The organism is Ornithinibacillus liuyingii, from assembly GCF_055550225.1.
The window spans coordinates 345,329-402,999 of the sequence record NZ_JBPWOS010000001.1 but is presented as its reverse complement, the minus strand read 5'-3'; the positions used below and the strand labels follow the sequence as shown (position 1 = coordinate 402,999).

Here is a 57,671-nt window from a genome sequence, read left to right as displayed (position 1 = left end):
CATACGACGCATCGATATCTGTCTTTGTTTTTCTTTTATCTTAGATTTTATCAAAGGGTCCCCTTCGATATTTTTATATTCATCCTTAATGTCTTGTTTCGACATTCGGATGTTCTTCTCAAAGTCATATTTTTGATAAGTATAATCAAATACCGCTAAGAACAGTAGAGCTATCGTTGCTGCAATTCCCATGATTAAGGTTGTTCTTGCAAAAAAGGCAAGTGCATTCTCTGCGTTCTTAAACGCAATCATGAGCATGTCGTCCTTAAATAGCCAAATAACAAAGAATGTGATAGAGCCTATAACAACTATTTTTAAAAATGATTTCAATAATTCCACAAGTGCACGTAATGAAAAAATACGTTTTGCACCTTGAATAGGATCAATTTTCTTTAAATCAAATTTCAATGGCTCTGTTGTAAATAAAAACCCAATTTGCATTAGATTAGACCCAACACCAGCTACCACTGCTATAATCATTACTGGTCCCACTATTTTAGCGAATTCCAACATAATTTCTTTAAACAGCTGAAAGACGTTTTTTTCGGTAAGGTCCCAATGAATAAACTCGGTAAATGTGTGTTGGAAGAGGGCAAGCATATTATCCTTCATAAAACTTCCAAATACCGCCATCATGATTAAAACAAATAGTAGTAAAAAGGCTGTATTTACATCTTGACTTTTTGCTACTCTCCCTTTCTTTCTCTCATCGTTTCGTTTTTTTGGAGTTGCTTTTTCTGTTTTTTCTCCAGCAAAAAATTGGAGATCCAATCGTAATTGCATATTAAGCACCTCCAAATAACATCATTAACCCTTGAATTACTTCAAACATATAACGAAATAGATTTTTTACTAAAACGATATAGAGACTTAAGAAAACTAGGATCGCAACAAAACTTACTAATATTTTTAAAGGTAGCCCCACTACAAATACATTCAGTTGGGGTACCGTTCTAGAAATAATTCCTAAGGCAACATCTACTAAGAATAGACAGCCAACAATAGGAACCGCTATTTGGAAAGCTATAAGAAACATACTATTAAATGCCCTTATGACAAACTCTGCAATACTCCCGTTTTCAAACGGAATAAATGCATCTATTGGGATAAACGAATAGCTATTGACAATCCCATCTATTAAAATATGGTGACCATCAACCGATAATAAGAATAATAATGCGATAATATAGAAATATTGTCCTGTTATCGGGCTTTGTGCACCTGTTTGTGGATCCATAACATTTGCAATAGCAAACCCCATTTGAAAATCTATCAATCCACCTGCAACTTGAACAGCTGAAATGATAATATAGCCAATTAGTCCTATTAGAACCCCAACAAGTGCCTCTTTTATAATCAAAAATAAATATAATTCATCGAATATAATTCCAGATGGATCAACCGTATAAAAAATGATAAATGCTAAAAATACACTAATACCAATTCTAAATTGTACTGGAATGGTTCGATAAGAAAATAAAGGCATTGTAACAAAGAACCCTAATACTCGGACTAATATAAGTAAAAAGACTGGAAAACTATTTATATTAATTAGCTCTAACATTATTTACCCTACAAACCGATTTAAATTTTGAAATAAATCTGCTGTGAATTCTACCAAGGTGGACAGCATCCAAGGACCGAAAAATAACAATCCAACTAAAACAGCTACAATTTTAGGAATAAAAGCAAGGGTCTGTTCCTGAATTTGTGTAGTTGCTTGGAATATACTAACTAGTAAACCAACAGCAAGTGCTAATATTAATAATGGACCTGTTATGAGAAGTACCGTATAAATGCCTTTTTCTGCCAGAGATAATACAAATTCACTACTCAAATCCATAACCCCTCCTTTCCCCTATTTTAAAGACGTCAGAACCCTGACAATAAAGAGTGTGTAATTAAATACCAACCATCAACCATTACGAATAAAAGTATTTTAAATGGCAATGAAATCATCACAGGTGGTAGCATCATCATCCCCATTGACATAAGAATACTGGCAACCGCCATATCAATGATAAGAAATGGGATAAAAATCATAAAGCCCATTTGAAATGCTGTTTTCAATTCACTAATCGCAAAAGCTGGTACTAATGCGGTAAGCGGAATATCTTGAATGGTTTCCGGCGCTTCAATTTCGGCATAACTCAAAAAGAGTGCCAAATCTTTCTGTCTTGTATGTTTAGCCATAAAGTTCTTAATGGGCTCACTAGCCCGGTCATATGCTTCATCCAGTGTAATTTCTTCATTAAATAATGGTTGTAACCCTTGTTGATAAACCTCGCTAAAAGTAGGTGCCATAATAAAAAATGTTAAAAATAATGCTAATCCAATTAACACTTGGTTCGGTGGCATTTGCTGTGTAGCCAGTGATGTTCTAACAAATGATAGAACAATAACAATTCTAGTAAAGCTAGTCATTAAGATTAAAATCCCCGGCGCTAAGGAAAATACCGTTAGCAGTAGGATTAACCGTATCGATGTCGAAACATTTGTAGGGTCGGAACCAGAAAACATATCGATAAATTCATTCATGGATATCTTCCTTCTCGGTATGCTTATTCACTAATTTTTTTCTATTTTCCTTCAGTTTCTCTAGCTCATTAGAGAATAGATTTTTAAAATTTGCGTTGGTATCATTCGAATTCTCATTTGTTTGCTTGTCTTTTCGTTGAAGAAGTGATAGCAAGTTTTCTGGTTTGAAATCAGACTGCTGGTTATAGCTACTTAGAATTTCTTCTTTCATCCCCTCATCTTCTATCTCTTCTAGAAGTTGAACATTCTCCCCTACACCTACAAGGTATACCTTACTTCCAACACGGATAATTTGGATTGATTTGCTAGGACCAACTGCTATTCCACCAAGATTTTCTAAAACCTTCACTTGATTGAAAAGCTTATTACGTCTATTTAAGAACTTTAAAACGAAATATATTAATGCAAGAATGAGAAACAAAGCAAAAACCAATTTAACTAAATCAAAAACTAATGAACCATTATCAGAACTAATACTTTGGTTAGGACTTAAGTTAACGGGGGATTCTTCTTCTGATTCTTGTTTATTCTGATCCTGATTTTCATCATATTGATCAATAACCATATCACCATCAGCAAAAACAGTTAAAGGGGATACTATTAGGAATAGTAATAAACCAAGCAGAATCCCCGCACCACTTTTTATACCCAATTTCCTCACCGTTTCTTAATCCAATGCTTTCTGGATTGCTTCAATTACTCGATCAGCCTGGAATGGTTTTACAATAAAATCCTTTGCTCCAGCTTGGATTGCATCAATAACCATCGCTTGTTGTCCCATAGCAGAGCACATAATAATTTTGGCAGCTGGACTTTGTTCTTTAATTTTTTTCAAAGCCGTAATACCATCCATTTCTGGCATCGTAATATCCATCGTTACTAAATCTGGATTCAGTTCGTTAAAAAGCTCAATTGCTTGAAGACCATCTTGCGCTTCCCCAACTACTTCGAAACCGTTCTTTAATAAAATATCCTTGATCATCATTCGCATAAAAGCTGCATCATCTACAATTAGAATGCGTTTACTCATGTCAAATTCCTCCTAGTATGATTATTTCAGCTTCATAAGTCGATCAGATTGACTTATGATATCCGTCACTCGAACACCAAAGTTCTCATCAATGACTACTACTTCCCCTTGAGCTATTAATTTTTCATTTACTAAAATATCTACTGGTTCCCCAGCTAATTTGTCTAGTTCAATAATAGAACCAGAGGTTAAATCTAGTATATCCTTTACAGTACGCCTAGTTCTTCCTAGCTCTACTGTTACTTTTAAAGGGATATCAAGTAACATATCTAAGTTCCTTGGCTGACTTACCATTTGGCTTTGCTGTTCAAAAGTTGAGAATTCAGCTTGTTGTATATTCGCCTGGTTTTGATTCATTGAATTACCGATTAATTGTGGCTCCGGTGTCGCTTCTCTAGTTAAAGTCGCATTGTTAGCTTGAACTGGTGTTGTTTCTTGATAATTTACTGACTCCTCTATTGCCACAGCTGATTCCGAATGGCTTTCCTGACTATTATTCAATAATTCATCAACTAATTGTTTCGCAAAAGGAACTGGCATAAGCTGCATAATGTTAGAATCTATTAAGCTACCAACTTGAAGTTGGAAAGAAACTTTTACATACACAACTGCTGTACTGTCATCTGCTGCATCTTGTAATTTTTCTTGCGATATGGACGGTGGTGAAATATCAACACGTTTAGCGAAAACAGTGGACATACTTGTTGCTGCTGCCCCCATCATTTGATTCATCGCTTCTTGTACTGCGCTTAAATGAATCTCATTTAACTCTCCAAATGGGCCTAAACCATTTCCGCCAAGCATAATATCAGATATTATGGCAGCATCTTCTTTTTTAATAATTAGTACGTTCTTTCCAGTAAAACCTTCTACATAATTTACTTGAACACTTACATGTTCAAATTGAAATGCCTCTTCTACTTGTGATTTAGGAATTATCGATACTTTTGGTGTCGTAATTTCTACCTTTTGATTTAATAGGGTTGAAAGCGTAGTAGCAGAGCTTCCAAATGAAATGTTTCCAATTTCACCCAGCGTATCAATTTCTATAGATGAGAGATAATCACTCATATCAATCGAGCTTTCAGATGCATCATTTGTTTTCTCTTCGGAGTCATCATCCGCACCAACATTTAATAGAGCATCAATTTCATCCTGGGAAAGCATTCCATCATTCATTTCCTTCAACTCCTTCCTTTATTTCTTCCAACACCTGAACAGATAATTTGTTTTTGTATTTACCAGGCTGTACGTGGAATTTAGGTTCATCATTTATTTTTAAAATTAATGGTTGATCTATTGGATGATTTAGCGCAATCACATCTTGTGAAGCTAAATCTAAAAATTGCTGAATACTCATAGTTGTTTCACCAAGAATTGCTTTCGCATCAACTGGAACCTTCTCAATATTCTTCGCCAGTTTGTCACTAGCCTCTGGATCACGTTTTTTAGTGGAGGTTTGCATCCAATATTGAACAGATAGCCTTGAAATAATAGGCTCTAAAACAATATGCGGGATACATATATTAATCATTCCACTTACTTCTCCAATAGCCGTATTTAAAGAAACAACGACTACTGTTTCATTGGGTGATACTAGCTGTAAAAACTGAGGATTAATCTCCATATCTTCTAGTTCTGGCTCTATATCAATTAAGGATGCCCATGCTTCCTTTAAACTAACTGTGGCCTTCTCAAATAACTGAGAGATTAATATCGTTTCTATTTCGGTTAGATTATCAATTTTATTGATTGAATCTCCTCTACCGCCTAGTAATCTATCTAACATCCCGTAAGCAATGTTCGGATTTACCTCCATAATAATACGTCCATCCAATGGCGATACATTATAAAGATTTAATACCGTGACTTTGGGAATTGATCGGATAAATTCCTCATATGGAATTTGGTCAACTGATGCAACGGTAATATTCACGTAGCTCCTCAGTTGTGATGAAAATAAAGTCGTTAATAACCTTGCGTAATTTTCATGAATTCTTCCGATACTACGAATTTGGTCTTTTGAAAATCGTAGCGCTCGCTTGAAATCATAGACACGAACCTTTTTTTCACTTTCTTCTTTTTTTAGTTCTTCTGCATCCATATCACCTGTTGTTAAAGCTGATAATAGTGCGTCGATTTCATTTTGCGAAAGAACTTCATCTGCCAAAGATACTCACCTCCATATAGGAGTATTTAGTCTACTGTAATATTTTATTGATTGTATAAACATCTTGTATGGTGCCTTCCGTCATGAGTTCATTTAGCTCCAGTTTAAGCGTATCCTCAACCTCGGAAAGGCCAGTTTTAAATTCTTGCTCATCCATTTTCGCTAATTCCTTAATCAGTATGTTTCTTACTTGGAATTCACGTTTGGAGAGTTCTTCTCTTGCATGCTTACCATCTGTTATGATTTGAAATTGTATACGAACAAAGCTACCATCACTAAGGTCAGTTGTAATTTCAGGTGTTTGATAAGAATATTCGACAATCTCATCGATACTTTGTTCTCCATCTTTATCTTTCTTTTCTAGTACATTGAGGACAATTACTGCTCCAACAACACCTACTAAAATAATAATAACTAATGAAATTAGCATCGTTTTAACAAGTTTACTCAATTGAATTTTTCACCTCACTTAGTGAATGTATAATACCAATCCGCTTATAGTAAGCTGTTATACGTTCTGTTACATCTTCTTCTGTCTCTTTTACGACTACTTTTTTACCATTGATTAACGTAATCGTTGTATCTGGGTAGGATTGAATTTGTTCAATCATAAAAGCATTAACTGTAAAAGATTCACCATTTAGTCGTTTCAGTTTTATCATAAATTGGAAGAAGATGTCTGTAGAGGGGATTTCCCCCCTAAGACATCATCCTACCTCCCTATTATCGTTTTAAATTAACGAGCTCTTGTAGGATTTCATCCGATGTTGTAATAATTCTAGTATTTGCTTGGAATCCACGCTGAGCTGTAATCATTTCCGTGAACTCTTCAGAAAGATCAACGTTAGACATTTCTAAAGCACCACTTACAATAGATGCACCGTCTGTTTCGGGGCTAACTAGACCAGTATATCCAGCGTTTGTGCTATTTAAAAAGAGATTGCTTCCTGCTTTTTCCAGCCCTGCCGGATTAGAGAAATTAGCAAGTACAATCTGACCTGCAACTTGAGGAATTCCCTCTTCATCAACGTAATTAATCGTTCCATCTTTTTGCACACTAAAACTTTGTGCATTTTCAGGAATCTGAATTTGACTCGTTTCCCCCTCTTCTCCAAATCCCATAAGATAATAACCTTGTGGATTAACAATATAACCATCTTGATCAAGATAGAAATTACCCGCTCTCGTGTAATAGGTTGTATCTCCATCTTGTAAAACAAACATCCCATCTCCCTCTAAAGCAAAATCTAGTGGCCTATTTGTTGTTTGACGGAAACCTTGGGTATGAATATTATCGATAGAACCTAATTGCGCCCCCAAACCAACTTGTGCTGGGTTAATCCCACCTCGAGTAGCAGTTGGACCTTGTGCACCAGATGTCATCTGACTCATCATATCCTGAAAGGTAACACGACCTTTCTTAAAGCCTGATGTGTTAACATTGGCAATGTTATTCCCAATAACATCTAATTTTGTTTGAAAATTTTTCATTCCAGAAATACCAGCATACATTGAACGTAGCATTTTCATACTCCCCTTTTTCGGTTAAATTTAAGCTGTATCAATCAGTCAACAGCTTTTGGCTTCCCATAAGGGTCCAGCCTAGTCATTTATAAGAATGGTTCCATTAATATTAGTAAATATTCGATTAGAAGCTTCATCCAAACTCATTGCTGTCACTACTGTGTTGTTTTTCGCACTAACTAATAGGGCAGTATTATTCATCACAACGAGTGAATCTGTAACACCCTTTGCCCTTGCTTCGGTAACTTTTTCATTAATGATCTTCCATTGTGTATCATTTAAATGAATATTTCTTTCTTGCAATCTATCACTAGCATGCTTGCTGACTTTTAGCTCTTGTTGTTCTTTAAGAATCGACTTGAAAGATAGCCCTTGATCACTCGTTTTACTCTTAGCTGTTATCGGAAATTGTAACGCCTGTTGACTAGGAATTTGATGAATTCGGTGATCCATAATCTTCACTTCCTTTATTCAGACCCGACCTTATCCTTTTCATTATCTACTTGCTCATTAGTTGAGTCTTCATCGGTGTTCTGTTCGGTTTCTTTTATTCCTAAAATAAAATCTGCAAACACCTTGTCCCCGTTAGCTAATTGAAGAACTGCATAACCTTCTTCTAAACCGACTGCAACAACTTCACTAGATTGAAGTGGTAGCCATTTGTCTGCCTCTTGGTCATAATTCCGGTAAGAGACTGTTTTCCCGATTAAATGACTATGCTGAACAATAGGGTTAAATTGTTGACTCTGAACTAATTGATTAATAGCAGTTGCCATATTCATTGTTTGTTCTAAAGCTGAAAATTGAGCAAGTTGTGTAATAAACTCCCGGTCATCCATTGGATTTGTTGGGTCTTGATTTTGTAATTGTGCCATTAGTATTTTTAAAAAATCATCTTTTCCAAGATTATTATCAGGAGCCTCTCTTGTCGTCGTTTGATTTTTTAAATATAGAGAAGGATCTATTGTTGGCATGCTATTCACCTACACTTCCATATTTCGAATCAATTCATCTAACCTTGCTTCAAAGTCATCTCCACTATGATTACTTTCTTGTTGGTGATCCATATCATCTGATTGGTCTTGATTTTGACCTTGCAAGGATTGTTCATCCCCCTGCTTTGTTTGTGCCTGTCCTTGACCAGCACCTACATCCTGTCGTTCAATCACGACTTGTTGAGGGGAAAACATATGCTTCAACTGACTAATGTTGGACTCCAGCATATCTTTAGCAGCTTGAGTACTTACTACAATCTTAACTGTCATTTCACCATTAATTTCAGTTAAACGAACCATCATTTCTCCAAGATTTTCAGGTCTTAGGGAAATGGAAAGCTGATTCATTCCATTTGGCATGGATAAGAATTTACTTGTTTTTAAAACCTGATGGAATTGCTCCATTAATTGTTGTTCTACTACTTGTCCACTCATGTTTTGATTAACGAAAATGACATATTGTTCTAGCTTAGGTACATACGTATGACTCGAGAAGCTAGTGTTCTGACTTGGCATCACGTTTTCTGTTCCCTGTTGATTATGTAGTGCATTTTCTAGCCATCTTACAACATCTTTTGTCGTGACTTGTGCATCGTTTTGATATTGGAGTTTATTGGAAAGCGTAGCTCGGTTTTGATATGCCACAACTAGTTCTTTCCATAATTGGTTTTCTTTTGTGCCAGTCAATTCTAACGATTTCGCTTGTTTTTCATGATTGCTTAAGTCTTTTTCTAGTGAAGTCCATTGCTTTAGCAAATCTAATAATTTTGGAGCTATCCTTTTAAACTCCTCCTCAGTAGAAACATCTGAAACTAAGCTTTCAAATTTAGTAAATACTTCGACTAACTTTTGTTGTACGACAGCAAGCACTCTCTCATCCAATCGCGCTATCTCATCGCTTACTTGTTGATCCCTATTAACTGATTCCACTTCCATTGGAATTAGAATATTAGGATGATGACCAATAAGTCGAAGACGTAGCTGTTCCAAATCAAGTGGTTCCATCACAGTCCCCGTTGATATAGTAAGATCTTGAGTTGTTGTTATTTCACTTAACTCATTATCTTCTATATTCATTTGTTCTAGTAATGCTTCTAACGTTATTATTTCTTTACCGGAAGATTTTGTCTCTAGAGATGAACCATTCTTCATCATATTTCCTTGTTGCAATAACTTAGCAAACAGTGAAGAGGTATTCGCCTGTTTGTCATTAGGAGTTGAGGTCTCCAATACATTACGTAGTGTCTGTGATACCATGTTAATCGCATTCACTTCTTTCACCTCCTTTCAAAAAAAGTGCGCTTATTGATTAATAAAAAGTTTCGTAATAGCTGCTGCTGACTCTGGCGTCATATTTCCCAAAATAGCTCCACGATCTTTATTAGACATCTCACTTAATATGGTAAAAGCCGATTCCTGATCCAGTTGTTCTAGTATGATTGCCGCTTGTTCACTACTCATTTCTTTGAAAGAGCTCGACATTTGCTTAATAGATTTACTAGAATCCTCTTCTGTTGTCTGTTTAGCAGCTTCCAAATCCCTCTGCAATTTAGTAATGGTAAGCTCTAATTGCTCTATTGAGCTTTCTAAAGCTGTTTTTTCCTGGTTCAATTGCTCAATTTTTTCATCTTTAGCAGCAATCGTTGCCTGATAGTTTTCTTCTTCCTTCTTCTCTGCAGCTTCATCATCTGTTGGAATCAAGGACGATACTACAGGGATATTACTACCTGTATTTTTCGCCCAGTCTATTACATTTACCCCAACTAGCGATAATACAATTGCTGTTAGCGTAATAGCGATAATAACAGGTATAACGATGGCAAATAAGAACCATAAGATAGGATTCATTTTTTCTTTTTCTTTAACTACTTTTTGCTCTGCCATTTCTATCACCTATTTTTGTGACTAAGATATTGTTGAATAGATATTTCATTCATAAACGATTCTTCCGCTTGTTTTAATTGTGTTAATGATTCGTTATTACGAAATTCAATAATCTTTTCAAATTTTTTCGTTTCTATATGTGCCTCAGATAGAAGCGCCTGCTTAGACTCCATGTTATGCCTTGCTCGTTGTAATTGAACTTGTAATGCTTGAATATTTTTTTCTAATCTAGTAATGTAAGCCAATTGATCCTGAATGAAATCAATATGCATATTAGAGCTTAATGATTCTTCATAAACCGCTTCAGCTGCCTCTTTTTTTTGTAGTAGCTTTAATAGTTTCGTTCCTATCTCTTCGAAAGCATCAACAGACTTATGATAAGCAAGCTGGGCATCTTTCTTTTCCTTTTCTCGTATATCCAATATTTTGGATAAGACTTGGGTCCCTGCCATGATCAATTACCTCCATTAAGCACCATTCTCAAGTTTTCAATTGTTTCTTCTAACGACAATTTTTCATACACACCTTGTTTTAAGAATGTCATGATCTTTGGATAATATAGAATAGCTTGATCGATTTCATGATCCGTACCACGTTTATAGGCACCAATCTGAATCAAATCTCTATTGTCTTCATACTTAGCAACTAGCGCCCGCGCCCTTTGTGCTAATTCTTGATGTTCAGAGGAAACAATTTGATTCATAACCCTACTAATGGATTTTAATATGTTAATCGCGGGATACTGCCCTTGTTCTGCTAGCTTACGATCCATTACAAAGTGTCCATCTAAGATACCACGAACTGTATCAGCAATTGGTTCATTCATATCATCACCATCTACTAGCACGGTATAAAAAGCAGTTATTGCTCCATTTTTGTCGGTACCAGCTCGTTCTAATAGCTTTGGTAAAATAGAGAAAACCGATGGCGTATACCCTTTGGTTGTTGGCGGTTCTCCTGTTGCCAATCCAACCTCTCTTTGAGCCATTGCTACACGGGTTACAGAGTCCATCATGAGGTTTACGTTATAACCTAATTCGCGGAAATACTCTGCTATCGCCGTTGCAGTATATGCTCCTTTAATACGCATTAAAGCTGGCTGATCGGATGTCGCAACAACTACAATCGATTTATGTAACCCTTCTTGACCAAGGTCTTTTTCAATAAATTCTCTTACCTCTCGCCCACGTTCCCCAATAAGTGCAATTACATTTATATCTGCTTTACTATTTCTAGCAATCATACCGAGTAGTGTACTTTTCCCAACACCACTACCAGCAAATAATCCTATTCGCTGACCTCTACCAACAGTTAGCATAGAATCAATGGCCTTTACACCAACTTGAATTGGTTCATTAATTGTTGGTCGAGACATTGGGTTTGGTGGTGCCTGTTCCGTTAAATAATTGGATAAACCATTTGGCAGCTCTGAACCATCTAAAGGTTTCCCTAATGAATCAATGACATTCCCTATTAAACTTCTGCCTATTTTTACAGTAAGCGGTTTTCCTGTAGACTCTACTAAACACCCTGGTCCAATCTCTGAAACTTCGTTGTAAGGCATAAGTATAATATTCTCATTATTAAATCCCACAACCTCTGCAAGTACTGGCTTTTTACCTTTGTTTAAACCCGGATGAATATAACATACTTCTCCTATATTCGCTGCAGGTCCCACAGATTCTATCATAATTCCTACTACTCGGTGAATCTTCCCGAAACGCTTATATACATCAGCTTCTTCAATCCTATTAAGGTAATTTTCTATATTCATGCTTTTTGCTCCAATAGTACTTCGTGTAAAACTTCGTAAATTTTACTTAATTGCGTATGAATACTTGCATCAATTTTCCCAAATGGATGTTCTATCACACAGCTCCCAACTTCTAATGCTTCGTTTATGTAAATAGAAAGGGTCGCTTTTGACTCTAATATTTTCTCCAACTCATTTTTTTGAGATAGGATATACTCATAATTCTCCGGATGTAAATAGATGGTTACTTCACGCTGATCTTTGATCGTGGAAATAGCATCCTTTACAATCGGTAAAAACAAATCCGGTTCCTTGTCTATTTCTTGCTTGATTATCTTTTTGGCGACATGTACGGCAAGTGTTAGAATCGTTTCTTCACTTTTTTCAACGGTTGACTGATAATCCAGTTTGGAAGCTTCGATAATGCCATTGGCTTGTTCAATAAGGTGGTGATATTGCTCAAGGCTCTCCACCTTACCTTGTTCAAAGCCAGCCTGAAATCCTTCTTGTCTTGCTTGCTCTATTAATTCCAGTTTTTCCTGTTGCCAAGCTTCTTTTGCCGACTGAATTTCTTGCTCTGTATTTGCAATTAAATCTTCTTGTTGTATTTTTATTAATTCTAATCGGTCTTGGGCCGCTTTTAACTGATCTAATTCGGATTGCAATTGTTCTTCAGAACTGATTACTATTTGTTCTGATACCTTATTTTGAATTGGAATAATTTGAATCGTTTTTTTGGAACTTGGTTGAGTATTAGACAATGATATCGTCTCCTCCACCACGGGCTATAACAATCTCACCGATATCCTCTAGCCTTCTAATAATGGCTACTATGCGTGTTTGTGCCTCTTCTACATCACGTAATCGAACAGGACCCATAAATTCCATTTCTTCTTTAAATGTCTCTGCCATACGTTGTGACATATTTTTAAAGACAATATCTTTTACTTCATCACTAGAAACCTTCAGTGCAAGGCGTAAATCTTCGTTTTCCACTTCTCTGATAACTCGCTGAATTGCACGATTATCAAGGATAACAATATCTTCGAATACAAACATACGCTTCTTAATCTCATCAGCAAGTTCAGGGTCTTGAATTTCTAACGCATCCAAAATGGTTCTTTCTGTGCTTCTATCTACTCCATTTAATACTTCCACCACAGACTGGATACCACCAGTTTGTGTATAATCCTCTGTAAAAGAAGAAGAAATATTTCGTTCTAACACTTCTTCGACTTGACTGATAATATCTGGAGAAGTAGAATCCATTGTCGCTATACGTCTTGCAATATCTGCTTGCATTTCCTGTGGCAATGCAGATAGTATTTGTCCTGCTTGCTCCGGATCTAAATAAGATAACACTAATGCAATTGTTTGTGGATGTTCATTTTGAATAAAATTTAATACCTGTTGTGGATCCGCTTTTCTTGCAAAATCAAATGGCCTCACTTGTAATGAAGAGGTTAATCGGTTGATTATATTGCTCGCCTCTTGCTCACCAAAGGCTTTTTCTAACACTGTTTTGGCATATCCGATACCGCCTTGCGAGATATAATCCTGTGCCAGTACTATTTGGTGAAATTGTTCTATTACTTCCTCTTTCATGTTCGTATCAACTTTTTTCACAGATGATATTTCAAGACTTAGTCTCTCAATCTCTTCCTCTGTTAAATATTTATACACTTGAGCGGATACATCTGGTCCGAGAGAGATTAAGAGAATTGCTGCTTTTTGTTTTCCAGTTAGTGGCGATTGTTGTCTAGCCATCTTTCATACCTCCTAATCTTCTCCTATCCATCCACGTAATAGCTTCGCAAACTCTTCTGGTTTGTCTTTGGCCATTTTTTCTAATTGTTTTCTACGTTGAATTGTTTCTGTTGCTTCTTCCACTTCAATATCTGGAACAGTATCAACAGTCTCCACCGCAATTGCTGCCTCACGATTCTCCTCGGCTATTGCGTTAGACTTTCGCTTAAATAATAGAATTATTAAGATTATAATAATTAAAAGTAATACTCCACCTACTACATACATCCAGACTGGAATCTTAAATCCAGGATCAGTTGTTGGAGTAGTCATACCACTAAATTCTTGAAACACGATTGACGTTCTAGGGTCATTCGGATTATCAGCTAGATCCTCCGTTTGAAATCCTGGATCAATCGATGTTGCGATAATCGAATTTAAAATATCATTGATACTATTTCTAACTTCGTCTTCTTGTGCTGCGTTTAATCTATTTCCTTCATAATCTAATCTGTCCACAGCAACTTGTATTCCTAAGTCGCGGACCTTATAGGGACTTTCGATAATTTCTTTTTGAATCCGGTTGAATTCATTATTAACTGTTTCCTTAATATATTCATATTCTCCATCATCACCTGCATCAGCACCTGCATATCCAGGGATGTCTCCATCGCCAGCACCTGCAACTCCTCCAACTTGATTTGCTCCAGCGCCAGAATACGTTTCACGAATCGTTTCGATACTAACTGGTAAACCTTCCATATTCTCAGGATCTGTTGGTTCAACAATCTCTTCCACTCTGTTTTCCTGAGTGAAATCAATATCAGCAGTTACAGAAACGATGACATTGTCCATTCCAACCATCGTACCAAGCATTTGTTGTAATCTTCTTTGAATATCTCTTTCGATATCACGCTTTACTGTTTGTTGATATGTATATGCATCTTGGAATCCATTACTATTTTCGTTATTCATGTCATAAAACTCGGAATATTGATTCATAATGCTGATATTTTCAGGTTGTAGATTCGGTACTGCTTTAGACACTAGTTGGTATAATGCTTTGATCTGATTACCTTCAAACTGATACCCCGGTTCAGTTTCTATTATGATGGCAGCTTCTGTTGGTTGTGTCTGCTCACTAACAAATATAGGTTCCTTAGGCATGGTAATCATTACAGTAGCATTATTAATCCCCTGAATTCTTGTAATCAAATTCGCTAGCTCCGTTTGCATCGCATCTAGGTGCATCACATTAAATTCGTTATCTGTTATCCCCCATGAAGTATTTTCACTAAAGAAGGAGTAATCAATATTGCCACTATTAGGAATCCCTTGACCCGCTAAGTCTACTAACAGACTATCCGCTTGCTCTTTTGGAACAGAAATAGTAGTACCGCCATCGCCTAATTCATACGGAACTCCTCTAGCATCTAATTCCGTTTTAATTTGCCCAACCTCTTGTAACGATAAATTCTTATACAATGGCATGTAATCTGATTTCGTCGCAAATAATGAAATAACTGCTATTAAAGCAATCACAGCAAGCGAAGAACCAATTATTAAGCTTTTTTGACCTTTTGACCGGCTTGACCAAAAAGTTTTTGCCGTTTCTTTTAATTTCATTATTTTTTCGTTGTTCATGTACTCCCCCGCCAAATTCGAAAACAAATTAACAACCAAAACCTTTATAACAAGTCTAGTTATTAATTTTATATTTTTTGTTAAAAGACCATTAAGTCAATCCGATATATACTTTAATAGAATACCTTTTATACTTGCATTCTCATTATCTCGGTATATGCATCAATTGCCTTACGTTGAATTTCAACTGTAGCTTGCAGTGTTACACTCGCTTTTTGAGCAGTAATCATAACGTCATGTAAGTCATTGATTTGACCCATAGCAAGTGCCTCTGTCTTTTTGTCAGATTCTACTTGTAATTCATTGACATTATAAATCGCATTCTTTAACAAGTTAGCGAAATTCGCTTGTGCTTCTCCAGGTGTAATTAATTGCTTACCATTCGTTGAATTTATTGTTGAATTATGTAATCCATTAATCGATAAACTCATCACTATTCTCCTTATTTGCCAATTTCTAAAGCCTTCATCAACATACTTTTACTAGCATTCAGTGCGGTTATATTGGCCTCATAGGATCTTGTCGCACTCATTAAATCAACCATTTCTTTGAGTGGATCGACATTCGGCATTTGTACATAACCAGCTTCATTAGCATCTGGATGTGTTGGATTGTAAACTAATTTAAATGGCTCTTCATCCTCTACAATACTAGTCACTTTCACACCACTCGCAGGATTATTGGAGGTATTATTCGTTGCCTTATTTAAAAAAGTGCGAAAATTACGGTCAGAAGGCTCTACCTCTACCATCTTCCTACGGTATGGTTCTACCGCACCATTTTCATTTACTGTTGCTCTTGTTGTATTTGCATTTGCGATGTTGGATGATATGACATCCATTCTTAAGCGTTGTGCTGTTAGTGCACTTGCGCTAGCATTCATTGCGTTAAAGATAGACATGGATTACCTACCTCCTTTTATTACAGTTTGTAAACTATTAAACTTGCCGTTAATTCTGTCTACTAGACTTTGGTAATAAATTTGATTTTCTGCTAGTTCAGCCATCTCTTTATCAATATCCACGTTATTTCCGTTATGGTTATACAACGTGTTATTTCGTTGAACAATTTTATAAGATAAATTTTGCTCGTGTTCAAACGGTAAATGTCTGGGGTTTGTTCGCTTAGCTGTTAACGTATTGGAAAGTTCACCTTGAAGTACATCTTTAAAGACCACTTCCTTGGACTTATAGTTCGGAGTATCCACATTCGCAATATTGGAAGCTATTGTCTGGTTTTTAATCGAAGCGTAGTTAAGTGATTGTTGTAACGTATTAATCGTTCCACTAAACAAATCCATCATTGCAACCTCCTTATGATTACTATTTTTTAAAGACCGACACAAATAATCGTTTCTCTACGAACATTGTAATTTATATGCGATACAAAGTCTATCAAAATTCGACAGTTTTCTGGTCTAACAAGCAAAACAGGAGTGTAATACTAGGTATATTTAACTATAAAATACGATAATATTTATGGTACCGCTTTCCTAAATAGTACAATTCGATTGTTGAAAAATGTAAAAATCTTACACTAATTATACTAAAGACTTAGTACTTAGTATCTATACAAATGTGAATTTATTGGTAAATATGTGGTGTTTAGCCTTATTTTCCTTGAAGGATTATTAGAAGATAAATTATAACGAGCCAGTTTAGAGGATATCTTTCCTAATTGTCAACTGCTTAAGAGGCAAATAAGTTGTAAATAAAAAAGAGCTACCTTAGGGGTCCATCCCAAAAGTTAGAGTAGAAAACTAACTTTTGGGGGTACCACCCAGGAGCTCTTTTTAGCTATTTATCTAGAACGTAATTTTTCTAATTCAACTAGGAATTTATCGTTTAGTACTTTTATATAAGTACCTTTCATACCTAGTGAGCGTGATTCAATTACACCAGCACTTTCAAGCTTTCTTAATGCATTAACAATAACAGATCTTGTAATTCCTACGCGATCAGCAATTTTACTTGCTACTAAAAGTCCTTCATTACCGTTAAGCTCTTCGAAGATATGATCAATAGCTTCTAGTTCACTATAAGAAAGAGAGCTGATTGCCATTTGTACCACTGCTTTACTTCTAGCTTCCATTTCAATCTCTTCTGTCTTCTCATGAAGAATTTCCATTCCAACAACAGTTGCACCATATTCAGCTAACAATAGATCATCATTGTTAAATGATTCTTTTAATCTACCGATGATTAATGTTCCAAGACGTTCTCCACCACCAATAATTGGTACAATTGTCGTTAAGCCATCCTTGAATAGATCTCTGTTCTCAACTGGAAATACTGTGTACTGACTATTAATATCTAGGTTAGCAGTTGTTTCATGGATATGGAATAATCCTTCTGTATATTCCTCTGGGAATTGTCTTTCCTCAAGCATTTGTTTCATTCGCTCATTTTCAATTTCTTGATTGATGGCATATCCTAATAATTTCCCTCTTCTACTAAGGATGAACACATTCCCCTTAATTACCTCTGTTAGTGATACAGCCATGTCGTTAAAGTTTACTGATTTACCTGTTGCTTTTTGCAACATTGAGTTAATTTTTCTTGCGCGGTCTAATAGTTCCATGATAGTTATTCCTCCATTTTATTTATTATAGTATAAATTGACTTAAGTCTTTATTTTTAACAATTGTGCTAAGTTTTTGATCGACGTACTCTGGTGTTATTTCAACCGTGTCCATCGAAACATCAGGTGCTTCAAAGGATAAATCCTCTAATAACTTCTCTAGTATAGTATGAAGTCTTCTAGCACCAATGTTATCTGTATCTTGATTTACTTGATAGGCAATTTCTGCAATTCTATTTACAGCTTTGTCTGTAAATACTACATTTATACCTTCTGTTTTTAATAGAGCTTGATACTGTTTTAGTAAAGCATTCGAAGGTTCATTTAGAATACGAACAAAATCTTCAACGGAAAGCTTCTCTAATTCTACCCGAATTGGAAATCTCCCTTGCAGTTCCGGAATCAAATCGGATGGTTTAGCCATATGAAAAGCTCCTGCAGCTATAAATAGCATATGATCTGTTTTAACCGGACCATGCTTCGTTACGACAGTAGAACCTTCGACAATCGGAAGGATGTCTCGCTGTACTCCCTCTCGTGATACATTCGGAGAGTTATCTTGTTTTCCGGCAACTTTATCAATCTCATCAATAAAAATAATGCCAGACTGTTCAGCCTTTTGTATCGCTTCTTGTGATACTTCCTCCATATCAACAAGCTTTTGAGCTTCCTGTTGGATGAGAACTTTTCTTGCTTCGGAAACAGGAAGCTTACGTTTTTTCTTCTTCTTTGGCATAAATTGCCCAAGAGCATCTTGCATGTTCATACCCATTTGTTCCATTCCTGAACCTTGTAATAGATCAAACATGGAAGGTGGAATTTCTTCCATTTCAATGGTAACAATATGGTCTTCTAATTCCCCCATGGCAAGTTGATGTGCCACTCTACTCCGTTTATTCTTAATCTCCTCATCCTTTTCACTCTCATCTGAATCCTCTTGATTACCTTGATTAGAAAAAAGCATTTCAAATGGATTGGAGATAGTGGATTGTTTCTTAACTTGAGGCACTAATAATTTTACAAGTTTTTTATTTGCCTCTTCTTTTGCCTTATCCATGACTCCGTTCATCTTTTCTTCCTTTACCATTCGTAAAGACATTTCGACTAAATCTCGGACCATGGATTCAACATCTCTTCCTACATATCCAACTTCAGTAAACTTAGTTGCTTCAACTTTCACAAATGGGGCACTAACTAATTTCGCAAGACGTCTAGCAATTTCTGTCTTACCAACCCCAGTAGGGCCAATCATTAAGATGTTTTTGGGGACTATTTCTTCTTTGAGTTTTTCATCTAATAAGGTTCTTCGATATCGATTCCTTAGGGCAACTGCAACAGATTTCTTGGCACTTTGTTGTCCAATAATATAATTATCTAGTTGATTTACGATCTGTCTTGGAGTATAGTTCATCTCCATTATGCATGGCCTCCTCTTTAATCAAGTACTTCCAGCGTAATTTGATCGTTTGTAAACACACAAATCTCACCCGCGATTTTCATTGCAGCTAGTGCAATATCTGCTGCTGTAAGATGCTCTGCGTAGTTTACAAGTGCCCTACCAGCACTCAGTGCATAATTACCACCTGAACCAATTGCTAGAATACCATCGTCTGGTTCAATTACCTCACCAGTCCCTGAGATTAACAACATACTATCTTTATTCATGACAATCAACATAGCTTCTAACTTACGTAAAACTCTATCACTGCGCCATTCTTGTGCTAATTCCACAGCAGCTCGAGTCAGATTTCCATTAAAAGCCTGTAATTTCCCTTCAAATTTTTCAAAAAGGGTAAACGCATCTGCGACAGAACCTGCAAATCCCGCTAGTACTTGACCATTAAACAATCTACGAACCTTCTTAGCTTTATGTTTCATTACAACGGAATTCCCCAGTGTTACCTGACCATCACCACTCATTGCACAATGACCGTTATGTCTCACTGCAAATATGGTGGTTGCATGAATTTCTTGTGCCAACAAAGATCACCTCTTCCGTCATCCTTACTTTTTTGCCCTTGGGTGACTATTTAAGTAAATATTACGCAAATGATCCTTCGTAACATGTGTATAAATTTGCGTAGATGATAAACTTTCATGTCCCAAGAGTTCCTGTACTGTTCGTAAATCAGCACCCTCATTTAACATATGTGTTGCAAAGGTATGTCTTAATTTATGTGGATGTACATTTATAGTAAGTGCTGCTTTTTCCATCATATTTTTCAACACTAATCGAATTCCTCTAGTTGTTATCGGATTACCTCTTGAGTTCAGAAAAACCACTTCGGAATTTGAACCAGATTTTTCGAGTAACTTTTTTCTACCGTCATGTATGTACAATTGAAGTGCTTTTTCTGCATAGCTTCCAAAAGGAACATATCGTTCTTTCTTTCCTTTTCCTCTTACAAGCAATGTTCCAACAGAAAAATCTATATCCTTCAATCTAAGACTCTGACATTCACTCACCCGAATCCCAGTTCCGTATAGTGCTTCTAATAATGCTTGATTTCGTTGTCCTAATGGATCATTAGCATCATTTATTTCAAATAGTTTTTCCATTTCCTCTTCATAGAGAAATCCCGGAATAGGCTTTGCAGCTTTCGGCAAACTTATTAGCATAAAGGCGTTTGAATCAATTACATTCTCTCTCTCTAAAAACTTAAAAAAAGTTCGTATACTTGATATCTTTCTTGATACAGATCTTCTTGAAAGCTGTCGATCATAAAGAGCAGTAAGAAAAACACGAACAGCACGCTGATCGATTTCTCGAAGGGACTCAAAGCCTTCTCGTTCTACAAAAGCGAAAAATTCTTCTAAGTCATGATTGTAATATTCTACAGTGTATGGCGAAGCATTTTTTTCAATTTGAAGGTACTCTGTAAATGCCTGTTTGTGTTGTGTAAGATAATCCAAATACTCACCCCAAACTTGCTTAACAGCCACATAAAAATATACCACTATGTGATTAACTTTGCAATCAACTTAACAAAATTGTAACAAAATTCTGAAATAACCGCAATACTAAACGAAGTATTTATGTTAGTACTGTCAAGTAGTTCGGCTTACCACTGGATAATTATAGCGACTTCACTATAAATAGTCAATCCGTAACAACTAATTTTTCGACATTTTCCGATACCTTCAAAAATGTAAAAACACCCTATCCCTATTTTTACCAATTGTTCAAAAATTTATAATCAAAATTCACATTATTATTTACCCTTTTCAAAAATACCGAAACATTTAATACAAATTAGAACTTTTTTACTCTTCACAATTAGACATTTTACGCCAACTACAGAACGAAAGCAAAATAAAAGGCGCTCATAGGAGCGACTCTTTTATCCTTGCGTATTTTCTTGATAATCACAATTTGTACAAACAATTTGGGTTTCCTTTTTCAACCTTTTCTCTACCAAGAGTGAATCACATTTAGGGCATGGTCTTGCTATCGGCTTATCCCAAGAAACAAAATCACATTCCGGAAAGCGATCACAACCATAGAATACACGTCGTTTCTTAGATTTACGTTCTACCACATTACCTTTCTTACAAGTAGGACATGTTACGCCAATCTCTTTTAGTATCGGTTTTGTATTTCGACATTCTGGGAAGTTCGAACAAGCTAAGAATTTGCCGTATCGTCCCATTTTATAAACCATCTCATGACCACAGTTTTCACATTCAATACCAGCAGGCTCATCTTTAATTTCTATTTTTTCCATTTCCTCTTCCGCTTTTGTTAAGCGCTTCTGAAACCCATGATAGAAATCATCGATAATATTTACCCACTCCACTTCTCCTTCTTCTATGGAGTCAAGGTCATGTTCCATTTTGGCTGTAAATTCCACATCAATAATTTCCGGGAAAAATTCCTTTAATAAATCCACAACGATAATCCCCAGTTCCGTTGGTACGAATCGTTTGTTATCTAATGTCACATATCCTCGTCTTTGAATCGTATCAAGAGTAGGAGCATAAGTGGAAGGTCTACCAATACCTAGCTCTTCCATCGTTTTGACTAATCTAGCTTCAGTAAAGCGTGGTGGTGGTTGCGTGAAATGTTGGTTCGGTTTGATTTCACTTGCCTCTACAATCATTCCTTCTTCCAGATTCGGTAAAAATTTATCCTCGTCTTTTTTATTATCATCTGTACCTTCCACATATACCTTCATGAAACCTTTAAATTTTACCTTTGAACCATTTGCACGAAATTCTACATTATTATTAACTAACTGTACTGACATGGTGTCTAAGATAGCTGGTGCCATTTGACTTGCTAAAAAGCGTTCCCAAATTAGCTTGTACAGGCGTAATTGATCCCTAGATAAAACTGTCTTTAATGAGTTTGGCTCTCTCATCACTGATGTGGGACGTATTGCTTCATGGGCATCCTGGGCATTTTCACTTTTCTTTTCTTTTCTTTCAGTACCTAGATATTCACTCCCATATTTATTCTCAACGTATTCCTTTGCTTCACCTTTTGCTGTTTCAGAAATACGGGTTGAATCGGTACGCATATACGTAATGAGACCAGTTATACCACCTGCAGCCTTTCCAAGATCAATACCTTCATACAATTGCTGTGCTATCATCATCGTCTTTTTAGCTCGGAAGTTTAACTTTCTTGCTGCTTCCTGTTGTAATGATGAAGTTGTAAAAGGTAAGGCAGGATTTCGCCTTCTTTCCTTTTTCGTCACTGTATTAATCGTAAACTGTTTATCTACTAGTTTATTTAGAACTTCTTTTACTTCTGCCTCTGATTTAAGCTCTAATTTTTTCCCATCGATTCCGTAAAAAGCTCCTTCAAATGAGTCCTGATCCTTTAAGAAGCTAGCTTCAATTGACCAATATTCTTCTGGTTTAAAGTCATTAATTTCATTTTCACGGTCAATAATCATCTTCAATGCTACGGATTGTACACGACCAGCACTTAATCCCTTTTTAACTTTTTTCCATAGTAACGGGCTAATGTTATAACCGACCAATCGATCCAGCACTCTTCTAGCTTGCTGTGCATCTACTAAGTCCATATCAATAGAGCGGGGATTTTTAAAGGATTCCTTAATGGCATCTTTTGTTATTTCATTAAATACTACACGACATTTCGAATTTTCATCGACATTCAAGGCATGTGCAAGATGCCAGGCAATTGCTTCTCCTTCGCGATCCGGGTCGGCTGCGAGATATATTTTTTTTGCCTTTTTAGCTGATTTTTTTAAATCTTTTAATACATCACCTTTACCACGTATAGTAATATATTTTAATTTATAACCTTCTTCTACATTGACACCCATCTGACTTTTCGGTAAGTCAATAACATGTCCCATAGAAGCTCTTACTTTGTATTTTTTACCTAAGTATCGTTCAATTGTTTTCGCTTTCGCAGGTGATTCTACAATTACGAGATAGTCTGCCATTCTCTTCCTCCTTAGCCTGAGGTAACGAAAAACCTAGTACCATTACTCCTAAATCATTCGTGTCCTAAAAGTGCTATACATCTAAATGTAAGAATTGATGTAGTAAATGTCAACATTTTCAAATTAAACCTAATTAAAATAAGTATATTTACCAGTATATAATTGATTATCAAATCCTCACTAATAATAAATATATACGACATAATTGTCAAACATAGAATGAATTTCATTCTGAATTAGTGCGTAAGAAAGACTTATTTCTCCAATCACTCATAATGTCTTCATAAGTAACTGCCATTGTTGCCCCTTCCTGAATTAGTTTCAGACATCCAATTGATTGAGGGATATGGGGTGATCCTGGTACAGCAAATACTTCCCTTCCCTGATCTAATGCCTGATCTACCGTTATCATGGTTCCACTTCTTTCTGTCGCCTCTATCACAACTGTAGCGAAGCTTAGTCCACTAATAATTCGGTTCCTTTCAGGAAAGTGGAATTTTCTTGGTGGTACTTTTGGTGGATATTCTGAGAGGGCTAAGCCATCTTTTACTAGCTGCTGAAAAAGGAATGTATTTTCATTAGGGTAGATATACTCAAATCCACTACCTAATACTGCAATCGTTTTTCCCCCTTCATGTAATGCCAGTCGATGTGCATAACTATCAATTCCTTTAGCCATCCCACTGACAATGACCCAGTTATCCTTTATTAATGGACTAATAATATACTTTGTTTTGTTCATAGCATCTAAAGAAGGATTTCTAGTACCTATTACACTTATGGATGGAGTTTTATAGAGTAATGTATCGTCCCCATAGCAATAAAGTACGATTGGTGCATCTTTAATTGTTTTTAACATGGGAGGATAGGTTTCGTCAATTAACGTAATGATATGATAGGCTTTTATATCCTGTAAAGTATCATGAATCAATTGTGTGTTGTGTATATCCTGATATAGTATCTCGGCTTGATTTTTTCTAATGGATAGATAATGGCTTATTTCGGTTGAGGATATAAGGAAGATATAAGCTAAGGAGGGATCCATTCGTAGTAAACGTCGTAAATTCCTTCTCGACATATAACGACATCGGTGGAGATGAATTAATCTTTGCCTTGTATTTTGTAACAAATTGTCACTTCCCTTCTATATGCTATCTGTATAAAGGAAGAGGCCGAGACAAAGTAGATAATCACAGAAGATCCCTCTTGTTGATATACAATAGGCTATTTCTGATTATCCCTTATTAGGTCCCTGCCCCTTTAGCTATACAGATTAGTGTGTTTTACACTTTTCTGCTAATCCTTTTTCTTGAAGAACGCGAATCATTGTTTCTCCAATTACTGAAGGCGTTTCTGCAACTTCGATTCCACATTCATTCATCACTCTGATTTTTTCATCTGCTGTACCTTTACCACCAGAAATAATCGCACCAGCATGACCCATACGTTTTCCTGGAGGTGCTGTTGCTCCACCGATGAAACCAACTACTGGCTTCGTCATGTTCGCTTTTACCCATTCAGCAGCTTCTTCTTCAGCAGTACCACCGATTTCACCAATCATGACGACTGCATAAGTTTCAGGGTCTTCATTGAATTCTTTTAATACGTCAATAAAGTTTGTACCATTAACCGGATCTCCACCAATACCTACAGCAGTTGTTTGACCATAACCTGCTTGTGATAATTGATGAACAGCTTCATACGTTAATGTTCCAGAACGGGAAACGACACCAATATGACCTTTCGTATGAATATAACCAGGCATAATACCAATTTTCGATTCATCTGCAGTAATTACCCCTGGGCAGTTTGGTCCAATTAAACGTGTTTTCTTGCCTTCCATATAACGTTTCACTTTAACCATATCAAGTACTGGAATATGTTCAGTGATACAAATAACTAGGTCTAGCTCAGCATCTACCGCTTCCATAATAGCATCCGCTGCAAATGGTGCAGGAACATAAATAACAGAAGCTGTAGCACCTGTCACTTCAACCGCCTCTTGTACTGTATTGAATACAGGTACACCTTCTACTTCAGTTCCACCTTTTTTCGGTGTTACTCCACCAACAATCTTTGTACCATATTCAAGCATTTGTTTTGTATGGAATCTTGCAGTACCACCAGTTATACCCTGGACAATTACTTTCGTATCTTTATTTACATATACACTCATTATAGTCCGCCCTTTCCAAAGTCTAGTCTATTAATATACAAGATTTTAAATCCATTAAGCTTCTTTAACTAAGGTTACTATTTTTTCTGCACCATCAGCCATAGAGTCTGCAGGAATAATGTTCAATCCTGATTCATTTAAAATCTTCTTCCCTAAATCAACATTCGTTCCTTCAAGACGAACAACTAATGGAAGATTTAATCCAACTTGTTTAGTCGCTTCCACTACACCTTCAGCAATTACATCACATTTCATGATTCCACCGAAGATATTAACGAAAATCCCTTTTACATTTTTGTCAGATAGAATAATCTTAAATGCTTCTGTAACCTTTTCTGCAGTAGCACCGCCCCCAACATCTAAGAAGTTAGCCGGTTCTCCGCCGTAATGCTTAATGATGTCCATCGTAGACATAGCTAGACCAGCACCATTAACCATACAACCAATGTTACCATCTAGCGCAACATAACTAAGGTCATATTTGGATGCTTCAATTTCCTTTTCATCTTCTTCATCTAAATCGCGATATTCAAGCACATCTTTTTGACGGTATAATGCGTTATCATCAAAGTTCAATTTAGCATCAAGTGCTAAAACCTCTCCATCACCAGTAGTAACTAGTGGGTTAATTTCTGCAATGGAGCAATCTTTCTCAACAAATGCTTGGTATAATCCAGTCATAAATTTAACTGCTTTCCCTAGCAATTCATCGGGAATATTCATATTAAATGCTAGTCTACGAGCTTGGTAAGGCATTAGCCCAACAACAGGATCTATCACTTCTTTAAAGATCTTTTCTGGAGTAGCAGCTGCCACTTCCTCAATCTCTGTACCACCTTCTTCAGATCCCATCATTACAACACGAGAGGTAGCACGGTCAAGAACAACACCGATGTAATATTCTTTCTTAATATCACATCCTTCTTCAATAAGTAAACGCTTAACTTCTTTTCCTTCAGGACCTGTTTGGTGAGTTACTAATGTTTTACCAAGAATTTCTTCAGCGTATGTACGTACTTCCTCTAAATTCTTAGCAACCTTCACTCCACCAGCTTTTCCTCGTCCACCAGCATGAATTTGTGCTTTTACTACAGTAACGGATGTACCTAATTTTTCGGCTGCCTCTACAGCCTCATCTACCGTATATGCAACATATCCATTAGGAACCTTTACACCAAAACTCTGTAAAACTTCTTTCCCTTGATACTCATGAATATTCATTCTTTGTCCTCCCATCAAAAATCACTGCAGTTTTATTGTATTAAAAAACAGAAAATTGCACAAGAAAAGAGCCAACTTTTGTCGTAAAATATTTTTAAATATTTTTTTGCTCTAGCTTTTGGTCAGCCCTGTATATAAATGCAAACACTTCTGCTACTGCCTGATACAATTCCTCTGGAACTTTTTCATTAATATCTAGCTCAGATAGTAGTTCAACTAATGTCTTATCCTCCATAATGGGTACTTGATTTTCATTAGCAATCTTAATAATATTATCCGCAACTAATCCTTTTCCGGTAGCACTTACTCGTGGAGGGTGCTTCTTATCTTGCTCATAGCTTAATGCTACAGCCTTTTTTCTTATCTGATTCATATACGAAAATCAACTCCTTGGTAGGAAGCTTGTTGTTTAGTTTGGTACGTTGGTTTACTATTCTTCGCCACATTCTCTTGGTTAGTTAACGGCTTAACCGATACATTGGAAAGATAGTACTCAAGCTTCTCTAATCCCTCCTTTAGTAACGGTTTTAGTGACTGGGTAATCCCTTCTATCGGTTGATCGTTTAATACCGTTATGGAGATTGAACGTTTTTGAATATTCATATCAATCACCGTTTGTTCCAAGTTTGCTAGTTCCAAAAAGAACACAATTCGACAATAATCAGGATTGATCTCACCAGCTTCTGTTTTCTTCCCTTCAAAGTTTAACGCAATATCACTATCTAGGCCGATTCTACCACCTGGTAATAAGAGATTAGCCTGAATCATTTTATCGGATTCACTGTATGATTGTAGCTGTATACCATTTATAACATGTAATAGCTTGGTTCCTTGTTCTAGGATCGTTCCATCACTTGATTGGATAAGCTGTAATAACATTCCTTTTAACGAATTGCTCGGATTAGTTTCATCTTTCAAGATAGCTTTCTCATACTGTATTCCCATGTCCTCCAAGATCGTCTTCGTCTGTTGAACAAAAGATTCCTTTATGAAATGATGTAAAAATGAATCCACTTTCGAATAATTTTCTTGGTTACTTAATGTTGCTAAATGGTGGAGTAAGACTCGTAATGATTGTGGGTGATTACGTAATTCCCCATGTTTTAAAGTAAATGGAAGAGTACTTAACTCCACTTCTCGCTTCAAATTAGTAAAATTTTCTTCAGAAATCGAAACATTGTTCGTTACACTTTGTTGAAGAAGATTCTCCCATTTAGTTAATAGAGAAGAAGCATGCTGTTGTATTACTTCCAGCTTGGATATGCTAGCTTGTAATTCCTTTACTGTATTAGTAGTAAACAGCTGATTTAAATTCATCAATCCGTTGTCTGCATTCTGTATTACCCGATTATTCCATATGCGAAACGGAATATCTTGATCAATCATTCCGCTTGCTTTTAAAACATAGACTAATTCCGGACTGTTTAGTAATGGAATAATTTGTTTTACCGGTATTTGGTTTGTATTTCCGGTTAATTGATTAATCTGGGAGACTAACCCATTATTTATATTTGGCTGCGTAGCTAAATTCTGTCGTAACACCGAGTCTAGTGATTCAAGTTGATTGGTAAAACTTCCAAACTTACTTGCAAACAAGGCCTGAAAAACAGAATCGTTTATTGGCATACGACTTACTATCATTTCTTTTAATAAAGCTTGTGCCTGTTCTTTATTACTTGCAGACTCTAATAGAACATAAGAATTTTGTAATTGTCCTTTCTCAAATGGAATCTTTTCCTGCATGAGAACCTTTACAAATTCCTGCATTATTTTAGTAGGATTTATTCCCAGCTGTTGTAGTAAATGGATAATAGGTAACTCTGACCTATTAGGATTAGTAGGAGATTCTGCTATTACTTTCAGCTGGGCTACTTGTCCTAATGCTTGTACCTGAAAGTGATAGTTATTTCCTATTTCTAATGGCGCCTCTAGCTGCGCAATTAACTGCATCACCCCAAGTTGAATATGGGCTTTATTGTTTGGGTAAAGCTTCATAATTCTGCCTTGGACTATTTGACCTAAGCGAAGTGTTTGAACGGGCTCCTTACTATTAGTTAACGTTTTACCTAGAACATCTTGGATATTCAACTACATCACTCACTTTATATTCTCTTTAACTGGTGCAAATGATTTACGATGGTATGGCGATGGCCCATACTGTACTAAATTCACCATATGTTCACGGGTTCCATATCCCATATTGGAGCGGAAATCATACATTGGAAACTCGTTATGTATTTCCTTCATCAGTCTATCACGGGTTACTTTAGCAAGCACACTAGCTGCGGCAATCGATATACTTTTTGCATCTCCCTTAATGATTGCTTCGGAACTATAAGGTAAATCATCTAATTTAACCGCATCAATCAATACATGCTGAGGATAAGGATTCAACTGTAATAGTGCATTCTTCATCGCCAATTTGGTCGCTTCTAGAATATTAATTTGATCTATTGTTTGACTATCAATGATGGATATCCCATAGGAGATTGCTTTTTCCCGAATAACCTCAAAGTATTCTTCTCGTTTAGCTTCATTCAATTGTTTAGAGTCATTGAGACCGAGTAATTTAAAATCCACGGGTAAAATAACGGCAGCGGCAACCACCGGACCTGCTAAAGGCCCCCGACCTGCTTCATCAATACCAGCTACTAATTTCTTACCAACTTGATAACATTTTCTTTCATATGTACACATCTCCTCATAGGCCTGCACTAGTGCTGCTTCATTCCGTTTTCTTTTTTCATACGTTTTTATGAGTTGTTGTACACCTTTACGTGTATCCGATTGAAGTAACATTATCTCAGCATCTGAAAGCTTATCCTCTTGAAGTAATACTTTTATTTCATTTATTGATTGTTTCCCCATTTTAACACCTATCCTTCTTCCCTTTATATCGGCATGTACCAAAAAAAATAAAAGACATCCATCAACTTGATGTATGTCTTTATGCTTCCTCTGTTGGTCGTTCTAGTGTAATCATACCAAGACGACCCGTTCTTAAATCACGGATAACAATATCCGAAACCTTATCGAAATTGACATTACCACCACTTTCAAGAGCACCTCTTAGCTTACCAATTTTCATAAAAATTTCCAACATGTCATTTTCCGTCTGCTCAATTTGATAACGCTCTTCTAACGAATTAGGGTAATATTCTTGTAAATAATTGATAACGAAAGCCACAATATCCTGTAAGGAAAGTAATTGATCTTTTATCGTTCCAATTGCTGCTAGTCGATATCCGACAGTTTGGTCTTCAAATTTGGGCCAAAGAATACCAGGCGTATCCAATAGTTCAAATTCCTTTTTCACTTTGATCCATAGCTGCTGTTTTGTTACGCCAGGTCGGTCACCAACTTTAGCAATTTTTTTCTTGGCAAGTCGGTTTATTAAAGTTGATTTACCAACATTCGGTATCCCTACTATCATCGCTCTAGCCGGCCGAGGTTTAATTCCTTTTTTTATTAATTTCTCAAGCTTTTTCTGTCCTAGTTCTTTTGCTAACTGAATAACTCGATTGATATCAGCTTTGTCATTAACATTAACTGCTAATGCAGGTATGCCACGTTCTTTAAAATAGTCTATCCATTCATTTGTTACTTTCGAATCCGCTAAATCTCGTTTCATTAATAAAACCATTTTCTCTTTGCTTTGTAATACTTGCTGCAGCATTGGATTTTGTGAAGATAGTGGTGCACGCGCATCTACAAGCTCCATTACAAAATCAACGAGTTTAAGCTTTTCCTCTATTTCTCTTCTTGCTTTGGCCATATGGCCAGGAAACCATTGTATTGTCATAGCTAGTCTACTCTCCTATGAATTCAAATCTATCGAATGGCCAATAAATAACACTTGCTTTCCCAACTATTTGATCCATTGGTATTGGACCAAGTATGCGGCTATCTGTTGAGTTTGTACGGTTATCACCTAATACGAATACATACCCTTCTGGAACGGTACTATAATTACCTGTTAATTCCTCTAGCTCAAAGTTATATGTCCAGACTTCCTTATCATGAAGGAAGTTTTCTTCAATAGGTTGACCATTTATATATAATATATTATCTTTATATGCTACATGCTCTCCAGGTAATGCAATAACACGTTTGATAAAATCCTTTTGGTCATTAGCATGAAATACGACAATGTCAAATCGTTCTGGTTCGTTAAAGTTATACAAAAACTTATTCACAATCATTTGATCTCGATCATGTAATGTTGGCTGCATAGAAGGACCATCGACGATAATGGGTGTGAATAAAAAGGTTCTGACAAGAAAGGCTAATCCGAATGCGATCAATAGTGCTTTTATCCAATCTAGCCACTCACTTTTACCCTTTTTAGCCATAATTCAACCTCCGAAACCTACAATATTGTACTCGTTATTACCATGTAGCAATTCTGTTTTTATTATATTATGTAAAAAGGAGCTTGAATAAAATACCAAGCTCCTTTCTAAATGCTTTTTTTGATTTCTAGTCTTATCGACGTTCTTTAATACGTGCTGCTTTTCCGCGTAGATTACGAAGATAGTAAAGTTTAGCACGACGTACGATACCGCGACGTGTAACTTCGATTTTATCAATACGAGGTGAATGTACTGGGAAAGTACGTTCTACACCTACACCATAAGAAATCTTTCTTACTGTAAATGTCTCGCTGATTCCACCGTTTTGACGTTTAATAACGACACCTTCGTATACCTGAATACGTTCACGGCTGCCTTCGACAACTTTAACGTGAACCTTTACAGTATCTCCTGGGCGGAAATCAGGATGATCGTTACGAAGCTGATCTTGTGTGATTTCTTCGATTAATTTTTGCATCCTGTTCAACTCCTTCCAAACCAATGCTCTTATTTCCAATTGGTAACAGCGGAACATCGTTTATACGTACTTAATCGTACTTAAGCACAATAATTAATATATCATAATACGAGATAGACTTCAACTAGTTAATCATAAAAATAATCATGCTCCACCTACTGCTACCCGAGTTTACTATAGTAGCATAGCTGAATGTTCTACTTTGCAAGTAGATTTTGTTTCATGGACACATAATATTTAACTATTACGATGCGGATAGATCGTCCTATTCCTGTATGCTACATGAAAATTAAAGCATTGATGTTCTGTTACGTTCGGTTTTTAAAATTCTCTAGAATCTTCTTATCTTCCTCGGTTAGTGGATAATTTTCTAGCAAATCCTTTCGTCGCTCATAGGTTCTTTTTAGAGATTCGGCTTTTCGCCAGGCTTCTATTTTAGCATGGTCTCCTGAAGTAAGTACTTCTGGAACTTTCATACCTCTAAAATCGGCTGGTCTTGTATAGTGTGGATGTTCGAGAAGTCCTGTTGAATAAGAATCCTGCGGTGCTGATTCTTGGTTACCTAAAACATCTGGCAAAAGTCGTACCACACTATCTACAACAACCATTGCCCCTAATTCTCCGCCAGTTAAAATATAATCGCCTATCGAAATCTCATCCGTAACAAGATGCTCTCGTATTCGCTCATCATACCCTTCATAATGTCCACAAATAATAACTAAATGTTCTTCCTTTGCTAATTCCTCGGCTTTTTTCTGTGTATATCGCTCACCTTGAGGGCACATTAAAACAACTCGTGGTTTAGCTACTTTATCCTTTGTGGCCGCTTCTACCGCATCAAATATAGGTTGAGGAGATAATACCATACCAGCTCCGCCACCGTAAGGATAATCATCTACTTTATTATGTTTGTTTTCCGTATAATCACGGAAGTTTATGAGATTATAATGAAACTTTTCTTTTTCCTGTGCTTTTTTTAAGATGGAAGTATTAAATACACTTTCAATCATTTCAGGAAATAAAGTTAGAATATCAATTTGCATTAATCAAGCAATCCTTCCATAGGTTCTATCATAATTCGTTTATGATCTACATCAATTTCAATTACCACTTCTTCTATATATGGAATTAAAATATCTTTTCCCTTTGGTTGCTTTACCACCCATACATCATTTGCACCTGGAGCTAGTATTTCTTTCACTTTCCCTATACTATCTCCATCCGTAGTGAATACTTCACATCCTATGATTTCATGATAATAGTATTCATTTTCATCTAATTCAGTAAGCTGAGACTCCTTGATTTTCAAGGTTGAGCCTTTAAAGTGCTCGACATCATTAATATTATCTAAGCCTTTAAAATGAATTAAATCAAAACCTTTATGAATTCGATGTCCATCAATTTCTAATTCGCGAATGACTTTTTGATTCGTAACTAAATATAGCAAGTTCCCAACCTTAAATCGATCATCAAAATCACTTACTCGAAGGACTTTTAAATCTCCACGGATACCATGTGTATTAATTATTTTTCCTACTGTAAACATTTTTTCTTCCATATCTCTCACCTGCTGCTAGTTATCTATTCTGACGACAACGCCGTCTTTAATAATAATGGCTGTTTGTTCCATAATTTCATTCCAATGCGTGCCAACCTTCACCTCAACAAGAGCTTCAACTTCACCTTCAACAATCTCGCTTCCAATTTCTAGCATTTCCAATTGCTCTATTTTAAACTCTACTAGCTTTATTTTTTCTTTTCTATTTTTTATCTCTTGCTGGAATCGATCTTGGAATTCCTGTTTAGACAAGCTTTTTTTATTTTGTAGTTTTCGTTGTTCGAATAACAATTGTTGACACTCTTGTTCAAGTCGCATTTTATGTTTCATAAATTTTTCTTTTAAAGCTGCTTTACTTTTATCCGTGATTACTTGTTTTATGACAACCTTTTTTATGATATTCACGTTATTTCTCGCCTCAACCTTCCCTTTTATTGGTGTCCATTCGTCTGTTATTCTCTTACCAAATATACTCCTAGTATTTCCCTTCGAGTATGGTGTAATGGAACTAATCCGTGCACCTTCAAAAAGTATTTATTATTTCTAAGGCTAAAATGATTGAAAGAAGCTAGTTTCTTGTGAATGTATTAGAAAAACTGTCTCTGCTTATCCTCTACGCAAATAATGCTTATATTGATTTGGGTACACTTTGTTCCCAATCTGCTAAAAAAGGGAAAGGTTTCCCTTTCCCTCACATGATATCTAAATAGATTCGTTTATTAGCATCAGACTTAGCTGCATAAACCACTGTACGAATCGCTTTTGCAATACGTCCATTCTTACCAATTACCTTGCCGACGTCATGCTGATTCACGGTAAGATGATAAACAATCTTGCTGTCCTCTTCTCTTTCCGTTACCTTAACATCCTCAGGGTAATCAACTAATGGTGTAACAATCGACTCTATTAGGGCTTTCATGATATCACACTACTTTACTTGTTAGTTTTTTGTTCGTGGAATTTCTTCATGATGCCTTCTTTTGAGAATAAGTTACGTACTGTATCGCTTGGCTTAGCGCCTTTTGCCATCCAGTCAAGTGCTTTTGCTTCATCTATTTTAACTTCAATTGGATCAACTACAGGATTATAAGTTCCAATTTGCTCAATAGAACGTCCGTCACGAGGAGAACGAGAATCTGCTACTACAATACGATAAAAAGGATTTCTTTTAGAACCCATACGTTTTAAACGAATTTTTACTGCCATTACTTGCACCTCCATTAATATGTTCTTCACAAGAATTGATTTTATCAAAAACTTGAAAGTCTGTAAAGTGTTTTTACATTACATCTATTATAATAGTTGAAAACCACTTATAAATCAAGGGTATTTCTAAATTTTAAAACGGATTGAAAGGAAGCTTAAATCCTTTTCCTTTCTTTCCTTTTTGCATATTCGTCATCTGTTTCATCATTTTTTTCATCTCGTCAAATTGCTTTAATAGCCTGTTTACTTGAGATACAGATGTACCAGAGCCTTTGGCAATTCTTTTCTTACGGCTGGCATTCATTATACTTGGATCCTGACGTTCTTTCTTTGTCATGGACTTAATGATTGCCTCTACATGGACAAGCTGCTTATCATCGATTTGTACATTTTTAAGACCCTTCATTTTATTAGCTCCAGGTATCATCGCTAATAAATCATCAAGTGGACCCATTTGCTTCACTTGACCCATCTGCTCTAAAAAGTCATCAAATGTAAAGCTTGCATTTCTCATTTTTTCTTCTAACGCTTTTGCTTGCTTTTCATCTACTGATGCTTGTGCCTTCTCAATTAGTGTTAGCACATCACCCATTCCTAATATACGTGATGCCATACGTTCTGGATGAAATGGCTCTAATTGATCCAGCTTTTCACCCATACCGGCAAATTTAATTGCTTTACCTGTAACTGCTCTAATGGAAAGTGCAGCACCACCACGAGTATCACCGTCTAGTTTCGTTAAAACAACACCGGTAACATCTAACTGGTCGTTAAAGCTCTCTGCTACATTCACAGCGTCTTGACCAGTCATTGCGTCTACAACTAGGAAGATTTCATCTGGTTTAACAGCGGCTTTAATTTCATCTAATTCACCCATTAACTCCGTGTCTACATGAAGTCTACCAGCCGTGTCAATCAGCACATAATCACGGTGTTCCTCTTTAGCCTTTTCAATTGCCTTCTTAGCGATATCAACTGGTTTTGCTTCTGTCCCCATAGAGAAGACCGGCATATCTAGCTGTCCGCCAAGTGTTTCCAATTGTTTAATTGCAGCAGGTCGATACACATCACAGGCAACTAATAATGGCGAGCGATTATGTTTTTTTCTTAATAGGTTCGCTAGTTTTCCTGTTGTCGTTGTTTTACCAGCACCCTGTAATCCAACCATCATGATGACGGTTGGTGGACGGTCACTTACGGCTATTTTACTTTGCTCGCCTCCCATAAGCTCGGTTAATTCTTCTTTCACTACCTTAATAACCTGTTGGCCAGGTGTAAGGCTCTCCATTACCTCTTGCCCCACTGCACGTTCTTTAATACGTTTAATTAAATCCTTGACCACTTTAAAGTTAACATCTGCTTCCAATAGTGCTAAGCGAATTTCACGGGTCATTTCTTTAACGTCTTGTTCAGAAACTTTCCCTTTTCCGGTAATTTTCTTTATCGTACTTTGTAGGCGCTCGGCTAATCCTTCGAATGCCATAGAAGGTGTCCCCCTAATCTAAGTCTTTTAATTGGTTCATATACTGATGAAGCTTATCATCTTCTATATCTGATATATAGCTTTCTATTTGCTGGATGATCTTCATTCTTTGCTCAAACTTTTCATACAAATGTAGTTTCTCTTCATAGGACTCTAGCATTGCTTCAGTACGCTTAATATTATCATATACTGCTTGCCTGGAAACATTTGCTTCTTCTGATATTTCCCCCAACGAATAGTCCTCAAGATAGTACATTTCCATATAGCTACGTTGCTTGGGTGTCAGTAATGCTTGGTAAAAATCTAATAAATAATTCATTCTTGTCGTTTTCTCGAGCATTTCATCACCCCTTGTTAAGTGAATTACCTTTACATTTTATCTTAACGAACAGATGAACCTTTTGCAAGTAGAAGACCGTTCTAATCCTCGTTTGATTCATCTAAAATATCAGCAAATAACCCATATACAAATGCATTTGCATCAAACTTTTGTAAGTCTTCTGCTTTTTCTCCAAGTCCAACAAACTTTACGGGTATGTGAAGTTCATGCCTAATTGCAAGAACAATACCACCTTTAGCAGTTCCATCTAGTTTTGTTAGCACAATCCCACTAACATCTGTAGCTTCTGAAAAAGTCTTTGCCTGACTAAGTGCATTTTGACCGGTTGTTGCGTCCAATACTAAAAGCACTTCATGGGGAGCTCCTGGAATTTCTCTTTCTATTACTCGTTTAACTTTCGATAATTCGTTCATCAGGTTGACCTTATTTTGTAGCCTACCTGCTGTATCACATAATAGCACATCAACATCTCTAGATTTAGCCGCTTTTATTGCATCAAAAATAACTGCTGCCGGGTCACTTCCAGCAGATTGCTTGATTACATCAACACCTGCACGATCTCCCCAGACCTCTAACTGTTCTATCGCCCCTGCTCGGAATGTATCTCCAGCGGCAAGCATGACGTTTTTTCCTTCTGCTTTCAATTTATGTGCTAATTTACCAATCGAGGTTGTTTTCCCTACTCCATTAACACCAACTACTAAAACGACAGAAAGTCCTTCTTTTTGTATATTTAATGTCTCAATTTCTTGATCATCATCGCCATAATAAATATCGACTAATTTCTCTGAGATAACTTCCTTTACTTCTTCTGTATCTTTAATATTACGACGTTGTACTTCGAATTTTAGCTCTTCAATTAAATCCATAACGGTCATAACACCGACATCGGCAGTGATTAATACCTCTTCTAATTCTTCAAAAAAATCTTCATCTACCTTACGATACCGTGCTATTAAATCATTGATTCTACCAGAGAATGACTTTCTCGTTTTCTCCATTCCTTCTTTATACTTAGTCGAGACTTCTTCTTGATTATCTTGTTTAAATTTATTTTTTAACTTTTGTAAAAAGCCCATGTATATGACACCCCTTTATGATTGTATAAGCTCTTTCGTTTCTTCTAAACGCACGGATACTAGTCGGGACACTCCAGATTCTTGCATCGTTACCCCATATAATACATCTGCCTGTTCCATAGTACCTTGTCGGTGTGTAATGACGATAAACTGTGTATTCTCACTATAATGTTTAACATATTTTGCGAAACGGACAACATTTGCTTCATCAAGGGCCGCTTCCACTTCATCCAGGACACAAAACGGTACTGGACGTACCCTTAAGATAGCAAATAACAATGCGATAGCGGTTAGTGCACGTTCTCCACCGGAGAGCAGTCCTAAATTTTGAAGCTTCTTACCTGGTGGTTGTGCAATAATGTCAACACCTGTATCTAATAAATTTTTCGGGTCGGTAAGCTTTAACTCGGCATGACCACCACCGAAAAGTTCTTTAAATACAATGGCAAATTCATCTTTTATTTGTCCAAAGGTTGTACTAAATAAGTGTTCCATCTCTTCGTCCATTTCTTTAATAACAGCAAATAAGGTTTGCTTTGCTTCAACTAAATCATTTCGTTGATCCGTTAGGAATGTATATCGCTCAGAAATACGATCATATTCATCGATTGCTCCGATATTAACATTACCTAAGCGCTCAAGTCTCGCTTTAATTTCACTTACATTATGCTTCGCTTCTTCGACATTCTCAACCTTCTCGAATTCTTTTTTCGCTCTTTCATATGTCATCATATATTCTGTTTGTAATAAAGATAAACGATTTTCAAGTTCCACATCAATACGATTTGCTTTTACTTCCTTTTGTTGAATATGCTGTAATAGGCCATGATGTTTCTTGCTTTCTTCTTTTAATTCTCGTTCTTCATCCTGCATTTGCTGTGTACGAACCATTCTATCTGAACGCATCTCTTGAATCGATAACGTTATAGCTTCTTTTTCTTTGCTTTTCTCTATTAATTTTTCATTGATTTCCTCTTCTGTCTCATTCGATTGTGAAATACTGATAAGCTCTTCTAACTCTTCAGCAATTTTGGTAAAACGCTCTGTTAGTTCTGTTAATCGTTCTTTCAGAATATTGGACTTCTCTTGTTGGTTTTTTACACGTTCTTCTTGTTCAGCAAGTAGAACTTGATAGTGATGATAGTCTTGTTGTATTTGATCTTGATTTTCCTTTAATTCTAGTTCCTGCTTGGACAACATATCAATTTGCGCTTGGAAGGATTGTAAGCTTTCTTCAATCGCTATAAGTTCTGAACGCAACTCTTGATCACGGTTCTCCAATTCAGCTAAATCCCGGTCATACTGTTGTTTATCCTGATCATATACAGAAAGATTTTCTGAAAGAGATGCAAGCTTTAATTCTATTTCCTTGTGATTCGATTTTGCCTCTTGTAACACTTGTTGTTTTTCACTAAGGCTTTGTTCCCTTAGGTTCAGTTGCTGTTCTAGATCTGCCAATAATTGCTTTTGCATCTTAACTTGTCGTTCAAAATCTTGCGCCTTAAGTTCATAATCCTGTAGCTTTTCCGTAAGCTCCTGGAGATCCTTTTCTCTGGTGAAAAGGGACGAATTTGTTTTCTTTTGTGCACCACCAGACATTGATCCACCAGGGTTTACAACATCCCCCTCAAGGGTAACAATTCGATACTTTCGCATAACCATACGGGCAATTTCGTTCGCATCTTTTAGAGTTTTTGCAATCACAACATGCCCCATTAAATGGTCTATTGCTTTTTGATAAGAGGGGTTCGTTGTTACCAATTGTCCTGCTATCCCAACAAATCCTGAATGTGTTCTAATTTGATTCAATATATCTTGCGGTATATATCTTGGTTGAATGGATTCTAATGGTAAAAACGTTGCTCGCCCATTATTTGTTTGCTTTAACCAAGAAATTGCCTGTCTTGCTGAAGCATCATTTTGCACAACAATATGCTGCGCTTGCCCACCAAGTACAGTTTCGATTGCGGTAATATACGCCTTCGGAACGTCCATGAGCTCAATGACAGCTCCATGAATTGCAGATAAATTCCCATCTTCTCTAGCCTTCAAAACTGCTTTAACACCTTGAAAGAACCCTTGAAAATCTTCTTTCATATCTTCAAGCATTTCTTTTTTCGATTTTAATTTTTCAATATATTGATAGCCTTGATATAGTTTTGTTTGTGATTCCTGGTACTTATCACGCTTAGTTTCAATTTCTTTCTTTAAATTTCGTAATGACTCCTCTTCGTGACGATATTCAGCCTCTGAGGATTCTACCAATTGATGGAGTGTCTGTAATTGCTCCGAATAACTTTCTCTTAGATCAATTAAATCCTGGAACTTATCAGCTTGCTTATCTTTTTTGGCATTAATTTGCTGTACTTGTTGTGCAATTGATTGCCTTTCATTTCTCTTGGCTGCCTGCTTATTAAGGAATTCGATATATTCCGATTTAAGCTCTTCGATTTGATCAACTAGACTATCTTTATCTGTTGTTAACCTTGTCTTTAACTCTTCAACTAGTTTTTTCGTTTTTTTCTTCTCTTCTTGAAGCGTAGCTAATTTCTCTGTTTCCTCTAATAGCTCAGACTCTAAATTGGTTATCTGTTCCTCTGCTTCACGCTTCTGCATTACTAGCTTTTCTTTATTTTCTGAGAAATGCTTTGTACGCTCGTGGAATACTTGTTTCCTTCCCTCATATTGTTCCAGCTGCTGGGTCGTTGTCAGTAGGCGTTCTTGTAATTCATTAATCTGATCATCCATCCGCTCTACTTCTTCACGAGCAGAAGCCAAGCTAGCTTCTTTCTTCTGAATTTGTGTTTTGAGGGCAATCTCATCCAACTTTTCAGCGTCTATTTCTTTTAAAAGCTCTTGCCATTCTTCATGTAATAATTCGATTTCCGTGATTAATAACGATATTTCTTGAGTTTTTAGTAAATCCTTTTGCTTTAAATATTCTTTTGCTGTTTCTGCTTGCCTTTGTAAGGGCTCTAGCTGATTCTCTATTTCATATATAATATCTTCTACGCGGTTTAAATTTTCTTGTGTTTCGGCAAGTTTATATTCTGCCTTCTTTTTACGTTGTTTATATTTAAGCACACCAGCTGCTTCTTCAAAAATGGTCCGTCTTTCTTCTGCTTTAGAGCTTAAAATTTCCTCTACTTTCCCTTGACTTATAATAGAAAAAGCTTCTTTTCCTAAGCCAGAATCAAGAAATAAGTCTACGATATCCTTTAATCGACAAGATTGTTTATTAATATAAAATTCGCTTTCGCCAGAACGATAAACTCGTCTTGTTACACTAACTTCTTCGTAATCAAGCGGTAGAGCTTGATCACTATTATCAAGTACTAGCGTTACTTCTGCTATATTTAACGGTTTTCTAGTATCACTACCTTGGAAAATAATATCTTCCATTTTTGAACCACGTAGTGACTTTGCAGACTGCTCCCCTAATACCCAACGGATAGCATCGGTAATATTACTTTTGCCACTCCCATTAGGGCCAACAACCGCGGTAACCCCTGGCACAAAGTCAACATTTATCCGTTCTGCAAAAGATTTAAATCCAACACTTTCTAAACGTTTCAAAAACATAAACATTCTCCTACCGGAAACGAATCTCTCCAAAATATGTAAGCTCGATTCCATTTTCCCTTTTTCTCTTTTTACCATGATATGTTAAACTATCACTATAATAATTATCCTATGAACTGTGTCTAGTATACCTCAATTAATATGAGACATAACTATTGAGCATATAGACGGTTAACAAGGTAAGATTCCATTAGCATATAGTATAATAAACCATATGGATTGGCTTTTTAATGCATTTATTTTATCATAAAGACGGAAACAAAAGAAGTGTACATAACATATCAACACATTATTATTAACCATAGAGGTGGAAAATGAATTTAAAAAACCCTACAATTGAAAATCTTACATACCTTTTAAACGAATTAGCAGATCACTTATCCGTAGTGAATCGCTCTTTATTTGACCCTGAGGACTATGACCTTTCAAAATATGAGGATATTAAATTTATGTATGATATGGTTGTTAAGAAAGGGAATCTATCCGCATTAGAAACCCAGGCCTTCATTGAGGAACTTAGAAAAGTAAGACTATAAAATGGTACATAAAAAAGGGGTTGCCCTACATTGAAATGTAACCTTTATAACAGGACATTCTAAAGTAGGGCAACCTCTTTTTATACTCCAAGTTGATCTAGCGCATTTTTTGCTGCACGCTGCTCTGCTTCCTTTTTGGTACGGCCGATCCCCGAGCCAAGTACTTTATCATTAATACGCAGCTCTGCTACAAACTCTTTATTATGTGAAGGACCTTTTTCCTCTATAATTTGATATTCGATGGTTTGATTTTTGTCTTGCTGAACTATCTCCTGAAGCTTACTCTTATAATCCATCCCATGCGAAAAAGCACCAGTGTCAATTTTAGGAAATACGTGTTTTTCTAGAAAATGTAAGGCTGTGTCAAATCCTTTATCTAAATACAAAGCCCCTAAAAAAGCTTCAAAAACATCTGCCAATAAAGCGGGACGGTTTCTTCCACCCGTCATCTCTTCTCCCTTACCTAAAAGGATATGATCACCAAAATTTAAGCTACGTGCAAACGTTTCTAATGAAGGTTCACAAACAATAGCAGCACGTAATTTAGTCATTTCCCCTTCAGGCATTTGAGGATATTTTCGATATAAGTATTGTGAAACTCCGAGTTCTAAAACTGCATCCCCCAAAAACTCTAAACGTTCATTATCAGAAGTGTTTATGTCACGATGCTCATTCACATAAGATGAATGGGTAAATGCTTGCCTGATTACATCAATATTTTGAAATTCTATTTGAAGCATCTGTTCTAACTTTTTTCGATCCATAGATACTTGCCACCTCTTGTTGATATATAGAAAAGTCTCGCATTAGCGAGACCTTAAACATGTATTATATTAGCCCTGTAAATCCTTTATGTAATTTACAGCATCACCAACAGTGTTAATTTTTTCTGCTTCTTCATCAGCAATTTCCATATCGAATTCGTCTTCAAGCTCCATTACAAGCTCAACTACGTCTAATGAATCTGCTTCTAAATCATCTTTAAAAGATGCTTCCATTGTTACTTTTGACTCTTCTACATCAAGTTTATCAACAATAATTTCTTTTACCTTTTCAAATACGTCTGCCATTAACGTTCACCTCCCTTCAAAGTATTATACCGATTACATGACCATACCGCCATCGATAAGAATGGTCTGTCCTGTAATATAGTTTGCATCATCAGATGCTAGAAAGCGTACTACTTTAGCAACATCTTCCGGTTCGCCAAGTTTTGCGAGAGGAATCATACTTAGCATACCTTCAGTTTGTTCCTCTGTTAATGCATCCGTCATATCCGTTGATATAAAACCAGGAGCTACTGCATTTACTAATATATTACGACTAGCTAGTTCCTTAGCCGTCGTTTTCGTTAGTCCAATGACACCCGCTTTAGCAGCTACATAATTTGCTTGGCCAGGATTACCACTTACACCTACAATAGATGCCACATTAATAATTCTACCAGAACGTTGCTTCATCATTTGACGTGTTACAGACTTCGTGCAAACAAAGACACCTTTTAAATTTGTATTAATAACTTGGTCAAATTCAGACTCTTTCATTCTCATTAGTAAATTGTCTTTTGTAATCCCAGCATTATTTACAAGAATATCAACACTACCAAATGTTTCGATGGTTAATTTTATCATATCTTTTACTTGTTCTTCATCTGCAACATCCGCTTGGAATTTTATTGCGTTAGCACCTAATGCGATGACTTCCTCAACAACAGCCTGTGCCTTTGCCTCATTACCAGCATAGTTTACGACCACATTAGCACCCTTTTCCGCTAATTCTAATGCTATAGCTCTTCCGATTCCTCTTGAACCACCTGTGATGATTGCCGTTTTCCCTTGTAACATTACGCTTCACCTCGATACCATGTAATAAAATCATTTAAAGATGCTTGGTCTTGAACAGTAAATATCGTAGCTTTTCGATCGATTTTCTTTACTAATCCACTAAGTACTTTTCCAGTTCCTACTTCTACAAATGCCTCAACATCGGTTTGCATCATATTTCGAATCGATTCCTCAAAGCGAACTGGTGAATATAGCTGTTTTAAAAGTAATTCCTTTATTTCGTTTTGGTCATTAACAGGATTTGCTGTAACATTTGCATAGACAGGAATCTCGGCATTCTTTATGTTCACTTGGTTCAAGTATGTCGCAAAATCATTATTAGCTACTTCCATTAATCTTGAATGAAATGGACCACTGACATTTAGCGGGATTACCCGTTTAGCGCCTTTTTCTTTTAACTTGTTACTTGCTTCCTCGATTCCTGCAACAGAACCAGAAATAACAATCTGTCCTGGACAATTGATGTTCGCAACGTCCACAATCTCTTCCGTAATCGAATCAACTACTTCTTGGATCGTCTCTACCGATAAACCTAACACGGCTGCCATGGTCCCTTGCCCTTTTGGAAATGCTTGTTCCATTAAGCGACCACGTGTGCTAACTAATGGCAGAGCTTCTTCTAGTGTCATTGCTTTAGCAGCTACTAAAGCACTATACTCTCCAAGACTGTGCCCGACTACCATAGATGATTGAATTCCCTCTTGTTCTAGTAAATTCTGTAGTGCGATACTAGAAAGTAATAAAGCAGGTTGTGCATTTTCTGTTTCAGTCAACTTCTCTGACGGTCCTTCAAACATCAAAGAACGTAAATCTTTCCCTAATACTTCATTAGCTTTTGTATATAGGTTTTGAACACTCTCATACGCATCATGAATTTCCTTCCCCATACCAACCGTTTGCGATCCTTGTCCTGGGAACATAAATGCTACTTTTTTCATTCTGTTTCCTCCTCATCCACTTGCATCGACTCCACTGTTTCTTTAATGGTCTCTATGACATGGTGGTCGACCATATGGCAGGTCTGCTTTATGGCACTATAGATTGCTCGGTGGTTAGAAGAACCATGTGCCTTTACAACAGGAGCTGCTAATCCAAATAATGCTGCCCCACCATACTCAGAATAATCTAGTTTATCTTTTAATCCTTTTAAGTCCTTTTTCACTAAGCCTGCCGCTAGCTTTGTTTTAAGTGAGGACATAAAGGTTTCTTTAATCATAGAAAATAGTACAGAAGCTGTTCCTTCAATCGTCTTTAATGCAACATTTCCACTAAAGCCATCAGTAATGACTACATCTGCGACTCCGTTTAATAAGTCCCTTGCTTCCACATTACCAACAAAGTTAATCGGGGCTTTTTTCATTAATTCGAATGCTTTCTTCGTTAGCTCGTTCCCTTTTCCATCTTCAGTACCAATGTTTAATAAGCCAACTCGTGGATTTTTTATCGAACGTACCTTTTCAGCGTAAACTGAACCCATAATCGCGTACTGCAGCAAATGGTTTGGCTTTGCATCCACATTTGCACCGACATCCAACATTAAGAAGCCTTCCCCTTCTAATGTCGGCAGGGTCGGACTTAATGCCGGACGATCTATCCCAGGTATTCTTCCGATAACAAACAGACCTGCACTCATTAAGGCACCCGTATTACCAGCAGATATACATGCATCTGCTCGTCCCTCTTTCACTTCAGCCGCTGCCTTTACCATAGATGAATTTTTCTTTCTTCTTACCGCGCGAACTGGCTCATCATCTCCAGTAATAACTTCATCTGTATGTAAAATCTCAATTCGTTCTGAGTTCGTTAAGTACTGATTGATTTTTTCCTCATCACCAACCAATGTAATCTGTAAGTTCTTTATATCTTGGACAGCATCCATTGCACCTAATACGATTTCTTTCGGTGCATGATCGCCTCCCATAGCGTCAATTGCAATTCTCATAGGTTATTCTCCTTTTTATCGGTTGACCGATACATATGGAATTCGCCAGAAAAGACTTTTTCACTATCTACAAAACTATCAACCTGTACTAACGTTAGCCCTTTTTCATCTGTACCTTGTACAAAGGCTTTCGCGACGACTCTTTCCCCTTGTCGAACCTGTCTCTTAAAGTTAAGGACAGATTTTGCTGTTAGGGCAAGCTCATCATTCATAACTGCAACAGCCAATGAATTAGCCTGTGCAAACAAATGATGTCCTCTTGCAATATTATTTCTTGTAAAAACATGTTCTCGTCCTATATCTAAAATCGAGATTGCTCGATTATCTAACTCTAAGTCGATAATTTCCCCAATAACATCTTCTAGTGGCAAAGATCTGACGGTTTCATTCCACTGATGCTTTGCTACTGTTTTTATTCTTTCCCTTAACTCTGGAATGGATAATTCCATTCGGTCAAGACGGATAGTTTGAATACTTACATCAAATTTTTTTGCCAATTCCTCATCGGTTATAAATGGAGTCTCTTCAATTGTTTCTTTTAATTTTTCTTGTCTCTTTACTTTCGGTATCCTCATCAAAGCACCATCCACTTTTCTATATTTTAGGGTAATAATTGTTGCTATTATGACTTGGTACTAATAGTAATATATATTACATGATGAAATTATGCAAGTAAGAGTTAGTCAAGCACTGTATCAAATACCCCTTCATTATCTAGAAAATTCCTTAATTTAACGTATTTAGGGTCTTCCTCCAATAAGTTAAATTGGATAATTTCTGCAGCATCATTTCTCGCCGTTTCAAGTGCTCGATAATCATGAATCATATCTGCCACTTTAAAATCTGGTATTCCACTCTGCTTCGTTCCAAAGAAATCCCCTGGACCACGTAATTTTAAATCCTGCTCTGATAACTCGAAACCATTATTCGTTTCGGTCATAATCCGCATTCGCTCTTTACCTGTCTCACTTTTCGGGTCAGCAATTAGAATACAATAGCTTTGCTTATCTCCTCTACCAACTCTTCCTCGTAATTGATGTAATTGCGATAGTCCAAATCGTTCTGCGTCATAAATGACCATAATGGTCGCATTTGGCACATTAACACCCACTTCTACCACTGTGGTAGAAACGAGTACTTGAACTTCATTAGCTGCAAATTCTTTCATCACTTGATCCTTTTCGGTTGGATGCAATCTCCCATGCATCAGTCCGACACGTATAGATGGTGGATAAAAATCAACTAATTGATTGTATAAATCAACAGCATCCTGAATATCTAGTTTGTCTGACTCTTCAATAAGCGGACAAATGATGTAGGCTTGTTCACCAGCTTTAATATGGTTTTCTATAAATCCTAGTACACGTTCGAACGTATTTGCCTTCGTCCAATAGGTTTCTATTTCCTTTCGCCCAGCAGGCATTTCATCAATGACCGACACATCCATATCACCAAACGCCGTAATAGCAAGTGTCCGTGGAATTGGAGTAGCAGTCATAAACAACACATCCGGATGTAATCCTTTACTAGAGAGTGCTCGTCTTTGCTCAACCCCAAATCGATGCTGTTCATCTACTACAACAAGACCTAAATCAGCAAAATGCACCTCATCCTGGATTAGTGCATGGGTACCTACCAGTATATCAACTTGGTGATTTTGCAGATCTGCTAAAATCTCTTTTCGCTTCTTCCCTTTTACAGATCCCGTAAGTAGCTCTACTCTTGCCAGCTCTCCAAACATTTCCTTTAGAGATTGGTAATGCTGTTCTGCTAATATTTCCGTCGGGACCATTAAGGCACCCTGCTTAGTTGCCGTAATAGTAGCATAGAGTCCAATAGCAGCTACAGCTGTTTTCCCTGATCCAACATCCCCTTGTAGTAATCGATTCATTCGATAGGGAGATTTCATATCCGATAAAATTTGATTTAATGATTTAGTTTGTGCATTTGTTAAAGAAAACGGGAATCCTTTAATGAAATTTGCCACTTTAACCTCATCATAATGTTGTGCATTCCCCATGGAAGCCTCTCTACGACGTTTTCGTAATAGCTGTATTTTCAATTGAAACAATAGAAATTCTTCATACGTAAATCTTCTTCTTGCATGCTTTAAAGCGGTTCGGCTCTCGGGGAAGTGCATGGTTTTAATCGCATGGTTACGAGTCGGGATCTTATAGGCTGTTATCATATCAGGAGGTAAAATCTCTTCCACTTTGTCTCCGAAATCTTGGATAGCTTGTTGAATAGCCTTTTTAAGTCGAAAAGTTGTTACATCGCCTCTAACAGAATAGATTGGTTGTATATCGGAGGATTTTTCCATGGAGCCTTTTTGATAGTTACTGACAGTTATTTGTAAGCGATGGGCATCCCACTTTCCGGTTAATGTAACGATATCCCCTACATTAAGTTGCTTCTTCGCGAATGCACGGTTAAACATCACCACTTTAACGGCAATATTTTCTACCTCAACATTAAACGAAAGGCGGGATTTTTTCCTTCCAAAATAGGAAAGAGAAGGGGTGTTTAGTACCCTTCCCTCAATCGTTACTTTATCCTCATGAATTAATTCACTAAGCGGAAGAATTTCTAAAACATCATATCTTGAAGGAAAATACAGCAAAAGATCCTCAACTGTATGAATATTTAATGCCATTAAATCCTCTGCAAATTTCTCCCCTATTCCCTTTACTTCGGATACAGAATAATCTAGCATAATTTATCACTCTTTCTAAACAGACCTTCTAGAAAATCTTCTTCACATTTTTCTAGAATTTTACACAAAATGCTCATTATAGAACAATGTTCATTAGCCAAAAATCTTTTCTTTTAAAAATCTACCTGTTGGTGTATCAGCTAAACCACCCTCACCAGTTTCACGTAAACTTACAGGCATTTGTCTTCCAATCCGGTACATCGCACCAATTACTTCATCACATGGGATACGGCTTGTCACTCCAGCTAAGGCCAAGTCAGCTGAGACAATTGCTAAAGAAGCTCCTCCCGCATTCCGCTTTACACATGGGACTTCAACAAGTCCTGCAACTGGATCACATACAAGTCCTAACATATTTTTTAATGTGATGGCAAATGCATCTGCCGATTGCTGTGGGGAACCACCTGCCATTTCTACAATCGCAGCGGAAGCCATGGCACCAGCTGATCCTACTTCTGCTTGACATCCACCTGCTGCGCCAGAAATAAATGCATTATTCGCAACAACTAATCCAAATGCCCCAGCCGTAAATAAATAGCGAATCATTTGTTCACGTGTTGGGTTCAATTGTTCTTTAACAGCAAATAAAGTCCCCGGAACACAACCTGCACTACCAGCAGTTGGCGTAGCACATATCACACCCATTGCAGCGTTCACTTCATTCGTTCCCATCGCTTTACTAACCGCATCTAGCATTAAGTGTCCAGATAATGGTGTCTTCTCTCGCATATAGGTTTGTACTTTAACAGCGTCCCCACCGGTTAGACCAGTTACTGATTGAACCCCTTTTAAGCTATCTTCTATCGCTTTTTCCATCACTTGCAGGTTCTTTTCCATTTCTGCATATACTTCTTCACGTGTTTTATTTTTAACATCCATCTCTTGACGGATCATCACTTCAGAAATTAATATATTTTCTTTCTCAGCAATTTCTACTAATTCCGCAACAGTTCGGAACATGGTCATTCTCCCCTTTAGCTAACGATTTTTGCAATTTGAATGATGTGGTCAGCCTTTTCTAATTCTAATAGAATATCATCTTCAACATTTTGGTCAACCTCAATAACCATTAATGCTTCTTTGCCGACATCCTTACGATTAACTTCCATATGGCCAATGTTAATTTCATGCTTCGCTAATATTTTGGTTACCGATGCAATGGCTCCAAATCTATCATTATGCATAATAAGTACAGCTGGATGATTACCTGATAACCTAAGCTCAAAGCCATTTAGTTCTGTAATTTCAACCTTTCCTCCACCAATGGATATACCAACTATCTCTAATTGTTCTTCTTCATCTCCAATGACCATACGAACAGTATTAGGATGGTCTGTCTTCGCACTATCTTCAATAAACTCTATTTTAATTCCTTCGTCCTTCGCTATATTCAATGCGTCTCTCATACGTGTATCATCTGTCTCAAATCCCAATAGTCCACCAGCTAAAGCAAAGTCAGTTCCATGCCCTTGATAGGTTTTGGCAAAAGAGCCATATAAGTATATTTTAGCCCACTTCGGTTGTTTTCCAAACAAATTACGGGCAGCTAATCCAATACGTGCAGCGCCTGCAGTATGCGAACTTGATGGGCCAACCATAACTGGACCAATAATATCAAAAACAGAATTGTATTTCATCTTGACACCGCCTTCATACTCTTATGAATTTAAACATCTATTGTAAATTATAACAAAAACTATTATAATAATCATTTGTGGATTATAGAATAACATAATTATTTTATAATCGGGTGGGAGAGGGATACGAAGAAATTAGGAATTAACATGCCTATATTTTCCAAGTATACAAAGAAAACATATCGGAATGAAATAATCGCTGGTATTATTGGTTATCTAACAACAGTGTATATTGTTGTTGTAAACGGATCTATCCTAAGTGAAGCCGGGATATCGGTGGAAGCGGGTATGATGGCTACGATTTTAGCAAGCTTTGTTGGCACCTTGATTATGGGGTTATATGGTAGATTACCACTAATTCTAATACCTGGTATGGGAATTAATGCTTTATTCGCCTATTCCATTATTCAAGGAAATGGACTAACCTTCCAAGAAGGGCTCGCTGTCGTATTAGTAGCATCCTTGCTTTTCTTAGTAACAGCATTTACCAAAGTAGGACTGCTCCTAAAAGAAGCTATACCAGATTCGTTAAAACACGGTATAAGTGTTGGGTTAGGGCTATTCCTTATATTAATTGGACTTGAAAAAAGTGGTTTGATAACGAATGGTGAAAGTACCATTATATCAATCAGTGATTTTAGCTCACCAACTATTCTAGTTAGTATCCTAACATTATTTATCGCGATATTTTTATTTGTTAAAAATGTACCAGCTAACTTTCTGATTACGATGGTAATTGGTACGATATTAGCATACTGTTTTGGCATAATAGAATCTGGTACGACGATGAATCATGTAAGTAGTAACCTAGTGTTTATACCATCTTTTTCAGCCATAAATGAACTTTCATTTTGGCTAGCAGTATTTCCGCTTGCTATGATATTGATTTTCGAGAATATGGGACTACTGAATGGGCAGCTTGCGATGTTAAAGCGTGGAGAGAGCGCGTATCAAAAAGGTTATAAAACGACTGCAATCTCATCAATTGCAAGTGCTTTCTTAGGGACATCGCCAACTGTTTCTGCAGCTGAAAATGCTGCCGTTATTGCTTCTAAAGGTAAAACAGGAATGACGGCGATAATTGCTAGTTTATTATTTCTAGCTACTATCTTCATAATACCTTGGATTACCATGATTCCCAATGTAGCAATTAGTCCTATCTTAATCATAGTAGGCTTTCTAATGGTACAAAATATTCGTCACATTCCTTTAGATAATATTTCAGAGGCTATTCCAGCATTCTTAATTATTGTCATGATTCCGTTTACGTATAGTATTGCTGATGGGATGGCATTTGGTTTTATCGCCTATCCAATTGTTAAGCTTGCTTTAGGTAAACAAAAAGAATTATCTGCTGCTATTATGGTTATCTCTTTACTATTTATTTGTGATTTCGCATTAAAAATAGCAGGTATATAAGGAAAAGAGATTAGGAAATAACGAAAAGAATTAAATGTAAAACCGAATGATACACGATACTAGTTCCGGAAATATACGTAGACTCCTGCGGGAGGATAGGCATAGGTGAGAGACCCCTAAAGAAGTAGCACGAGGAGGCTCAGGCAGCCGCCCGGCGGCAAGGTAGACACTGCGATGGTCTTTTCGAGCAGATGTCGCCCCTGTACTGGAAGTGAAAGCGAAGTATATTTCCGGAGCGGGGCACTTGCTCTTCATTCGGTTTTTCCTTTACGATAATTTCTTTCGTCCTTCTTTTCACCTTTTCCCTGTAAGAATTTTCTTTCCGGAGAAGAATTTAACTAAAAAGAAAACCGAACTATCTGTCATTCATAAAGATTGACAGATAAGTTCGGTTTTCTTTTTTTATTAAACTGTATTATTCAGCTTCCCAAGTAATGTTTTCTTATTACTCAACAGAGAAAATATAAGAATAAATTGGTTGATTTCCATTGTGTACTTCTATCTCAACATCTTCATAATTCTCTTCTACATAACTAACTAATTCATTTACTTCTTCTTCTGACACATCTTCACCAGATAAAATCGTAAGAATTTCATCGTCTTCCGTAATTAATTCTTGGAATAATTGTTTTACCGCTTCTAGACGATCTTTATCGGTCGTTACAATTTTACCTTCAGCAATTCCCATGAAGTTACCATTTTCAATGGATATGCCATCAATTTGTGTATCTCTAACCGCATAGGTAATTTGTCCGGTTTTTACATGTGAACTAGCTTCCAGCATATTTGCTTTATTCGCATCAAGATTTTCTTCTGGATGGAATGCGAGCAATGCACTAATCCCCTGTGGAATCGTTTTAGTTGCAACTACAGCAGCATTAACTTCCGATAATTCAGCCGCTTGCTCTGCAGCCATCACGATATTTTTATTATTAGGTAGTACAATTACATTCTTGGCATTAGCCTGATTGATTGCATCCGCAATGTCTTGTGTACTTGGATTCATCGTTTGGCCGCCTTCTATTACTACTGTTGCTCCTAGACTCTCAAATAATGCCTTTAAGCCAGAACCCATTGCAACCGTTACAATTCCGAACTCTGCTTTCTCTTTTGGTGCAGCCGGTTTAACAGGCTCACCGACAATAGCAGTATGCTGTTCACGCATATTTTCTATCTTCATATTGATTAAGCTACCATGGCGTTGACCAATCGTTAATACATTACCAGGATATTCTGTGTGAACATGCACTTTTACAATTTCCTCGTCAGAAACAACTAGTAGCGAATCACCATGTTGACTTAATTCATTACGGAATTCAGACTCATCAAAAGGATTTTCCTTTAACTTGTCTTCTTCAAATTTCACCATAAACTCTGTACAATAACCAAATTCGATTTCAGAAGTATCCATGAAATCCTGTGCAGATTTATGATGTTCCGCATTTATCATATCATCCATCTCAACTACGTCATCTGGAAGTTCTTCACCTTTTAACGCTGATAAAAATCCTTCATAAACCGTTACAAGACCTTGTCCACCAGAATCAACTACACCAACCTCTTTAAGAACTGGTAATAAATCTGGTGTGCGCTTTAAGGAAGCTTTAGCTTCTTGTAGAACCTTTTCCATCATAACAATTACATCATCTTCTTGTTCGCCTATTTCTACCGCTTTTTTCGCAGCATCTTTAGCTACCGTTAGAATGGTACCTTCTACTGGTTTCATTACAGCCTTATACGCTGTTTGCACACCAGAATCAAATGCAAGCGCTAAATCTTTAGTTGTTAAGGATGTCTTTTTATCCATCCCTTTTGCAAACCCTCTAAAGATCTGGGAAAGAATTACACCAGAATTCCCCCTTGCTCCCATTAACAATCCTTTAGAGAAAGCGTTTGCCACATCAGAAATACTTTCCGATTTATTTTTGCGTACTTCATTTGCACCAGAAGTCATCGATAAGTTCATATTCGTTCCTGTATCACCATCTGGTACCGGAAATACATTTAAAGCATCAATTTTCTTGGCATTATTGGTTAAATGGTGAGCTCCCGTGAGCACCATTTGTGAAAACATAATACCGTCAAGCTTTTGTACTGCCACAATAGTTCCTCCCTTAGCAGGGTAGCAAAATTAATCTTTTGCTACACGTACCCCTTGTATGTAAATATTTACGGAATCAATTTCAAGTCCTAATGTTTTACTCAATGTGTATTTCACTTGAGATTGTACATTATGTGCAACTTCAGATATTTTAGTACCGTAACTAACAATAATATACATATCAATATGTAAGGAATTGTCTTCTTGTCTAACTACGATTCCTCGAGAATAATTTTCCTTACGAAGAATCTCTGCAATACCGTCTCTGATTTGACTTTTAGATGCCATTCCAACAATACCGTAGCATTCAACAGCTGCACCACCAGCAATTGTTGCAATAACTTCATTCGTTATAGTTACATGACCATCTTTAGTATTCAATTCAATGGACATTATAATCCTCCTTAGACAACATTATCTTACCGATATTTTACTACAATTATTATGTTTTTGCACATCACGTCATTATTTCAATAGAAATTGATTTAAGGCAAACAAGTGTATAAATAGAATTTCAACACTTTTTGCCTCTTACTACAATGAACGATTACATTCATTCTGTCAAGTGAAAATTCTTTATATACGTATTGCAATCTTTTCTTAGTTATGGTAAATTGTATAAGTATTAACTTGACTTTTGTTTAGAGTAGGAGGGATTAACATGGCTAGAAAATGTGTTGTTACTGGACGTAAAACAACTAGTGGAAACCAACGCTCACACGCTATGAATTCCAACAGACGTAAATGGAAAGCTAATGTGCAAAAAGTCCGTATTATGGTAGATGGAAAACCAAAACGTGTTTATGTTTCTGCACGCGCACTTAAATCAGGTAAAGTGGAACGCGTATAATATACCTAATTCATTTTACTGATACATTAGTTATTAGCTAAAAGCACCCAAACTAAACGGGTGCTTTTTTCTATAGTTTTATAGCTTTCTAGTCCATTTAACAGTACCCGAGGGAATTCACTTTATGTGTTGTTTATCAATGCTCGCACTGTTCTCGCTTGCATCTCACTAAGGTAGAGCACGATAGTTTAAATTCAGCTTTATTATAGTTGAACTGTATACGAGCCACAGGCTTGGCAATTCCTCCCGCATAATAAATTCCTCAAAAAAACTGCTTCTGCCAATTATTGACAAAAGCAAAACAAAGCCTTACTTATCTTTCTTAAAAATACCAATTACAACACGTACAAATCCGCCAATTACTCTAGGGAGCTTAATCGTATAAAATTTCATAAGTTCGCCCTCCTCCATTTCCAAACACGCTTCATGAATCGCTTTTTTTACCTAATCACGACTCCTTACAACTAATACTATGCCATCATCAAATGAAAAAGTACCATTATTTGAGATTAGCTTGTTTGAAATAGAAAGAGTGGAGCCCATATGTATCGTTACCTTCGTTAACGGGTAATAAAATCCTTCGAGTGTAAGTCCACTGACTTCTTGTGTTAATGGAATAAACGATACAATTGGGTAATTCTCACATCTCTTAATCGTATAAGAACCCGGGAACTTCAGTTCAAGATGGTTCTTACTATCGATCACAGCTCCACCAATATTCTTTTTAACCAATTGTTGTAATAACTGGATATTGATTAAGGTGTGGTCTAATCTGCCACCTGTTACACCAAAAAAGTAAATCATCGTTGGACGCATGCTAATTGCAAGCCTTAAAGCAAGCTCCAAGTCAGTTTCATCTTTTTCCACGTTATGTTGTTCAAACCGCTTTGCTTGTATCTTTATTTGTTGGAGTTCTCCATCATTTACGGAATCAAAATCACCTATAGCATAATCTAATTCTATATTTTGCTGGATAATAGAAAGAGCCCCTCTATCAGCTCCAATCCAAATATCTATGTTATTTTGATAGTGAGATAAATTTGGAATTAGATGAGAAGGGCCATTTCCAATAATTGCTATGTTTACCATTTCTTCTATCCTCTACATTTCACATGCTTTACGAATATCTAATATTGCTTTTGTCCGATTCTCTTGATTAAACACTGCACTACCTGCCACTAAGACATCTGCTCCTGCATCAACACATTGTTTCGCTGTCGATACATTTACTCCACCATCAACCTCAATTTCAAATGTATAGCCATTTTCTTCACGCCATGTTGCTATTTGCTTAATCTTTTTTAACGTTGATTCAATAAACGACTGACCACCAAATCCAGGGTTAACAGTCATAATTAACACTAAGTCCACATCACCTAATACATCACGAATCATTTCTGCAGGTGTACCTGGATTAATGACAACCCCTGCCTTTACATTATTCGCTTTAATTAATTGGATTGTTCGATGTAAATGGACACTAGCCTCCTGATGAACCGTGATAATCGATGCTCCAGCCTTTACAAAAGCAGGAATATATTGATCTGGATTTTCTATCATGAGGTGAACATCTAACGGTAATTTCGTTGTTGGCTTAATAGCTTCCACAATCAATGGACCAATCGTTATATTGGGTACAAAGTGACCATCCATGACGTCAACATGAATATAGTCTGCATTCCCTTTTTCGACATCTTTTATTTCTTCCCCTAATTTTGCAAAGTCTGCTGATAATATAGATGGTGCTATTTTTACCATGTTAATACCTCGGCTTTCGTGTTTGTATTTCTTCCAAAAAACTGATGTAATGGTCATACCGATATTTTGGAAGTTCTCCGTTTTCTACTGCATCTTTTACTGCGCATTTTGGTTCTTTTGCGTGTAAACATCCCCTAAATTTACAGTATTCCTTCCTTTCACGCATTTCAGGGAAGCAATCCGACAACTCTTCTGCTTCAATCTCATCAAAATCCAACGCGCTAAATCCCGGGGTATCCGCAACTAAACCATGATTAATTTCAATTAATTCGACATGCCTAGTCGTATGTTTCCCTCGTCCAAGCCTTTTGGAAATATCCGCTGTTTTTAATTGGGTGTTAGGACTTAATACATTAATTAAAGATGATTTACCTACTCCCGATTGTCCAGCAATTACAGTGACATGGTCCTTCAAAAAGCCTTGTATTCGCTCAGAATCCATCTGTTTCTTAGTTGAAAACAATTCTGTCCTATATCCTATTGCTTCATAGTCTGTTTGATATTTTTGAATGACCTGTAATTGTTCTTCCGTAAGAAGGTCTATTTTCGTAATAAAGATAATGGGTTGAATACCCTTTGCTTCAATTAATACTAAGAACCGGTCCAGTAAGGTCGAACTAAAATCCGGCTCTATTGCGGAACTGACTATAATAGCTTGGCTAATGTTCGCAATAGGAGGACGAATTAATTCATTCGTCCTTGGTTTTATTTCCGTAATATAGCCTTCTTTATCCTCGCGAATATCAAAGGTTACAAAATCACCTACAAGTGGCGTAATATTCTTTTTACGGAATACTCCTCTACCTTTACATTGAAATACATCTTTGGTTGTTTGTACATAGTAGAAGCCACTCAAAGCTTTAATTATTCTGCCCTCTGGCATTTATTCACCCTCTTCATATGATATCGTCTCATCATAAATTACTTCATTATCACGCATTACTCGATACCTCGCCTGACTTTTCTGTTCAATCACTAAGTCTATATTTATTTCGGTATCTTCCGTGATTGACATTTCTTCATTAGCAACCGTTATATCAGGATTGTTCATATCTTGTATATAAATGGTAATTACTTGTTGTATCGGTTCATTATTTTCCTCTTCCTCCAACGTATATTCAATTGGTAGTGTCACGGAATAGGCTCTTGGAGGTAATATTTCTGGACCGATAGAGAAATAGACATTTACTTTATCACCTTGATTTAATTCTGTTTTAGCTCTAGGGTCTTGTCTAATAACCTGACCTTCTGGTACGGTTTCTGAGTACTCCTCATGAGGCTCCATTATTAACCCTTTTGCTTCCAGGTATCCTCTCGCCTCTTCTCTAGTTAATCCAGTTAGATTATCCAGTTCGATAGGTTCCTTCCCTTTACTAACTTCAAAAATGACTGTCGTTTCTTCCGGAACTACCTCATCACCAGGATCTGGCTGAGTTTGCTTGATGATTACACCAGCAGGTTCGTCTGAGAACACTTCATAAATTTGCGGAGGCTTATATCCTTTTTCTTCGAGTAATCGTTCTACTTCTCCAATTTGTCTACCAACATAATCGCCAAACAGTTCTTTTGCTTTTCCTTCACTCACATAAACGGTTATCGATTGGCCTTCTTTGATCGTTCGACCAGGTCTTGGATTCGTTTTGACGACTTTCCCTTCCTCTATTTCATCATGAGGCATATCTTCTCTTTCGACAACTAAGTTAAGTGCTTCTAATTCATCTTCTACTTCACTAAATTCTTGACCGATTATATCCTCTGGTATCGTAACATCCTTCGGTTTCGTTAGCCCTGGAACGATAAACAGAAGCGTAGCCACAATTAACAATAGCAAAAAGGATATAATGGAAATAATAAGTATCTTTTTCTTATTACGCTTTTTCTTTGTTTTTCCTTTTGGTGTAGAATTGCTTTTTCCTTTTCCTTGTGGCTTCTCTTTATCTTCTACTTTCTTTGTTTCAGCATTTGCCTGATGAACAATAGTATCATGATGGATATGTTCAAGTTGGTTCTCCGTAATAATTGGGATAGCTTTTGTTTCTTCTCCTATCTCTGTTGGTGGAGTGAATTTTGGTTCGTCCAATCTATCAGGAGAAAGTGCCAATTCCAAATTAT

At 36.6% G+C, this 57,671-nt stretch carries 65 protein-coding genes (2 of these 65 running past the window's edge); 3 read left to right on the top strand and 62 right to left on the bottom strand.

Annotation, left to right across the window (positions count from 1 at the left end; translation table 11 throughout):
- The 46 genes from flhB to smc all read right to left on the bottom strand — a co-directional run.
- Window positions 1-783, bottom strand: the 5' portion of a protein-coding gene (flhB, locus tag ACSKT4_RS02040) for a flagellar biosynthesis protein FlhB (RefSeq protein WP_186868687.1). Its footprint begins 297 nt before the window's first position; the window shows 783 of its 1,080 coding nt (coding positions 1-783); its start codon is at window positions 781-783; its stop codon lies beyond the left edge, outside the window.
- Window position 784: 1 nt separating this feature from the next.
- The gene (gene fliR, locus ACSKT4_RS02035) at window positions 785-1,564 is read right to left on the bottom strand and encodes a flagellar biosynthetic protein FliR (protein WP_186868686.1); all 780 of its coding nucleotides are present in this window, start codon (window positions 1,562-1,564) and stop codon (window positions 785-787) included.
- A gap of 3 nt (window positions 1,565-1,567) precedes the next feature.
- A complete protein-coding gene (gene fliQ / locus ACSKT4_RS02030) occupies window positions 1,568-1,837 on the bottom strand; it encodes a flagellar biosynthesis protein FliQ (protein ID WP_186868685.1) in 270 nt (89 codons plus the stop codon).
- A gap of 35 nt (window positions 1,838-1,872) precedes the next feature.
- On the bottom strand, window positions 1,873-2,538 hold the full coding sequence (fliP, locus tag ACSKT4_RS02025; RefSeq protein ID WP_186868684.1) for a flagellar type III secretion system pore protein FliP: 666 nt from the start codon (window positions 2,536-2,538) through the stop codon (window positions 1,873-1,875).
- The gene (locus ACSKT4_RS02020) at window positions 2,531-3,199 is read right to left on the bottom strand and encodes a flagellar biosynthetic protein FliO (RefSeq protein WP_343221433.1); all 669 of its coding nucleotides are present in this window, start codon (window positions 3,197-3,199) and stop codon (window positions 2,531-2,533) included. Before ACSKT4_RS02020 ends, fliP begins: the two co-directional genes overlap by 8 nt.
- A 6-nt stretch (window positions 3,200-3,205) precedes the next feature.
- On the bottom strand, window positions 3,206-3,568 hold the full coding sequence (locus tag ACSKT4_RS02015) for a response regulator (protein WP_186868683.1): 363 nt from the start codon (window positions 3,566-3,568) through the stop codon (window positions 3,206-3,208).
- A gap of 21 nt (window positions 3,569-3,589) precedes the next feature.
- Window positions 3,590-4,747 carry a flagellar motor switch phosphatase FliY gene (gene fliY, locus ACSKT4_RS02010; RefSeq protein WP_465822743.1) on the bottom strand — a complete coding sequence of 386 codons (1,158 nt, stop codon included), beginning with the start codon at window positions 4,745-4,747 and terminating at the stop codon, window positions 3,590-3,592.
- The gene (fliM, locus tag ACSKT4_RS02005; RefSeq protein ID WP_186868681.1) at window positions 4,740-5,738 is read right to left on the bottom strand and encodes a flagellar motor switch protein FliM; all 999 of its coding nucleotides are present in this window, start codon (window positions 5,736-5,738) and stop codon (window positions 4,740-4,742) included. The genes fliY and fliM overlap by 8 nt, the downstream gene beginning before the upstream one ends.
- 31 nt (window positions 5,739-5,769) lie before the next feature.
- The gene (fliL, locus tag ACSKT4_RS02000; RefSeq protein ID WP_186868680.1) at window positions 5,770-6,189 is read right to left on the bottom strand and encodes a flagellar basal body-associated protein FliL; all 420 of its coding nucleotides are present in this window, start codon (window positions 6,187-6,189) and stop codon (window positions 5,770-5,772) included.
- Complete coding sequence (locus ACSKT4_RS01995) at window positions 6,182-6,400, bottom strand: flagellar FlbD family protein (protein ID WP_186868679.1); 219 nt, start codon at window positions 6,398-6,400, stop codon at window positions 6,182-6,184. The genes fliL and ACSKT4_RS01995 overlap by 8 nt, the downstream gene beginning before the upstream one ends.
- A 61-nt stretch (window positions 6,401-6,461) precedes the next feature.
- Window positions 6,462-7,262, bottom strand: coding sequence for a flagellar basal body rod protein FlgG (gene flgG / locus ACSKT4_RS01990; RefSeq protein ID WP_186868678.1), 801 nt, complete (start codon window positions 7,260-7,262; stop codon window positions 6,462-6,464).
- A gap of 78 nt (window positions 7,263-7,340) precedes the next feature.
- The gene (locus ACSKT4_RS01985; RefSeq protein ID WP_186868677.1) at window positions 7,341-7,715 is read right to left on the bottom strand and encodes a TIGR02530 family flagellar biosynthesis protein; all 375 of its coding nucleotides are present in this window, start codon (window positions 7,713-7,715) and stop codon (window positions 7,341-7,343) included.
- A gap of 14 nt (window positions 7,716-7,729) precedes the next feature.
- Complete coding sequence (gene flgD, locus ACSKT4_RS01980) at window positions 7,730-8,236, bottom strand: flagellar hook assembly protein FlgD (protein WP_186868676.1); 507 nt, start codon at window positions 8,234-8,236, stop codon at window positions 7,730-7,732.
- A 9-nt stretch (window positions 8,237-8,245) separates the two neighbouring features.
- Window positions 8,246-9,529, bottom strand: coding sequence for a flagellar hook-length control protein FliK (locus ACSKT4_RS01975; RefSeq protein ID WP_465822740.1), 1,284 nt, complete (start codon window positions 9,527-9,529; stop codon window positions 8,246-8,248).
- Window positions 9,530-9,559: 30 nt separating this feature from the next.
- Entirely contained in the window at window positions 9,560-10,141 is a 582-nt protein-coding gene (locus ACSKT4_RS01970) for a MotE family protein (RefSeq protein ID WP_186868674.1), read from the bottom strand.
- Window positions 10,142-10,146: 5 nt separating this feature from the next.
- Window positions 10,147-10,593 (bottom strand): flagellar export protein FliJ, encoded by a 447-nt coding sequence (gene fliJ, locus ACSKT4_RS01965; protein ID WP_186868673.1) that lies wholly within the window; start codon window positions 10,591-10,593, stop codon window positions 10,147-10,149.
- 2 nt (window positions 10,594-10,595) lie between these two features.
- Window positions 10,596-11,915, bottom strand: coding sequence for a flagellar protein export ATPase FliI (fliI, locus tag ACSKT4_RS01960; RefSeq protein WP_186868672.1), 1,320 nt, complete (start codon window positions 11,913-11,915; stop codon window positions 10,596-10,598).
- Window positions 11,912-12,655 (bottom strand): flagellar assembly protein FliH, encoded by a 744-nt coding sequence (gene fliH / locus ACSKT4_RS01955; RefSeq protein ID WP_186868671.1) that lies wholly within the window; start codon window positions 12,653-12,655, stop codon window positions 11,912-11,914. The genes fliI and fliH overlap by 4 nt, the downstream gene beginning before the upstream one ends.
- A complete protein-coding gene (fliG, locus tag ACSKT4_RS01950; protein WP_186868670.1) occupies window positions 12,648-13,661 on the bottom strand; it encodes a flagellar motor switch protein FliG in 1,014 nt (337 codons plus the stop codon). Before fliG ends, fliH begins: the two co-directional genes overlap by 8 nt.
- Before the next feature lie 12 nt (window positions 13,662-13,673).
- Entirely contained in the window at window positions 13,674-15,284 is a 1,611-nt protein-coding gene (fliF, locus tag ACSKT4_RS01945; RefSeq protein WP_186868669.1) for a flagellar basal-body MS-ring/collar protein FliF, read from the bottom strand.
- A gap of 128 nt (window positions 15,285-15,412) precedes the next feature.
- Complete coding sequence (fliE, locus tag ACSKT4_RS01940) at window positions 15,413-15,715, bottom strand: flagellar hook-basal body complex protein FliE (RefSeq protein ID WP_186868668.1); 303 nt, start codon at window positions 15,713-15,715, stop codon at window positions 15,413-15,415.
- Between the two features lie 11 nt (window positions 15,716-15,726).
- On the bottom strand, window positions 15,727-16,185 hold the full coding sequence (flgC, locus tag ACSKT4_RS01935) for a flagellar basal body rod protein FlgC (RefSeq protein ID WP_186868667.1): 459 nt from the start codon (window positions 16,183-16,185) through the stop codon (window positions 15,727-15,729).
- A 3-nt stretch (window positions 16,186-16,188) separates the two neighbouring features.
- Window positions 16,189-16,584: a flagellar basal body rod protein FlgB gene (flgB, locus tag ACSKT4_RS01930; RefSeq protein ID WP_186868666.1), complete on the bottom strand. Its 396-nt coding sequence runs from the start codon at window positions 16,582-16,584 to the stop codon at window positions 16,189-16,191.
- Window positions 16,585-17,084: 500 nt separating this feature from the next.
- Window positions 17,085-17,864 (bottom strand): GTP-sensing pleiotropic transcriptional regulator CodY, encoded by a 780-nt coding sequence (gene codY / locus ACSKT4_RS01925; RefSeq protein WP_186868665.1) that lies wholly within the window; start codon window positions 17,862-17,864, stop codon window positions 17,085-17,087.
- Between the two features lie 25 nt (window positions 17,865-17,889).
- Window positions 17,890-19,281: an HslU--HslV peptidase ATPase subunit gene (hslU, locus tag ACSKT4_RS01920; RefSeq protein WP_186868664.1), complete on the bottom strand. Its 1,392-nt coding sequence runs from the start codon at window positions 19,279-19,281 to the stop codon at window positions 17,890-17,892.
- A 17-nt stretch (window positions 19,282-19,298) separates the two neighbouring features.
- Window positions 19,299-19,844, bottom strand: a complete 546-nt coding sequence (gene hslV, locus ACSKT4_RS01915) for an ATP-dependent protease subunit HslV (RefSeq protein WP_186868663.1) — start codon at window positions 19,842-19,844, stop codon at window positions 19,299-19,301.
- Window positions 19,845-19,868: 24 nt separating this feature from the next.
- On the bottom strand, window positions 19,869-20,777 hold the full coding sequence (xerC, locus tag ACSKT4_RS01910; RefSeq protein WP_186868662.1) for a tyrosine recombinase XerC: 909 nt from the start codon (window positions 20,775-20,777) through the stop codon (window positions 19,869-19,871).
- Between the two features lie 428 nt (window positions 20,778-21,205).
- A complete protein-coding gene (gene topA, locus ACSKT4_RS01905; protein ID WP_465822737.1) occupies window positions 21,206-23,284 on the bottom strand; it encodes a type I DNA topoisomerase in 2,079 nt (692 codons plus the stop codon).
- A gap of 226 nt (window positions 23,285-23,510) precedes the next feature.
- Window positions 23,511-24,329 (bottom strand): DNA-processing protein DprA, encoded by an 819-nt coding sequence (gene dprA, locus ACSKT4_RS01900; RefSeq protein WP_255488071.1) that lies wholly within the window; start codon window positions 24,327-24,329, stop codon window positions 23,511-23,513.
- Window positions 24,330-24,557: 228 nt separating this feature from the next.
- The gene (sucD, locus tag ACSKT4_RS01895; protein ID WP_186868660.1) at window positions 24,558-25,460 is read right to left on the bottom strand and encodes a succinate--CoA ligase subunit alpha; all 903 of its coding nucleotides are present in this window, start codon (window positions 25,458-25,460) and stop codon (window positions 24,558-24,560) included.
- Window positions 25,461-25,514: 54 nt separating this feature from the next.
- Window positions 25,515-26,681: an ADP-forming succinate--CoA ligase subunit beta gene (gene sucC, locus ACSKT4_RS01890; RefSeq protein ID WP_186868659.1), complete on the bottom strand. Its 1,167-nt coding sequence runs from the start codon at window positions 26,679-26,681 to the stop codon at window positions 25,515-25,517.
- Window positions 26,682-26,775: 94 nt separating this feature from the next.
- Entirely contained in the window at window positions 26,776-27,054 is a 279-nt protein-coding gene (locus ACSKT4_RS01885; RefSeq protein WP_186868658.1) for an EscU/YscU/HrcU family type III secretion system export apparatus switch protein, read from the bottom strand.
- Window positions 27,051-28,769, bottom strand: coding sequence for a hypothetical protein (locus ACSKT4_RS01880; RefSeq protein WP_186868657.1), 1,719 nt, complete (start codon window positions 28,767-28,769; stop codon window positions 27,051-27,053). Before ACSKT4_RS01880 ends, ACSKT4_RS01885 begins: the two co-directional genes overlap by 4 nt.
- 9 nt (window positions 28,770-28,778) lie before the next feature.
- Window positions 28,779-29,549 carry a ribonuclease HII gene (locus tag ACSKT4_RS01875; RefSeq protein ID WP_186868656.1) on the bottom strand — a complete coding sequence of 257 codons (771 nt, stop codon included), beginning with the start codon at window positions 29,547-29,549 and terminating at the stop codon, window positions 28,779-28,781.
- 79 nt (window positions 29,550-29,628) lie between these two features.
- Entirely contained in the window at window positions 29,629-30,483 is an 855-nt protein-coding gene (ylqF, locus tag ACSKT4_RS01870) for a ribosome biogenesis GTPase YlqF (protein ID WP_186868655.1), read from the bottom strand.
- A 7-nt stretch (window positions 30,484-30,490) separates the two neighbouring features.
- The gene (lepB, locus tag ACSKT4_RS01865; RefSeq protein WP_211741495.1) at window positions 30,491-31,033 is read right to left on the bottom strand and encodes a signal peptidase I; all 543 of its coding nucleotides are present in this window, start codon (window positions 31,031-31,033) and stop codon (window positions 30,491-30,493) included.
- A gap of 133 nt (window positions 31,034-31,166) precedes the next feature.
- Entirely contained in the window at window positions 31,167-31,511 is a 345-nt protein-coding gene (rplS, locus tag ACSKT4_RS01860; protein ID WP_186868821.1) for a 50S ribosomal protein L19, read from the bottom strand.
- A gap of 308 nt (window positions 31,512-31,819) precedes the next feature.
- The gene (trmD, locus tag ACSKT4_RS01855) at window positions 31,820-32,554 is read right to left on the bottom strand and encodes a tRNA (guanosine(37)-N1)-methyltransferase TrmD (RefSeq protein WP_186868653.1); all 735 of its coding nucleotides are present in this window, start codon (window positions 32,552-32,554) and stop codon (window positions 31,820-31,822) included.
- On the bottom strand, window positions 32,554-33,069 hold the full coding sequence (rimM, locus tag ACSKT4_RS01850) for a ribosome maturation factor RimM (protein WP_186868652.1): 516 nt from the start codon (window positions 33,067-33,069) through the stop codon (window positions 32,554-32,556). Before rimM ends, trmD begins: the two co-directional genes overlap by 1 nt.
- A 15-nt stretch (window positions 33,070-33,084) precedes the next feature.
- Complete coding sequence (locus ACSKT4_RS01845) at window positions 33,085-33,474, bottom strand: YlqD family protein (protein WP_186868651.1); 390 nt, start codon at window positions 33,472-33,474, stop codon at window positions 33,085-33,087.
- Window positions 33,475-33,760: 286 nt separating this feature from the next.
- Complete coding sequence (locus ACSKT4_RS01840) at window positions 33,761-33,988, bottom strand: KH domain-containing protein (RefSeq protein WP_186868650.1); 228 nt, start codon at window positions 33,986-33,988, stop codon at window positions 33,761-33,763.
- Window positions 33,989-34,002: 14 nt separating this feature from the next.
- Complete coding sequence (rpsP, locus tag ACSKT4_RS01835; RefSeq protein ID WP_186868649.1) at window positions 34,003-34,275, bottom strand: 30S ribosomal protein S16; 273 nt, start codon at window positions 34,273-34,275, stop codon at window positions 34,003-34,005.
- A 133-nt stretch (window positions 34,276-34,408) separates the two neighbouring features.
- The gene (ffh, locus tag ACSKT4_RS01830; protein ID WP_186868648.1) at window positions 34,409-35,758 is read right to left on the bottom strand and encodes a signal recognition particle protein; all 1,350 of its coding nucleotides are present in this window, start codon (window positions 35,756-35,758) and stop codon (window positions 34,409-34,411) included.
- A gap of 13 nt (window positions 35,759-35,771) precedes the next feature.
- Window positions 35,772-36,098, bottom strand: a complete 327-nt coding sequence (locus ACSKT4_RS01825; RefSeq protein ID WP_186868647.1) for a putative DNA-binding protein — start codon at window positions 36,096-36,098, stop codon at window positions 35,772-35,774.
- A gap of 80 nt (window positions 36,099-36,178) precedes the next feature.
- Complete coding sequence (gene ftsY / locus ACSKT4_RS01820; protein WP_186868646.1) at window positions 36,179-37,177, bottom strand: signal recognition particle-docking protein FtsY; 999 nt, start codon at window positions 37,175-37,177, stop codon at window positions 36,179-36,181.
- A 15-nt stretch (window positions 37,178-37,192) separates the two neighbouring features.
- Complete coding sequence (smc, locus tag ACSKT4_RS01815; RefSeq protein ID WP_465822734.1) at window positions 37,193-40,759, bottom strand: chromosome segregation protein SMC; 3,567 nt, start codon at window positions 40,757-40,759, stop codon at window positions 37,193-37,195.
- Window positions 40,760-41,073: 314 nt separating this feature from the next.
- Here smc and ACSKT4_RS01810 point away from each other — a divergent pair, with 314 nt between their 5' ends.
- Window positions 41,074-41,295, top strand: coding sequence for a DUF1128 domain-containing protein (locus ACSKT4_RS01810; RefSeq protein WP_186868644.1), 222 nt, complete (start codon window positions 41,074-41,076; stop codon window positions 41,293-41,295).
- An 80-nt stretch (window positions 41,296-41,375) separates the two neighbouring features.
- On the opposite strand, the gene rnc is transcribed toward ACSKT4_RS01810, so the two are convergent.
- From rnc to sdaAB, 9 genes are all read right to left on the bottom strand, one after another.
- Window positions 41,376-42,059: a ribonuclease III gene (gene rnc / locus ACSKT4_RS01805; RefSeq protein ID WP_186868643.1), complete on the bottom strand. Its 684-nt coding sequence runs from the start codon at window positions 42,057-42,059 to the stop codon at window positions 41,376-41,378.
- Between the two features lie 69 nt (window positions 42,060-42,128).
- The gene (gene acpP, locus ACSKT4_RS01800) at window positions 42,129-42,365 is read right to left on the bottom strand and encodes an acyl carrier protein (RefSeq protein WP_186868642.1); all 237 of its coding nucleotides are present in this window, start codon (window positions 42,363-42,365) and stop codon (window positions 42,129-42,131) included.
- 33 nt (window positions 42,366-42,398) lie between these two features.
- Window positions 42,399-43,139, bottom strand: coding sequence for a 3-oxoacyl-[acyl-carrier-protein] reductase (gene fabG, locus ACSKT4_RS01795; RefSeq protein WP_465822732.1), 741 nt, complete (start codon window positions 43,137-43,139; stop codon window positions 42,399-42,401).
- Complete coding sequence (fabD, locus tag ACSKT4_RS01790) at window positions 43,139-44,077, bottom strand: ACP S-malonyltransferase (RefSeq protein ID WP_186868640.1); 939 nt, start codon at window positions 44,075-44,077, stop codon at window positions 43,139-43,141. Before fabD ends, fabG begins: the two co-directional genes overlap by 1 nt.
- Window positions 44,074-45,081 (bottom strand): phosphate acyltransferase PlsX, encoded by a 1,008-nt coding sequence (gene plsX, locus ACSKT4_RS01785; RefSeq protein ID WP_186868639.1) that lies wholly within the window; start codon window positions 45,079-45,081, stop codon window positions 44,074-44,076. The genes fabD and plsX overlap by 4 nt, the downstream gene beginning before the upstream one ends.
- Complete coding sequence (gene fapR / locus ACSKT4_RS01780; RefSeq protein WP_211741497.1) at window positions 45,078-45,656, bottom strand: transcription factor FapR; 579 nt, start codon at window positions 45,654-45,656, stop codon at window positions 45,078-45,080. Before fapR ends, plsX begins: the two co-directional genes overlap by 4 nt.
- A 104-nt stretch (window positions 45,657-45,760) precedes the next feature.
- Window positions 45,761-47,794 (bottom strand): ATP-dependent DNA helicase RecG, encoded by a 2,034-nt coding sequence (recG, locus tag ACSKT4_RS01775; protein ID WP_465822730.1) that lies wholly within the window; start codon window positions 47,792-47,794, stop codon window positions 45,761-45,763.
- Window positions 47,795-47,887: 93 nt separating this feature from the next.
- Window positions 47,888-48,754: an L-serine ammonia-lyase, iron-sulfur-dependent, subunit alpha gene (gene sdaAA, locus ACSKT4_RS01770; RefSeq protein WP_186868636.1), complete on the bottom strand. Its 867-nt coding sequence runs from the start codon at window positions 48,752-48,754 to the stop codon at window positions 47,888-47,890.
- Between the two features lie 14 nt (window positions 48,755-48,768).
- Window positions 48,769-49,431 carry an L-serine ammonia-lyase, iron-sulfur-dependent subunit beta gene (gene sdaAB, locus ACSKT4_RS01765; RefSeq protein ID WP_465822729.1) on the bottom strand — a complete coding sequence of 221 codons (663 nt, stop codon included), beginning with the start codon at window positions 49,429-49,431 and terminating at the stop codon, window positions 48,769-48,771.
- A gap of 147 nt (window positions 49,432-49,578) precedes the next feature.
- Between sdaAB and ACSKT4_RS01760 the strand changes: the two genes are divergently transcribed.
- Complete coding sequence (locus ACSKT4_RS01760) at window positions 49,579-50,850, top strand: NCS2 family permease (protein ID WP_465822728.1); 1,272 nt, start codon at window positions 49,579-49,581, stop codon at window positions 50,848-50,850.
- A 445-nt stretch (window positions 50,851-51,295) separates the two neighbouring features.
- On the opposite strand, the gene ACSKT4_RS01755 is transcribed toward ACSKT4_RS01760, so the two are convergent.
- Window positions 51,296-52,951 (bottom strand): DAK2 domain-containing protein, encoded by a 1,656-nt coding sequence (locus ACSKT4_RS01755; protein WP_186868633.1) that lies wholly within the window; start codon window positions 52,949-52,951, stop codon window positions 51,296-51,298.
- Window positions 52,952-52,981: 30 nt separating this feature from the next.
- Window positions 52,982-53,344 carry an Asp23/Gls24 family envelope stress response protein gene (locus ACSKT4_RS01750; RefSeq protein ID WP_186868632.1) on the bottom strand — a complete coding sequence of 121 codons (363 nt, stop codon included), beginning with the start codon at window positions 53,342-53,344 and terminating at the stop codon, window positions 52,982-52,984.
- 268 nt (window positions 53,345-53,612) lie between these two features.
- Here ACSKT4_RS01750 and rpmB point away from each other — a divergent pair, with 268 nt between their 5' ends.
- Window positions 53,613-53,801 (top strand): 50S ribosomal protein L28, encoded by a 189-nt coding sequence (gene rpmB, locus ACSKT4_RS01745; protein ID WP_186868631.1) that lies wholly within the window; start codon window positions 53,613-53,615, stop codon window positions 53,799-53,801.
- A gap of 309 nt (window positions 53,802-54,110) precedes the next feature.
- Here rpmB and spoVM read toward each other — a convergent pair whose 3' ends face one another.
- The 5 genes in view from spoVM to pknB are tightly spaced (at most 33 nt apart) and all read right to left on the bottom strand, a layout consistent with a single transcriptional unit that may run on beyond the window.
- Complete coding sequence (gene spoVM / locus ACSKT4_RS01740; protein ID WP_339215383.1) at window positions 54,111-54,212, bottom strand: stage V sporulation protein SpoVM; 102 nt, start codon at window positions 54,210-54,212, stop codon at window positions 54,111-54,113.
- 33 nt (window positions 54,213-54,245) lie between these two features.
- Window positions 54,246-54,890, bottom strand: coding sequence for a thiamine diphosphokinase (locus tag ACSKT4_RS01735; protein ID WP_186868630.1), 645 nt, complete (start codon window positions 54,888-54,890; stop codon window positions 54,246-54,248).
- Between the two features lie 12 nt (window positions 54,891-54,902).
- On the bottom strand, window positions 54,903-55,559 hold the full coding sequence (rpe, locus tag ACSKT4_RS01730) for a ribulose-phosphate 3-epimerase (RefSeq protein WP_186868629.1): 657 nt from the start codon (window positions 55,557-55,559) through the stop codon (window positions 54,903-54,905).
- 1 nt (window position 55,560) lies between these two features.
- Complete coding sequence (gene rsgA, locus ACSKT4_RS01725; protein ID WP_465822727.1) at window positions 55,561-56,442, bottom strand: ribosome small subunit-dependent GTPase A; 882 nt, start codon at window positions 56,440-56,442, stop codon at window positions 55,561-55,563.
- Window positions 56,443-57,671: the 3' portion of a Stk1 family PASTA domain-containing Ser/Thr kinase gene (gene pknB / locus ACSKT4_RS01720; RefSeq protein WP_186868627.1), read on the bottom strand. Its footprint extends 793 nt past the window's final position; the window shows 1,229 of its 2,022 coding nt (coding positions 794-2,022); its start codon lies beyond the right edge, outside the window; its stop codon occupies window positions 56,443-56,445.

Bases quoted from the DNA above. Each gene is read 5' to 3' on its own strand.
- ACSKT4_RS02015 (WP_186868683.1), bottom strand. From the start codon at position 3,568: ATGAGTAAACGCATTCTAATTGTAGATGATGCAGCTTTTATGCGAATG.
- rpsP (WP_186868649.1), bottom strand. From the start codon at position 34,275: ATGGCAGTAAAAATTCGTTTAAAACGTATGGGTTCTAAAAGAAATCCT.
- hslU (WP_186868664.1), bottom strand. From the start codon at position 19,281: ATGGAGATGAACTATACTCCAAGACAGATCGTAAATCAACTAGATAAT.
- ffh (WP_186868648.1), bottom strand. From the start codon at position 35,758: ATGGCATTCGAAGGATTAGCCGAGCGCCTACAAAGTACGATAAAGAAA.
- flgG (WP_186868678.1), bottom strand. From the start codon at position 7,262: ATGCTACGTTCAATGTATGCTGGTATTTCTGGAATGAAAAATTTTCAA.
- flgB (WP_186868666.1), bottom strand. From the start codon at position 16,584: ATGGATTTGTTTAGTGGAACGATTAATACGTTACAACAATCACTTAAC.
- acpP (WP_186868642.1), bottom strand. From the start codon at position 42,365: ATGGCAGACGTATTTGAAAAGGTAAAAGAAATTATTGTTGATAAACTT.
- ACSKT4_RS01735 (WP_186868630.1), bottom strand. From the start codon at position 54,890: ATGGTAAACATAGCAATTATTGGAAATGGCCCTTCTCATCTAATTCCA.
- ACSKT4_RS01825 (WP_186868647.1), bottom strand. From the start codon at position 36,098: ATGCTCGAGAAAACGACAAGAATGAATTATTTATTAGATTTTTACCAA.
- fliI (WP_186868672.1), bottom strand. From the start codon at position 11,915: ATGAATATAGAAAATTACCTTAATAGGATTGAAGAAGCTGATGTATAT.
- topA (WP_465822737.1), bottom strand. From the start codon at position 23,284: ATGGCAGACTATCTCGTAATTGTAGAATCACCTGCGAAAGCGAAAACA.
- ACSKT4_RS01970 (WP_186868674.1), bottom strand. From the start codon at position 10,141: ATGGCAGAGCAAAAAGTAGTTAAAGAAAAAGAAAAAATGAATCCTATC.
- dprA (WP_255488071.1), bottom strand. From the start codon at position 24,329: ATGGATCCCTCCTTAGCTTATATCTTCCTTATATCCTCAACCGAAATA.
- sucD (WP_186868660.1), bottom strand. From the start codon at position 25,460: ATGAGTGTATATGTAAATAAAGATACGAAAGTAATTGTCCAGGGTATA.
- ACSKT4_RS01750 (WP_186868632.1), bottom strand. From the start codon at position 53,344: ATGTCCATTGAATTGAATACTAAAGATGGTCATGTAACTATAACGAAT.
- fliR (WP_186868686.1), bottom strand. From the start codon at position 1,564: ATGTTAGAGCTAATTAATATAAATAGTTTTCCAGTCTTTTTACTTATA.
- fliP (WP_186868684.1), bottom strand. From the start codon at position 2,538: ATGAATGAATTTATCGATATGTTTTCTGGTTCCGACCCTACAAATGTT.
- ACSKT4_RS01985 (WP_186868677.1), bottom strand. From the start codon at position 7,715: ATGGATCACCGAATTCATCAAATTCCTAGTCAACAGGCGTTACAATTT.
- fliJ (WP_186868673.1), bottom strand. From the start codon at position 10,593: ATGGCAGGGACCCAAGTCTTATCCAAAATATTGGATATACGAGAAAAG.
- rpmB (WP_186868631.1), top strand. From the start codon at position 53,613: ATGGCTAGAAAATGTGTTGTTACTGGACGTAAAACAACTAGTGGAAAC.
- ACSKT4_RS01760 (WP_465822728.1), top strand. From the start codon at position 49,579: ATGCCTATATTTTCCAAGTATACAAAGAAAACATATCGGAATGAAATA.
- fliY (WP_465822743.1), bottom strand. From the start codon at position 4,747: ATGAATGATGGAATGCTTTCCCAGGATGAAATTGATGCTCTATTAAAT.
- fliE (WP_186868668.1), bottom strand. From the start codon at position 15,715: ATGAGTTTATCGATTAATGGATTACATAATTCAACAATAAATTCAACG.
- flgD (WP_186868676.1), bottom strand. From the start codon at position 8,236: ATGCCAACAATAGATCCTTCTCTATATTTAAAAAATCAAACGACGACA.
- ftsY (WP_186868646.1), bottom strand. From the start codon at position 37,177: ATGGGCTTTTTACAAAAGTTAAAAAATAAATTTAAACAAGATAATCAA.
- sdaAA (WP_186868636.1), bottom strand. From the start codon at position 48,754: ATGTTCCGAACTGTTGCGGAATTAGTAGAAATTGCTGAGAAAGAAAAT.
- rplS (WP_186868821.1), bottom strand. From the start codon at position 31,511: ATGCAAAAATTAATCGAAGAAATCACACAAGATCAGCTTCGTAACGAT.
- ACSKT4_RS01875 (WP_186868656.1), bottom strand. From the start codon at position 29,549: ATGGGGAAACAATCAATAAATGAAATAAAAGTATTACTTCAAGAGGAT.
- rimM (WP_186868652.1), bottom strand. From the start codon at position 33,069: ATGGAAGAAAAAATGTTTACAGTAGGAAAAATAATTAATACACATGGT.
- ACSKT4_RS01885 (WP_186868658.1), bottom strand. From the start codon at position 27,054: ATGAATCAGATAAGAAAAAAGGCTGTAGCATTAAGCTATGAGCAAGAT.
- rnc (WP_186868643.1), bottom strand. From the start codon at position 42,059: ATGGATCGAAAAAAGTTAGAACAGATGCTTCAAATAGAATTTCAAAAT.
- lepB (WP_211741495.1), bottom strand. From the start codon at position 31,033: ATGGCTAAAAAGGGTAAAAGTGAGTGGCTAGATTGGATAAAAGCACTA.
- fliF (WP_186868669.1), bottom strand. From the start codon at position 15,284: ATGAACAACGAAAAAATAATGAAATTAAAAGAAACGGCAAAAACTTTT.
- rpe (WP_186868629.1), bottom strand. From the start codon at position 55,559: ATGGTAAAAATAGCACCATCTATATTATCAGCAGACTTTGCAAAATTA.
- ylqF (WP_186868655.1), bottom strand. From the start codon at position 30,483: ATGACAATACAATGGTTTCCTGGCCATATGGCCAAAGCAAGAAGAGAA.
- ACSKT4_RS01995 (WP_186868679.1), bottom strand. From the start codon at position 6,400: ATGATAAAACTGAAACGACTAAATGGTGAATCTTTTACAGTTAATGCT.
- sucC (WP_186868659.1), bottom strand. From the start codon at position 26,681: ATGAATATTCATGAGTATCAAGGGAAAGAAGTTTTACAGAGTTTTGGT.
- flgC (WP_186868667.1), bottom strand. From the start codon at position 16,185: ATGTCTATCTTTAACGCAATGAATGCTAGCGCAAGTGCACTAACAGCA.
- codY (WP_186868665.1), bottom strand. From the start codon at position 17,864: ATGGAACTATTAGACCGCGCAAGAAAAATTAACTCAATGTTGCAAAAA.
- ACSKT4_RS01840 (WP_186868650.1), bottom strand. From the start codon at position 33,988: ATGAAAGCCCTAATAGAGTCGATTGTTACACCATTAGTTGATTACCCT.
- plsX (WP_186868639.1), bottom strand. From the start codon at position 45,081: ATGAGAATTGCAATTGACGCTATGGGAGGCGATCATGCACCGAAAGAA.
- fabG (WP_465822732.1), bottom strand. From the start codon at position 43,139: ATGTTACAAGGGAAAACGGCAATCATCACAGGTGGTTCAAGAGGAATC.
- sdaAB (WP_465822729.1), bottom strand. From the start codon at position 49,431: ATGAAATACAATTCTGTTTTTGATATTATTGGTCCAGTTATGGTTGGC.
- ACSKT4_RS01810 (WP_186868644.1), top strand. From the start codon at position 41,074: ATGAATTTAAAAAACCCTACAATTGAAAATCTTACATACCTTTTAAAC.
- smc (WP_465822734.1), bottom strand. From the start codon at position 40,759: ATGTTTTTGAAACGTTTAGAAAGTGTTGGATTTAAATCTTTTGCAGAA.
- trmD (WP_186868653.1), bottom strand. From the start codon at position 32,554: ATGCAAATTGATATTCTAACTTTATTTCCTGAAATGATTGAAAGTGTA.
- fabD (WP_186868640.1), bottom strand. From the start codon at position 44,077: ATGAAAAAAGTAGCATTTATGTTCCCAGGACAAGGATCGCAAACGGTT.
- recG (WP_465822730.1), bottom strand. From the start codon at position 47,794: ATGCTAGATTATTCTGTATCCGAAGTAAAGGGAATAGGGGAGAAATTT.
- spoVM (WP_339215383.1), bottom strand. From the start codon at position 54,212: ATGGAGGAGGGCGAACTTATGAAATTTTATACGATTAAGCTCCCTAGA.
- fapR (WP_211741497.1), bottom strand. From the start codon at position 45,656: ATGAGGATACCGAAAGTAAAGAGACAAGAAAAATTAAAAGAAACAATT.
- rsgA (WP_465822727.1), bottom strand. From the start codon at position 56,442: ATGCCAGAGGGCAGAATAATTAAAGCTTTGAGTGGCTTCTACTATGTA.
- fliG (WP_186868670.1), bottom strand. From the start codon at position 13,661: ATGGCTAGACAACAATCGCCACTAACTGGAAAACAAAAAGCAGCAATT.